Annotated in this window: 54 protein-coding genes (2 of these 54 running past the window's edge); 30 read left to right on the top strand and 24 right to left on the bottom strand. The window is 40.5% G+C overall.

All coding sequences use genetic code 11. The features are described 5' to 3' along the window. On the bottom strand, positions 1-73 hold the beginning of the coding sequence (locus tag QMA12_RS08470; protein ID WP_290295264.1) for a PilT/PilU family type 4a pilus ATPase. The gene continues 596 nt to the left of window position 1, outside the view; 73 of the gene's 669 nt are visible here — the first part of the coding sequence; the start codon lies at positions 71-73; the stop codon falls past the left edge of the window. A gap of 2 nt (positions 74-75) precedes the next feature. Between QMA12_RS08470 and QMA12_RS08465 the strand changes: the two genes are divergently transcribed. The 7 genes from QMA12_RS08465 (at position 76) to QMA12_RS08435 (ending at position 6,335) form a co-directional block, all read left to right on the top strand. Beyond that, positions 76-789, top strand: coding sequence for a YggS family pyridoxal phosphate-dependent enzyme (locus tag QMA12_RS08465; protein ID WP_290209273.1), 714 nt, complete (start codon positions 76-78; stop codon positions 787-789). A 15-nt stretch (positions 790-804) separates the two neighbouring features. Continuing rightward, positions 805-1,626, top strand: a complete 822-nt coding sequence (gene proC, locus QMA12_RS08460) for a pyrroline-5-carboxylate reductase (RefSeq protein WP_290209272.1) — start codon at positions 805-807, stop codon at positions 1,624-1,626. A 33-nt stretch (positions 1,627-1,659) separates the two neighbouring features. Continuing rightward, a complete protein-coding gene (locus tag QMA12_RS08455; protein ID WP_087532856.1) occupies positions 1,660-2,193 on the top strand; it encodes a YggT family protein in 534 nt (177 codons plus the stop codon). A gap of 51 nt (positions 2,194-2,244) precedes the next feature. Then, complete coding sequence (locus QMA12_RS08450) at positions 2,245-2,688, top strand: DUF4426 domain-containing protein (RefSeq protein WP_087532855.1); 444 nt, start codon at positions 2,245-2,247, stop codon at positions 2,686-2,688. 3 nt (positions 2,689-2,691) lie between these two features. After that, positions 2,692-3,291 (top strand): XTP/dITP diphosphatase, encoded by a 600-nt coding sequence (locus tag QMA12_RS08445; RefSeq protein WP_290209271.1) that lies wholly within the window; start codon positions 2,692-2,694, stop codon positions 3,289-3,291. Continuing rightward, positions 3,288-4,424, top strand: coding sequence for a radical SAM family heme chaperone HemW (hemW, locus tag QMA12_RS08440; RefSeq protein ID WP_087532853.1), 1,137 nt, complete (start codon positions 3,288-3,290; stop codon positions 4,422-4,424). Before QMA12_RS08445 ends, hemW begins: the two co-directional genes overlap by 4 nt. Before the next feature lie 81 nt (positions 4,425-4,505). Beyond that, on the top strand, positions 4,506-6,335 hold the full coding sequence (locus tag QMA12_RS08435) for a DUF885 domain-containing protein (RefSeq protein WP_290209269.1): 1,830 nt from the start codon (positions 4,506-4,508) through the stop codon (positions 6,333-6,335). Positions 6,336-6,469: 134 nt separating this feature from the next. Here the strand turns inward: QMA12_RS08435 and pepB are convergent, their stop codons facing one another. Next, on the bottom strand, positions 6,470-7,765 hold the full coding sequence (pepB, locus tag QMA12_RS08430) for an aminopeptidase PepB (protein ID WP_290209267.1): 1,296 nt from the start codon (positions 7,763-7,765) through the stop codon (positions 6,470-6,472). An 80-nt stretch (positions 7,766-7,845) separates the two neighbouring features. Between pepB and sfsA the strand changes: the two genes are divergently transcribed. The 10 genes from sfsA (at position 7,846) to mdoH (ending at position 18,227) form a co-directional block, all read left to right on the top strand. After that, positions 7,846-8,565 carry a DNA/RNA nuclease SfsA gene (sfsA, locus tag QMA12_RS08425; RefSeq protein ID WP_290209265.1) on the top strand — a complete coding sequence of 240 codons (720 nt, stop codon included), beginning with the start codon at positions 7,846-7,848 and terminating at the stop codon, positions 8,563-8,565. A gap of 267 nt (positions 8,566-8,832) precedes the next feature. Next, entirely contained in the window at positions 8,833-9,276 is a 444-nt protein-coding gene (gene dksA, locus QMA12_RS08420; protein ID WP_087532849.1) for an RNA polymerase-binding protein DksA, read from the top strand. A gap of 17 nt (positions 9,277-9,293) precedes the next feature. Then, positions 9,294-10,241, top strand: a complete 948-nt coding sequence (gluQRS, locus tag QMA12_RS08415) for a tRNA glutamyl-Q(34) synthetase GluQRS (RefSeq protein WP_290209264.1) — start codon at positions 9,294-9,296, stop codon at positions 10,239-10,241. Positions 10,242-10,415: 174 nt separating this feature from the next. After that, positions 10,416-11,843, top strand: coding sequence for a polynucleotide adenylyltransferase PcnB (pcnB, locus tag QMA12_RS08410; protein WP_087532940.1), 1,428 nt, complete (start codon positions 10,416-10,418; stop codon positions 11,841-11,843). A gap of 4 nt (positions 11,844-11,847) precedes the next feature. Next, entirely contained in the window at positions 11,848-12,333 is a 486-nt protein-coding gene (gene folK / locus QMA12_RS08405) for a 2-amino-4-hydroxy-6-hydroxymethyldihydropteridine diphosphokinase (RefSeq protein ID WP_087532847.1), read from the top strand. 31 nt (positions 12,334-12,364) lie between these two features. Then, positions 12,365-13,159 (top strand): 3-methyl-2-oxobutanoate hydroxymethyltransferase, encoded by a 795-nt coding sequence (gene panB, locus QMA12_RS08400; RefSeq protein ID WP_087532846.1) that lies wholly within the window; start codon positions 12,365-12,367, stop codon positions 13,157-13,159. Continuing rightward, positions 13,159-14,031 (top strand): pantoate--beta-alanine ligase, encoded by an 873-nt coding sequence (gene panC, locus QMA12_RS08395; RefSeq protein WP_290209262.1) that lies wholly within the window; start codon positions 13,159-13,161, stop codon positions 14,029-14,031. Before panB ends, panC begins: the two co-directional genes overlap by 1 nt. Then, positions 14,028-14,267, top strand: a complete 240-nt coding sequence (locus QMA12_RS08390; RefSeq protein ID WP_087532844.1) for a hypothetical protein — start codon at positions 14,028-14,030, stop codon at positions 14,265-14,267. Before panC ends, QMA12_RS08390 begins: the two co-directional genes overlap by 4 nt. Positions 14,268-14,560: 293 nt before the next feature. Beyond that, the gene (locus QMA12_RS08385) at positions 14,561-16,279 is read left to right on the top strand and encodes a glucan biosynthesis protein G (RefSeq protein ID WP_290209261.1); all 1,719 of its coding nucleotides are present in this window, start codon (positions 14,561-14,563) and stop codon (positions 16,277-16,279) included. Further along, positions 16,251-18,227 carry a glucans biosynthesis glucosyltransferase MdoH gene (gene mdoH / locus QMA12_RS08380; protein WP_290209260.1) on the top strand — a complete coding sequence of 659 codons (1,977 nt, stop codon included), beginning with the start codon at positions 16,251-16,253 and terminating at the stop codon, positions 18,225-18,227. The genes QMA12_RS08385 and mdoH overlap by 29 nt, the downstream gene beginning before the upstream one ends. Positions 18,228-18,304: 77 nt before the next feature. Here the strand turns inward: mdoH and QMA12_RS08375 are convergent, their stop codons facing one another. From QMA12_RS08375 to QMA12_RS08350, 6 genes are all read right to left on the bottom strand, one after another. Further along, positions 18,305-19,273, bottom strand: coding sequence for a phosphate ABC transporter substrate-binding protein PstS family protein (locus tag QMA12_RS08375; protein ID WP_290209259.1), 969 nt, complete (start codon positions 19,271-19,273; stop codon positions 18,305-18,307). A 91-nt stretch (positions 19,274-19,364) separates the two neighbouring features. After that, positions 19,365-20,690: a phosphate regulon sensor histidine kinase PhoR gene (gene phoR, locus QMA12_RS08370; RefSeq protein ID WP_290209258.1), complete on the bottom strand. Its 1,326-nt coding sequence runs from the start codon at positions 20,688-20,690 to the stop codon at positions 19,365-19,367. Positions 20,691-20,757: 67 nt separating this feature from the next. Then, positions 20,758-21,447: a phosphate regulon transcriptional regulator PhoB gene (phoB, locus tag QMA12_RS08365; protein WP_087532839.1), complete on the bottom strand. Its 690-nt coding sequence runs from the start codon at positions 21,445-21,447 to the stop codon at positions 20,758-20,760. A 799-nt stretch (positions 21,448-22,246) separates the two neighbouring features. Next, the gene (locus tag QMA12_RS08360) at positions 22,247-23,476 is read right to left on the bottom strand and encodes an ammonium transporter (protein WP_290209257.1); all 1,230 of its coding nucleotides are present in this window, start codon (positions 23,474-23,476) and stop codon (positions 22,247-22,249) included. Between the two features lie 11 nt (positions 23,477-23,487). Further along, the gene (locus QMA12_RS08355) at positions 23,488-23,826 is read right to left on the bottom strand and encodes a P-II family nitrogen regulator (protein WP_087532837.1); all 339 of its coding nucleotides are present in this window, start codon (positions 23,824-23,826) and stop codon (positions 23,488-23,490) included. Positions 23,827-24,001: 175 nt separating this feature from the next. Next, positions 24,002-25,234, bottom strand: coding sequence for a response regulator (locus QMA12_RS08350; protein ID WP_290209255.1), 1,233 nt, complete (start codon positions 25,232-25,234; stop codon positions 24,002-24,004). Positions 25,235-25,499: 265 nt separating this feature from the next. Between QMA12_RS08350 and QMA12_RS08345 the strand changes: the two genes are divergently transcribed. The 5 genes from QMA12_RS08345 (at position 25,500) to serA (ending at position 30,238) form a co-directional block, all read left to right on the top strand. Beyond that, positions 25,500-27,020, top strand: a complete 1,521-nt coding sequence (locus QMA12_RS08345; protein ID WP_290209253.1) for a carboxypeptidase — start codon at positions 25,500-25,502, stop codon at positions 27,018-27,020. A gap of 95 nt (positions 27,021-27,115) precedes the next feature. After that, entirely contained in the window at positions 27,116-27,673 is a 558-nt protein-coding gene (locus QMA12_RS08340; RefSeq protein WP_290209251.1) for a hypothetical protein, read from the top strand. Positions 27,674-27,694: 21 nt separating this feature from the next. Beyond that, positions 27,695-28,291, top strand: coding sequence for a 5-formyltetrahydrofolate cyclo-ligase (locus QMA12_RS08335; protein ID WP_290209249.1), 597 nt, complete (start codon positions 27,695-27,697; stop codon positions 28,289-28,291). A 52-nt stretch (positions 28,292-28,343) separates the two neighbouring features. Continuing rightward, positions 28,344-28,997 (top strand): ribose-5-phosphate isomerase RpiA, encoded by a 654-nt coding sequence (gene rpiA / locus QMA12_RS08330; RefSeq protein WP_290209247.1) that lies wholly within the window; start codon positions 28,344-28,346, stop codon positions 28,995-28,997. Between the two features lie 11 nt (positions 28,998-29,008). Beyond that, positions 29,009-30,238, top strand: a complete 1,230-nt coding sequence (gene serA / locus QMA12_RS08325; RefSeq protein WP_290209244.1) for a phosphoglycerate dehydrogenase — start codon at positions 29,009-29,011, stop codon at positions 30,236-30,238. Between the two features lie 709 nt (positions 30,239-30,947). Here the strand turns inward: serA and QMA12_RS08320 are convergent. Beyond that, positions 30,948-31,880: a hypothetical protein gene (locus tag QMA12_RS08320; protein ID WP_087532830.1), complete on the bottom strand. Its 933-nt coding sequence runs from the start codon at positions 31,878-31,880 to the stop codon at positions 30,948-30,950. Positions 31,881-31,974: 94 nt separating this feature from the next. Continuing rightward, entirely contained in the window at positions 31,975-33,360 is a 1,386-nt protein-coding gene (gene radA, locus QMA12_RS08315) for a DNA repair protein RadA (RefSeq protein WP_087532829.1), read from the bottom strand. Positions 33,361-33,714: 354 nt separating this feature from the next. Between radA and QMA12_RS08310 the strand changes: the two genes are divergently transcribed. After that, on the top strand, positions 33,715-36,201 hold the full coding sequence (locus QMA12_RS08310; RefSeq protein ID WP_290209241.1) for a PilZ domain-containing protein: 2,487 nt from the start codon (positions 33,715-33,717) through the stop codon (positions 36,199-36,201). A 39-nt stretch (positions 36,202-36,240) separates the two neighbouring features. Here QMA12_RS08310 and serB read toward each other — a convergent pair whose 3' ends face one another. Further along, positions 36,241-37,248, bottom strand: a complete 1,008-nt coding sequence (gene serB, locus QMA12_RS08305) for a phosphoserine phosphatase SerB (RefSeq protein WP_290209239.1) — start codon at positions 37,246-37,248, stop codon at positions 36,241-36,243. 132 nt (positions 37,249-37,380) lie between these two features. On the opposite strand from serB, the gene QMA12_RS08300 reads away from it, so the two are divergent. After that, positions 37,381-38,001, top strand: coding sequence for an AhpA/YtjB family protein (locus QMA12_RS08300; RefSeq protein ID WP_290209237.1), 621 nt, complete (start codon positions 37,381-37,383; stop codon positions 37,999-38,001). On the opposite strand, the gene QMA12_RS08295 is transcribed toward QMA12_RS08300, so the two are convergent. The 4 genes from QMA12_RS08295 to prfC all read right to left on the bottom strand — a co-directional run bounded on the left by QMA12_RS08295 (position 37,968) and on the right by prfC (position 43,150). Continuing rightward, on the bottom strand, positions 37,968-38,741 hold the full coding sequence (locus QMA12_RS08295; RefSeq protein WP_087532825.1) for a TatD family hydrolase: 774 nt from the start codon (positions 38,739-38,741) through the stop codon (positions 37,968-37,970). The two genes, QMA12_RS08300 and QMA12_RS08295, sit on opposite strands and share 34 nt — an antisense overlap. A 6-nt stretch (positions 38,742-38,747) precedes the next feature. Continuing rightward, complete coding sequence (gene pdxH, locus QMA12_RS08290) at positions 38,748-39,386, bottom strand: pyridoxamine 5'-phosphate oxidase (protein ID WP_087532824.1); 639 nt, start codon at positions 39,384-39,386, stop codon at positions 38,748-38,750. 384 nt (positions 39,387-39,770) lie between these two features. After that, the gene (gene argS, locus QMA12_RS08285) at positions 39,771-41,513 is read right to left on the bottom strand and encodes an arginine--tRNA ligase (RefSeq protein WP_290209234.1); all 1,743 of its coding nucleotides are present in this window, start codon (positions 41,511-41,513) and stop codon (positions 39,771-39,773) included. 53 nt (positions 41,514-41,566) lie between these two features. Further along, entirely contained in the window at positions 41,567-43,150 is a 1,584-nt protein-coding gene (gene prfC, locus QMA12_RS08280; RefSeq protein ID WP_087532822.1) for a peptide chain release factor 3, read from the bottom strand. Positions 43,151-43,674: 524 nt separating this feature from the next. On the opposite strand from prfC, the gene QMA12_RS08275 reads away from it, so the two are divergent. Then, positions 43,675-44,079, top strand: coding sequence for a hypothetical protein (locus QMA12_RS08275; protein ID WP_140394318.1), 405 nt, complete (start codon positions 43,675-43,677; stop codon positions 44,077-44,079). Positions 44,080-44,135: 56 nt separating this feature from the next. On the opposite strand, the gene gltX is transcribed toward QMA12_RS08275, so the two are convergent. From gltX to proB, 4 genes are all read right to left on the bottom strand, one after another. Then, positions 44,136-45,620, bottom strand: a complete 1,485-nt coding sequence (gene gltX, locus QMA12_RS08270) for a glutamate--tRNA ligase (protein WP_290209229.1) — start codon at positions 45,618-45,620, stop codon at positions 44,136-44,138. Between the two features lie 81 nt (positions 45,621-45,701). Further along, a complete protein-coding gene (locus QMA12_RS08265) occupies positions 45,702-46,061 on the bottom strand; it encodes a glutaredoxin (protein ID WP_290209227.1) in 360 nt (119 codons plus the stop codon). Positions 46,062-46,127: 66 nt separating this feature from the next. Then, positions 46,128-47,102, bottom strand: a complete 975-nt coding sequence (locus QMA12_RS08260) for a diguanylate cyclase (protein ID WP_087532818.1) — start codon at positions 47,100-47,102, stop codon at positions 46,128-46,130. 79 nt (positions 47,103-47,181) lie between these two features. Beyond that, positions 47,182-48,285 carry a glutamate 5-kinase gene (gene proB / locus QMA12_RS08255; RefSeq protein WP_290209224.1) on the bottom strand — a complete coding sequence of 368 codons (1,104 nt, stop codon included), beginning with the start codon at positions 48,283-48,285 and terminating at the stop codon, positions 47,182-47,184. Between the two features lie 126 nt (positions 48,286-48,411). On the opposite strand from proB, the gene QMA12_RS08250 reads away from it, so the two are divergent. Next, positions 48,412-49,359, top strand: a complete 948-nt coding sequence (locus QMA12_RS08250) for a DMT family transporter (RefSeq protein ID WP_087532816.1) — start codon at positions 48,412-48,414, stop codon at positions 49,357-49,359. On the opposite strand, the gene QMA12_RS08245 is transcribed toward QMA12_RS08250, so the two are convergent. From QMA12_RS08245 to pdsO, 3 genes are read right to left on the bottom strand one after another with little or no spacing between them, the layout of a single operon-like run. Continuing rightward, a complete protein-coding gene (locus QMA12_RS08245; RefSeq protein ID WP_087532815.1) occupies positions 49,266-49,844 on the bottom strand; it encodes a class GN sortase in 579 nt (192 codons plus the stop codon). The two genes, QMA12_RS08250 and QMA12_RS08245, sit on opposite strands and share 94 nt — an antisense overlap. Then, positions 49,841-51,844: a marine proteobacterial sortase target protein gene (locus QMA12_RS08240; RefSeq protein ID WP_290209219.1), complete on the bottom strand. Its 2,004-nt coding sequence runs from the start codon at positions 51,842-51,844 to the stop codon at positions 49,841-49,843. Before QMA12_RS08240 ends, QMA12_RS08245 begins: the two co-directional genes overlap by 4 nt. 39 nt (positions 51,845-51,883) lie before the next feature. Further along, positions 51,884-52,609 carry a sortase-associated OmpA-like protein PdsO gene (gene pdsO / locus QMA12_RS08235; RefSeq protein ID WP_290209217.1) on the bottom strand — a complete coding sequence of 242 codons (726 nt, stop codon included), beginning with the start codon at positions 52,607-52,609 and terminating at the stop codon, positions 51,884-51,886. 254 nt (positions 52,610-52,863) lie between these two features. Here pdsO and pdsR point away from each other — a divergent pair, with 254 nt between their 5' ends. From pdsR to QMA12_RS08215, 4 genes are all read left to right on the top strand, one after another. Next, positions 52,864-53,553 carry a proteobacterial dedicated sortase system response regulator gene (gene pdsR, locus QMA12_RS08230; RefSeq protein ID WP_290209215.1) on the top strand — a complete coding sequence of 230 codons (690 nt, stop codon included), beginning with the start codon at positions 52,864-52,866 and terminating at the stop codon, positions 53,551-53,553. Beyond that, on the top strand, positions 53,553-55,700 hold the full coding sequence (pdsS, locus tag QMA12_RS08225) for a proteobacterial dedicated sortase system histidine kinase (RefSeq protein ID WP_290209214.1): 2,148 nt from the start codon (positions 53,553-53,555) through the stop codon (positions 55,698-55,700). The genes pdsR and pdsS overlap by 1 nt, the downstream gene beginning before the upstream one ends. Positions 55,701-55,806: 106 nt before the next feature. Continuing rightward, on the top strand, positions 55,807-55,965 hold the full coding sequence (locus QMA12_RS08220) for a hypothetical protein (protein ID WP_290209213.1): 159 nt from the start codon (positions 55,807-55,809) through the stop codon (positions 55,963-55,965). A gap of 50 nt (positions 55,966-56,015) precedes the next feature. After that, positions 56,016-56,249 carry a hypothetical protein gene (locus QMA12_RS08215; protein WP_087532810.1) on the top strand — a complete coding sequence of 78 codons (234 nt, stop codon included), beginning with the start codon at positions 56,016-56,018 and terminating at the stop codon, positions 56,247-56,249. A 20-nt stretch (positions 56,250-56,269) separates the two neighbouring features. Here the strand turns inward: QMA12_RS08215 and QMA12_RS08210 are convergent, their stop codons facing one another. Then, positions 56,270-56,770, bottom strand: a complete 501-nt coding sequence (locus tag QMA12_RS08210) for a DUF1543 domain-containing protein (protein WP_087532809.1) — start codon at positions 56,768-56,770, stop codon at positions 56,270-56,272. 8 nt (positions 56,771-56,778) lie between these two features. After that, a protein-coding gene (locus QMA12_RS08205; protein WP_290209210.1) for a sigma 54-interacting transcriptional regulator crosses the window boundary here: on the bottom strand, positions 56,779-57,671 show its 3' portion. 457 nt of this gene lie beyond the right edge of the window; only the last 893 of its 1,350 coding nucleotides appear in the window; its start codon lies beyond the right edge, outside the window — the gene reads right to left on this strand; it ends in the stop codon at positions 56,779-56,781.

Raw genomic sequence — 57,671 nt, 5'->3', positions numbered from 1 at the left:
CAACCCCTGATGATAAGTGTAAATCGGATGCTTTATGCTGCACACTAAAGGCTAATAATTCGGTAATATCCATTTATGACTCCACAACTAACTGATAATTATATGGTTACAATAGCAGAACGACTTAAATCCGCCTACGCTAGAATTGCATTAGCGGCAAAAAAAAATAACCGCAACGAGCAAGATATTTGCTTACTTGCAGTCTCTAAAACAAAACCTGCTGACTTTATTTTAGCGGCTTATCAACAAGGCCACCGAGAGTTTGGTGAGTCCTACGTTCAAGAAGCTGTAGATAAAGTAACCCAACTTGCAGATTATAGCGATATTGTTTGGCATTTTATTGGCCCAATTCAATCAAACAAAACCGCTTTAGTGGCAAGTCACTTTGACTGGGTGCAAAGTATCGATCGTGAAAAAATAGCCAAGCGCTTAAATAATCAGCGTCCAAGTAATAAAGACCCGCTTAATGTGTTGATTCAAGTTAATATCAGCCTAGAAGAAGCTAAGTCAGGCTGCCACCCGGATGCACTCCCTGCACTGGCGCAATTTGTCGATGATTGTCCTAACCTGATCTTACGTGGGCTGATGACTATCCCAGCAAAAACCGACAATACGCAGCAACAAATGCAATATTTTGAGCAATTACGTGCTTGCTTTGATAGACTTAAGTCCCAATATCCTCAAATAGACACCCTGTCGATGGGGATGAGTGGTGATGTAGAAGCAGCCATTGCTGCAGGCTCCACCATGGTACGCATCGGCACGGATATTTTTGGCCAACGAAGCTAAGGTGATAACTAAGATATGTCAGATAAAACAATTGCATTCATAGGCACAGGTAACATGAGCTACGCCATTATTGGTGGCATGGTAAAAAATGGGTTTAAGGCATCAAATATTATTGCCACTAACCGCAATCAAGAAAAACTTACTAAGGTAGCAGCGGACTTCGGGGTGAATACCACCTCAGATAATAACGCAGCACTGCGTGATGCCGATGTGATTGTGTTATCCGTTAAACCGCAAATGATGGGTGATTTATGCCAATCATTCCAAGATTCAGGCATCGATTTTAGTGATAAACTCTTTATTTCTGTGGCTGCAGGCCTGACCGTTAACCGCCTTCGTGAGATGTTAGGGAAAAACGTAAAAATGGTCCGTTGTATGCCGAACACCCCATCGTTGCTTGGTCGTGGTGTATCGGGTCTCTTTGGCGACGGTGAGACCGCTGATGAACACGTCTTTGTACAACAAGTATTTGAATCAACCGGTATTGCAGTATGGGTTGAGCAAGAGTCTCAAATCAATGACGTGATTGCTGTTACAGGTTCATCACCTGCTTATTTCTTCTTATTTATGGAAGCCATCGAAGAGAAAGCCAAAGCACTGGGCTTTAATGATGAAGATGCTCGTCGCTTAGTACAGCAAACCGCATTAGGTGCTGCAGAGATGGCACTATCACAGCCTGACATTAGTATTTCTCAATTACGTGCCAATGTAACATCTAAAGGTGGAACAACGCATGCTGCAGTCGAACATTTAAAAGCACAAGGCTTAACAGCTACTGTTGCTGATGCAATGGATGCGTGTATTGCCCGTGCCGAGCAAATGGAACAAGAACTTTAACTAAGCTGATATGCTTATTTTTCGAGGTAAATTATGAATGCCATGCAATTTTTAGTCGGGATTGTATTTGATCTATTTTTAATGGTGGTTTTACTACGCTTTTGGCTGCAAGCAGCCAAAGCTGACTTTTACAATCCATTGAGCCAGTTTGTGGTTAAAGCAACTTCATTTGCTGTAAACCCACTACGTAAAATTATTCCCGGTTTTGGTGGGCTTGACCTCGCCTCTCTGTTATTGGCATTCATTGTTGCAATTGCAAAAATCTCGACCTTGATGCTTATGTTTTATGGTGGTTGGTCTGCGCAAACCGTGTTTGTTTCTGCCTTTATTACAGTGATAAAAGAGGGCTTAAATTTATTGTTTTGGGTACTTATCATCCGCGCTTTATTAAGTTGGGTAAGCCAAGGTTACAACCCCATTGAAGCTGTATTCCACCAGCTGACAGAGCCTATGCTTAAGCCCATCCGCAAGGTTTTACCGCCTTTAGGTGGCTTTGATTTATCAATTTTAGTATTGATTATCGCACTGCAATTTGCACAAATCCTGTTTATGGATTTAATCGGCTAAACACTCCCTTTCTCAGAGGCCTAAATAGGCCTCTTTTATTATGAGTCTTTTATGAAAAAACTAGCAAGTATCTTATTTTTCGCATTAGCAGGAATTACCTTTAGTGCCCACAGTGAGCAAATGCAAGGTGCGCAGTATAAAGAGCTTGGCCCGTGGCAAGTTCACTATATTGCCTTTCCATCAACGTTTGTTCAGCCCAAGATTGCACAAGCCTATGGCCTTGAGCGCAGTAACTATAAAGGCATTGTTAATATTTCGATTTTAAAAAACGATGCCGATAATACAGCGCAAACAGCATCACTTACAGGAACTGCAAAAAACTTATTAGGCAATAAACAAGCTTTAGAATTTAAAGAAGTGATTGAAGGCGATTCTATTTACTACCTTGCTCAAGTAAAATTTACCAACGAGGAAATTTTACGATTTGATATCGAAATTAAACAAAACAATCAATTTCAAAAATTGCAGTTCCAACAAAAATTTTACGTAGATTAAATCATGAAAAAAACCTTAGTTTTAGCCACGGGTAACCAAGGAAAGGTAACTGAATTAGCAAAGATGCTAAGCTCCCTTGAAATAGAAGTGTTACCACAAAGCGATTTTAACGTCCCTGAAGTACCAGAGACAGGCACTACGTTCGTAGAAAATGCAATTATTAAAGCTCGACATGCAGCAAAAATAACAGGGCACCCTGCCATTGCGGATGACTCAGGCTTAGAGGTCGATGGCCTCAATGGCGCACCAGGAGTTTATTCGGCTCGCTATGCAGGCGCTGATGCAAGCGATCAAGACAACATAGATAAGCTATTAATTGAACTAGGCGATAACCCAACTCGCAGTGCTCGCTTTTGGTGTGTATTGGTACTAATGCGCCACGCCAATGACCCTACCCCACTAATTTGTAGTGCCAGTTGGGAAGGGAAAATTACCCAAAGCCAAGACGGCCAAGGTGGCTTTGGTTATGACCCTATATTTTATGTACCAGAACTTAATTGCACCAGTGCCCTGCTTAGTAAAGAGCAAAAAAATGCCATTAGCCATCGAGGCCAAGCATTAAAAGCCTTATTAGCAGAGCTTAAGCTTAAAGGCGGCCTGTGAAATTACCCCCTTTAAGTTTATATGTACACGTACCTTGGTGCGTGCAAAAATGCCCTTATTGTGACTTTAATAGTCATGGGCAAAAAGGCGATATTCCTGAAAAAGAATACGTTCAACATTTAATTGATGATTTAAAAGCTGATTTACACCTTGTACAAGGACGAAAAATTCATTCGATCTTTATTGGCGGTGGCACCCCTAGTTTATTAACTGGTGACGCCTATGTCCGTCTTTTAAACGCCGTTGATTCTCTCATTGGCTTATCTGATAACTGTGAAATCACGTTAGAAGCTAACCCTGGTACGGTAGAAACTGGGCGCTTTAAAGAATATGTCGCCGCGGGTATTAATCGAATATCAATTGGCGTGCAAAGCATGCAAAATGATAAGCTAAAAGCTCTAGGCCGTATTCATGGCTCTGATGAAGCCACTTATGCAGCAGAGCAAGCTCACGAAGCCGGTTTAAACAGCTTTAACCTCGATTTAATGCATGGGTTGCCCGGGCAATCTGTTGAGGATGCCCTCAGTGACTTAAAAAAAGTCATTGCGTTAAACCCGCCTCATATATCTTGGTATCAACTCACCATTGAAGCCAATACTAAATTTGCCTCAAAGCCCCCAACACTACCACCCGACGACACTTTGTGGGATATTCAAGAGCAAGGTCAGGCATTGCTCGCTCAAGCAGGTTACCAGCAATATGAAATTTCAGGTTATGCAAAGCCGGGCTTTCAATGTCAACATAACTTGAATTATTGGCGGTTTGGCGACTATTTAGGCATTGGTTGTGGGGCGCATGGTAAGGTCACTGATGCAAAAACAGGAGTAATTACTCGCACCGAAAAAGTAAAGCATCCTCGCGGGTATATGGATTTGGCTAAACCGTATTTATTTAAGCAATGGCCTGTAGAGCAAGACGATTTACCATTTGAGTTTTATATGAATCGTTTTCGTCTATTTGAAGCTTGCCCAAAAAGTGATTTACCTGCACTTACAAATTTATCGCTGCAGAGCCAATCTGAAGCCTTGAATAAAGCGATAAATACAGGCTTACTAATTGATAGGGATAGCCATTGGCAAGTAAGCCAAAAAGGTCATCGTTTTTTGAATGACCTGCTAGAATTATTTGTATAGTTATAAGTAATTTCTTGTGACTACTCACTAATAATAATTAATTTATAACCTTTATTGGTTTCTAACAACAAAAGGGAAAACATGCGTAAACTTACCTTTATCGCTGCCGCAGTGAGTATTGCACTGCTAGGTGGCTGCCAGCAAACGCCTGAGCAACAAACTACTCCAAGCGTACAAGCACAACCTGTACAGAGTGAAATCGACAAAGCCAATGCTTTTTTTGAAGATACCTTTAACCGTGATGTGATGAGCAGCCCGGTTTACCAAACTTATATGGGTATCAAAAAAGATTACGATAAGTGGGATGATGGCAGCGAAGAGCGTGCTCTTGAAGACTTACAGCAAACTAAAGACGACCTAGTAGCACTCAATGCAATTAACCGTGACTTACTTGATGAAAGTACCAAAGTAAGTTACGACCTTAAAAAGCAAGATCTTGAAAACACGATTGCAGACTTTAAATGGCGTTACCATAACTACCCTGTAAACCAAATGTTTGGTGTTCATTCAATGATCCCTGCATTTTTAATTAACCAACACCAAATTGCTGATGTTGCAGATGCTAAAGCATATATCTCGCGTCTTAATGGTGTAACTACAGTCATCGACCAACTTATCAAAGATCTAGAAACACGTGCAGATAAAGGCATTATTGCGCCTAAGTTCGTATTCCCTCACGTCATTGACTCTAGCCAAAACATCATTATTGGTGCGCCATTTGAAAAAGGTGAAGATTCAACATTACTCGCTGATTTCAAACGTAAAGTAACAGCATTAGAAATAGATCAAGCCGATAAAGACGCTTTGATCAGTGATGCTGAAAAAGCACTCAAAGCCGCTGTAAAACCATCTTACTCTAAGCTAATCAATTACCTTGCTCAGCTTGAAAAACGCGCAGATGATCGTGACGGTGCATGGAAATTTCCTGATGGCGAAGCTTTTTATAACAATGCGTTAGCCCGTACTACAACCACAGACCTAACGGCAAAAGAAATTCACACCATAGGTTTAGCTGAAGTATCACGCATTCATGATGAAATGCGTGAAATCAAAAATAAAGTTGGCTTTGAGGGCGACTTAAAAGCCTTCATGCAGTTTATGAAAACTGACAAACAGTTTTATTACCCAAATACAGCACAAGGTAAGCAACGCTACCTTGATGAAGCCACAGGCCTTATTGATAACATGAAGTCTCGCTTAGATGAGCTATTCATTGTTAAGCCAAAGGCAGATCTAAAAGTGAAAGCTGTTGAAGCCTTCCGTGAGAAAGCCGCTGGTAAAGCATTTTACCAACAACCTGCGCCAGATGGCTCACGCCCTGGTATTTATTATGCCAACCTTTACGACATGGAAGCAATGCCAACGTACCAAATGGAAGCATTAGCTTATCATGAAGGTATTCCGGGTCACCATATGCAAATTGCGATTTCGCAAGAGCTTGAGGGTGTGCCTAAATTCCGTAAATTCGGTGGCTACACAGCCTACATCGAAGGCTGGGGTTTATACTCTGAATTACTACCAAAAGAAATGGGCCTTTATGAAGACCCTTACTCTGACTTTGGTCGCTTATCAATGGAGCTATGGCGTGCATGTCGCTTAGTAGTAGATACAGGTATCCACGAAATGAAATGGACTCGCCAACAAGGTATTGATTACTACGTTAATAATACACCAAACGCGACGTCTGACGGCGTTAAAATGGTTGAACGCCACGTTGTAATGCCTTCACAAGCAACGGCTTACAAAGTGGGTATGTTAAAGATTTTAGAACTACGAGAAGCGGCAAAAGTTAAACTTGGTGATAAGTTTGATATTCGTGAATTCCACGACGTAGTACTAAAAAATGGCGCTGTGCCACTTAACGTACTTGAAAGCTTTGTTGATCAATGGGTAGCAAGTAAATCAGTTTAAAGAATCGTTTACTTTAAAACCTAAAAAGGCCGCATTTGCGGCCTTTTTACTATTGAATCAAACTTAGAATATTGAATTTATTTAATAAACAACATAAAGCCTGATCAATAAAGTACTCTATAAACTAGCTTACTTTACGCTTTTTCAAGCAAAGTACGTGCAACGGTGCGCATACCAACAGTTGTTGCGCCAGCAGCCCATTGGCCTGTGCTACCCATATTAAACGCAGCAGCTAAATCAATATGCACCCAGCCTTTACCATCGTTTGGTACAAAGCGTGATAAGAAACCCGCAGCATTTGATGCGCCACCGTAACCGCCACCTTTTTGCGCACGGCTATTTGCAGTATCAGCATAAGGCGATGGACAATTTTGTTGGTGCCACTTTTCAAGTGGTAATGGCCAGCCGGCTTCCATTTCTTGCTCTGCAAAGCCTTCAACTTCACGCACAAATTCTTTATCAAGACCAAATAAGGCATTGTACTCTTGACCAACTGCAACCAATGCTGCGCCAGTTAGAGTTGCGGCATTGATGATAAGCGGTGCACCTGTTTCGCCTGCAGCCATAAGACCATCGGCAAGTACTAAACGCCCTTCTGCATCGGTATTTACAATCTCAACCGTTGTGCCATTTTTATAAGTAAGTATGTCACCTAGTTTGTATGCATGGCCCGAAATCATGTTCTCTGCACAACATAAAAATAGCTTGATACGTTTGTTGATACCGCGGCTAATTGCTAAAGCTAAACCAGCTGTAACAGTCGCTGCACCACCCATATCGCATTTCATACCCAACATGCCTTCACTTGACTTAATTGAGTAACCACCTGAGTCAAACGTGATACCTTTACCAACTAAAGCCGCATCTACTGGTGCATTATCATCCCCAGTAGGGTTGTAATCTAATGCTAATAATACTGGTGGGCGCTCACTGCCACGGCCAACAGCATGGATACCAATCCATTGCTGCTCAAGTAATGCATCGCCTTTAATAATTTGGTAGCTGACATGCTCTGGCGCAAGTGATTGAATAAATTCAGCCGCTTTACCTGCAAGGCTTTCTGGGAAAATATCATCCGCTGTGCCGTTGATCATTTCACGCGCCCAAGTGGCAGAACGTAATAATGAGTTTAGCTCTTGGCTGTCTGTTTTTGCATTTTCTGCAAACTCAACGCCAGCTAACGTTTTAGGAGAAACAAAGCCTTGATAAAATGCCCATTGTGTTTCAGTACACCAGCAGTCGCCAGCTAAAACCACATTTTTAACACCTTGATTGGCAATGGTACGCGCCGCTTTTTGCACGTTTTTTAAGGTCTCTTGCTCGGCTAGGTGGACTGTAGCACCGTGCTCATTAAATGAAAGTGTGGCATTTTCGCCCCAATGAGATGCAGCCGCTTGTTCGCTTAATTGAACAACAAATTTTTCAGACATGTTAGAATACTCTTTGCGCTAATTAGTGGCACTGAGTCTACTATAGCTGGCACAACTTCCCAACTTATTGAGACTAAATAATGAAATTTGCTAAGCCATTACAACAAGCCATATTAATTAAGCGCTACAAACGATTTTTAGCCGACTTACGCTTAGTGGATGGTACTGAATTTACTGCGCATTGCGCTAACACGGGTAAAATGACAGGTTGCGCCGAGCCTCAGTTCAACGCATTTTACTCAACCAGCGATAATACAAAGCGTAAATATCCGCATTCTTTAGAGCTGACGCAAAATCAGTTTCAACACCTCATATGTGTTAATACTGCAATGGCAAACAAAGTGGTCGAAGAAGCTATTCAAACGAATATTATTAGTGAGCTTAGTGGTTATCAGCAATTACAAAGTGAAGTGAAATATGGCCAAGAAAATAGCCGAATTGACTTTTTACTCAGCGATACCAGCTGCCCTAATTGCTACGTGGAAGTAAAATCCGTCACCTTATTAAGTCAAGATTCGCCAACAACTGGACAGGGATATTTTCCTGATGCACAAACCCTTCGTGGGCAAAAACATATTCGCGAATTAATTGAAATGGTTGAGCAGGGCCATCGTGCTGTATTGCTATTTGCCGTATTACATGAGGGCATAACCCAAGTGAGTGCAGCAAAACATATCGATGAAAAATACGCCCAGTTATTAACAGAAGCGATTGCGAAGGGCGTTGAAGTGTTGGCTTACAAAGCAAAAATTTCGGCCAAAGAAATAACTTTGGACGAAAAAGTAACTTTTATTTCTTAATCAATGAAACGTCCATTCCACCAATCAAATTAATACAAATAAAAAATTAAGTTGTAAAAAATATTTTTGCCCATATAACTAGGCCAGTTAAAAAATCACACTGTGCTTAAAAAGCAATCATAATTACCGCCTGATACCTTTTAAAGCAGTAAAAATAATTTAACCACAGCTAATTAATTAAAAATAAATTTGCCTAGGCCATAGGATTCTGTTATTTATAGCCGCCGGCTAAAGCTGGGCATTATATTAAGGATTTAGGAGAAAGTTATGCCAGACCAAAAAAAATTAGGGTTATTGGCTCAGGCCGGATTAGAACCGTATCAGGAAAAACCGGGCGAAGAGTATATGAATGAAGCACAACGTGCTCATTTTAAAACTATTTTGGAAGCATGGCGCAATGATTTACGTAACGAAGTAGACCGCACTAAATCACACATGCAAGATGAAGCTGCTAACTTTCCAGATCCAGTTGACCGTGCTGCACAAGAAGAAGAGTTCTCTTTAGAACTTAGAACCCGTGACCGCGAGCGTAAACTGATCAAAAAAATTGAAAAAACAATTATCCTTATCAAAGAAGACGATTTTGGGTTTTGTGAATCATGTGGAATTGAAATTGGTATCCGCCGTTTAGAAGCACGTCCTACTGCTGATTTATGCGTAGACTGCAAAACGCTAGCTGAGATCAAAGAAAAACAATCTGGACGCGGTTAATAACTTTTAGTTAAACCATGTCTATTACCACAGCCGTTACTGCGCCAGTGCGCAACTATCGCGGTCGCTTTGCGCCGTCTCCTTCTGGGCCTCTTCATTTTGGTTCATTGGTAGCGGCTGTGGGTAGTTACCTTGATGCAAAACACAATCAAGGCTGCTGGTTAGTACGTATCGAAGATATAGATACAACCCGCGTTGTAAAAGGTGCTGCTGACGATATTCTTAAAACATTGGAAGCCTATGGCTTGTACTGGGACGAGCAAGTTGTTTATCAAACTAAGCGCCATGAGCTTTACCACCACTATCTACACCAACTCCAAACCCAGCAACTTGTTTATGCCTGTAACTGCTCACGCAAACAGATCAAAGCACTGGGTGGTATATACCAAGGCCACTGCAAGCGTCGTGCTTTAGATAACGCAAGCGGTGCCCTGCGCTTAACTCAGCAACATGCGACAACACATTATCACGATCTCATCCAAGGCGATGTTGCCGTTGATCCTGCCCTCGCCCATGAAGATTATATAATCAAACGCAGTGATGATTTATTTGCTTATCAGCTGGTTGTAGTAGCTGACGATATCAAACAAGGCATTACTAATATCGTACGCGGAGCTGATTTATTAGTGCCCACAGCCAGACAACTCAGTTTATTTAAACAACTCGATGCCAATATACCGAATTACGCCCACCTCCCTTTAGCTGTTGCCAAACCAGGTTTTAAATTATCTAAGCAAAATTATGCCCCGGCTATTTCTAAGCAGCAGCCAAAACCTGCTCTTTTTAGTGCTTTTGAGTTTTTGGGTTTAGCACCAGAGCAAGAAGTTTTAACATTGAGTATTGAGCAAATGATGGACTGGGCCGTAAATCGCTATAAGTTATCTGTGGTGCCAAAAGTAGCACAAATTCAAATTTCTCAGTCAGCAGATAACCAAGCGACGCATTTTACTCACATAATTAAGTAAAAATTCGCTAAATAGCGTTTATTTTAAAGTCTTCAACTTAATTTTTGAGCTGCACTGGTATATTATACCCAACCTTAGCAAACCTTAAACGCAATACGTTTATCGCCAAGTATGCACATTCCTCGTGCAGTTAATAACAAAATACAGCTATACTTGGTTAGATTTTTGATAGCTATGCGCTATCAATCAACCAAATTCTGTAGGAGACAGATTATTATTTCCAAGCTTTTTCAATTTTGTCGGCAAATTATAGGCCCAAATGGCGCGCAGACAAACCAGCAGCAAGACTCGACACAGCCTTTGGTGATAGGACGTAATGAGCATGGTATTTCTCGTAAACAATTTAGCCCAAATGCAATCAAGGTATTATATCGCCTAAAAGACGGGGGCTTTGATGCTTACCTTGTCGGTGGTTGTATTCGTGATATTTTGTTAGGCCAGCAACCAAAAGATTTTGATGTTGTAACCAATGCCACACCAGAACAAGTAAAGAAGCTGTTTCGTAACTGCCGTTTAATTGGCCGCCGCTTTCGTTTAGCGCACATTGTATTTGGCCGTGAAATCATTGAAGTAGCCACAATGCGTGGCCATCATGAAGCCGCTGAAGACAAAAACCAAATTAGCCAATCAAGCGAGCAAGGCCAATTATTGCGAGATAACGTCTTTGGCAGTATTGAAGAAGATGCCGAGCGCCGTGACTTTACAATAAACGCGCTGTATTACTCAATTAATGATTTCTCTATTCATGATTTTGCCAATGGTATAGCCGCAATCAATGCCAGACAAATAGAACTAATTGGCGACCCAAAAACACGTTACAGAGAAGATCCGGTTCGCATGTTACGTGCCGTTCGCTTTGCCACTAAATTAGATATGACTATTGCGCCAGCAACAGAGAAGCCAATAACAGAACTGGCAAGCTTGTTAGATAACATTCCGCCGGCGCGTTTATTTGAAGAAACACTAAAATTATTTTTAAACGGTAAAGCAGAAGAAAATTTCCTTATGCTGCGACGTTATAGCCTGTTTAAGTCGCTGTTCCCTGCGCTGGATAGTATTTTAGATAAAAATCCAGATGGTTTAGAGTTTTCACTTATCCAGCAAATGTTTCGTAATACAGACGAGCGTATTAATGCTGATAAAAAAGTCACACCAGCGTTTATTTTTGCAGCGTTGCTTTGGTTCCCACTATTAAAAATTGCTAAGCAGTTACAACTGAGTGAACAACTATCTGAATATGATGCATACGTACAAGCAATGAATAAAGTCCTCAGCGAAAATGCACAACATATTGCCGTGCCAAAGCGTTTTACCTTAGGCGCTCGTGATATTTGGCATATTCAGCAACGCTTAGATAAACGTGCAGGTCAACGTGCTTATAGATTAACGCAACAGCCTCGCTTTAAAGCAGCTTATGATTTCTTATTATTACGTGTGCAAGCAGGTGAACAAGAACATCAAGAATTGGCAAGCTGGTGGACTGCATATTTGAGTAAAGACATCAATGGTCAAAAAGACATGGTCAAATCATTAGGTAGTCAAGGGGCGCCTAAAGGCCGCAGACGTACCCGCCGCCGAAGCCCAAAGCCGACGGCTGAGTAAATAAATGGAAATCGTCTATCTTGGTCTAGGGGCAAATTTGAATGCCCCACGAGAACAGCTTAAAAATGCGGTAGTTGCCTTACGAGGACTGCCCCGCAGTGAGTTTATTACGGTATCCCGCCATTACGCAAGTAAGCCAATGGGGCCGCAAGACCAGCCAGATTATGTCAATGCTGTGGCTGCTATAAAAACAGCGCTAAGCCCAGAGCAGCTACTCGATTTAACGCAAAAAATAGAGCTTGAACATGGTCGTGTTCGCAAAAAAGAGCGTTGGGGGCCACGTACACTCGATATTGATATTTTATTATTTGGCAAACAAATAATAAATACTGAGCGTTTGACGGTCCCTCATTACGGTTTAACCGAACGCGAGTTTGTGGTGTACCCTTTGCTTGAAATTGCACCAAACCTTTTATTGCCATCCGGTATAAAATTAAACACAATGACCGCGACCTTAGCATTAAACGAACTACAACAATTACCTCTGTAACTAATTTCAGGGCGTTGCCTACGAGGATATTATGTCTAAAATAACAGTTTCTACTCTCATTAAAATGAAAGCAGAACAACAAAAAATAACCGCTTTAACGGCTTATGACGCCAGCTTTGCCAAGCTATTTTATGATAACGGTGTAGACGTTATTTTGGTCGGAGATTCACTTGGAATGGTGCTACAAGGTGGCGATGACACTTTAGCTGTGACCAATCAAGATATTGCCTACCATACCCGCAGTGTACGTGCTGGTAGTCGCGACTTATTTGTTATTGCTGACATGCCATTTATGACCTACTCAAACCCAGAACAAAGCTGTCAAAATGCCGCACAATTGATGCGTGCAGGGGCAAACATGGTTAAGCTTGAAGGCGGTGAATGGCTTCATGACTCTATCAAAGCTTTGACTCAACAGGGCATTCCTGTATGCGGTCACTTAGGTTTAACACCTCAGTCAGTTCATGTATTTGGTGGTTTTAAAATTCAAGGTCGTGGTGACGAACAAGCACAAAAAATGATAAGTGATGCCCAAGCACTCGCTAAAGCAGGCGCACAATTGATAGTGCTCGAATGTATCCCCTCTGCGCTTGCAAAGCGTATAACCGATGCTGTAGATATTCCAACTATCGGTATCGGTGCTGGTAATCAAACCGACGGTCAAATTTTAGTTATGCATGATTTGGTAGGTATTTCAGCAGGCTATATTCCTAAATTTTCGAAAAACTTTTTACTTGAAACAGGTAACATGCCTGATGCCGTTAAAAAATACTGCGCAGATGTTAAAAGCGGCGTCTTTCCAAGCAGCGAGCATGAGTTTAACTAATGCAGTCAATTACTGAGATCAAGTCATTACGCAGCCAAATTAAAGCATGGCGACAAGCAGGGTTAAGTATTGCCCTAGTACCAACAATGGGCAATTTACACCAAGGTCATTTTTCATTAGTTGAAAAAGCAAAGACCATGGCTGATAAAGTGGTTGTTAGTATTTTTGTTAATCCGATGCAGTTTGGAGTTAACGAAGATTTAGATAATTACCCACGTACGCTCAATGCAGATAAACAAGGCTTAGCCGAGCTAGGTACTGATATTGTCTTTACACCGAGCGTTAGTGCCATCTACCCTAACGGGTTAGGTGCACAAAGTTTTGTTGATGTACCCGATATCTCAATGGGGTATTGCGGTGGCTCACGACCTGGTCACTTCAAAGGTGTGGCAACTGTGGTGACTAAATTATTTAATTTAGTACAGCCTGACTTTGCTTGCTTTGGCGAAAAAGACTTCCAACAACTGCAAGTAATAAAAACTATGGTACGTGACCTATCAATTCCTGTTGAAGTTATTGGCGTCCCCACCACCCGTGAAGTGTCAGGCCTTGCAATGAGCTCACGCAATGGTTACTTATCTGAATCACAAAAAAATACAGCCACAACACTGTTTAAAACGTTGAATAATTGCGCTGAGCAATTATTGGCTGGCCAACGTGATTTTAGCGCTATTTGTCAGAAAGCGAAAGAATCGCTTACTACAGCAGGATTAAAACCAGACTATTTTGAAATAGCTCAGCGAGATACCCTAAAAAACGCTACACTTAATGATGACAAACTGGTGATTTTAGCTGCCGTATTTTTAGGCGAAGTAAGGCTAATCGATAATTTACAAGTTGATATTAATAACAATAGTCAGGAACAAGTATGAATTTATTATTTAAGTTAGCAAGTGCAGCTGTCATTTTTAGCGTGTTATCAGGCTGTCAAAATCATATTGAAAACCCAGAGATGCAGCAATGTGCTCAGCAAAACTATCAATGTGAAGCCAATTGTGAACAGCAAAGTACTGGCGAAGGCATGGTTCATAAAGTATGCAGCACTAAATGCATCGAAACGTATAACCAATGTAAAGCGAATGCTGAAGCCCTAGGCGCAGTAAAGTAATACCTCCATTGAGCTTACTGGTAGTAGACACCGTAAGCTCATTATCAACTCAATAATCCACCCTTTTAATGCCATAAATTAACCATTATTCATATTAGCGCAAGGTTCACTTTAGTAATATTAGCCTATGACAGTAAGTAAACATCATAGTATCTGATGTAATTTCTTCCCACTTCTGTACATAAAATACACTTTTTAAATTATGCAATTATCAAACCTATTGAATTAAAAGGTTTTAATTCAGGTTTGTTTTTTGCACTACTGATTTAGTTAATGGCTAAAGGAAATACCTAATGAAAACGCTAACGCAGCGCGCTTTACATTTACCTATGAATAGAAAGACCTTGGTAGGCATATTACTTAGTGTATGTGCATGCAACGTTATTGCTGCACAAGAATCAACAGAGCCTGAAGTGGCAGCGGATGTAGCAACTAAACAAGTAGCAGATCTAAAGACAGAAAAAAAACAAACTGATGTTACTGAGATACAAAGCGATACTCAACCGACACTATTTACAGTGTCGTCTGAAAAACTATTTGATGTAATTTCTGCGCGGGCAAAGCAACTTGCCGCTAATGAGTATATTCCACCGCAAGACATAGCCATAGAAGCCCTGCAAAGCATCAACTACCAAGATTACCGCGCTATTCGTTTTCGTCAAGAGCAAGCAATTTGGAAAGATGAGAGCTTATACGAGGTACAACTGTTCCACCCAGGTTTTTTATATAAAAACCCCGTGACTATTAATACGGTTAATAGTGATGCTCATGTAAAAAGCGTGCCATTTAAAACTGATTTCTACCGTTATGACGCCACAGCTGCACCTCTAGAGCAAGAAATTACAGCCGCACTAGGTAATACTCAACTTGGTCATGCTGGTTTTCGTGTTCACTTTCCTTTAAATAACACACAATATAAAGATGAAGTTGCAGTATTTCAGGGCGCGTCTTATTTTCGCTTAGTGGGTCCTGACCAAGTTTATGGTATTTCGGCACGTGGCTTAGCCATTGATACAGCGCTTAGTTCTGGTGAAGAATTTCCTGTTTTTAAAGAGTTTTGGTTAGTAAAGCCAAAAGCTGAAGATACTAATATTGTAATTTACGCGTTACTAGACAGTCCTTCTGTGGCGGGTGCTTATCGCTTTGAGATCAGCCCATCAACTCAAACTGAAATTAATACCCAAATGAAAATCTTTGCGCGCAAAGACATTAAAAAACTAGGAATAGCGCCCCTAACAAGCATGTTTTATCACGGTGAAAACAGCACTAAATTTTTTGATGATTACCGCCCTGAGGTTCATGACTCAGATGGTTTGTTAATTCAATCAACTGACAACCAATGGGTCTGGCGCGCACTTAATAATCCTCAACAGCTCAGTGTTACTGCGTTCAGCTATATCAACCCTAAAGGATTTGGCTTAGCTCAAAGAGACCGCGAGTTTAACAACTATCTAGACACAGAAGCACATTATCATGCACGTCCAAGTTTTTGGGTAAAACCGATCGGAGATTGGGGTAAAGGGCACGTTGAATTAGTTGAAATTCCAACTGATACTGAAACTAACGATAATATTGTTAGTTATTGGGTGCCAGAAAAACCGCTTAAAGCGGGTGAGTCAATGAGTTTTAATTACTCACTTGAAACCTTTAACTCTACTGTCGCAGAGCAGAGCAAAGCCAGCGTATTACGAACTCGCATTGGCAGTGCTGCGTTACCTGGCGAGCAAAACCCTCCACCTAAAAGCCATAGGCAATTTACCGTTGATTTCACAGGCGAAAATATTAATCAGTTATCAGCTGATCTAATCTTACAGGCTAACTTAGAACTATCTAGCGGTACCGTCAGCGATAAGACGGTTCAACAATTACCCAATAATCAAGGATGGCGTGTTGCTTTTAAAATCGCGCCAGAAGGAGATAAGCCAGTTGACATGCGCTTATCATTAAAACTACGCGACAAAGAAATTAGCGAGGTATGGAGCTATGTCTGGTATCCAAATGACATCCAATAAGGCAAGAGCAGCCAGTGCTGCAATGCCATTGAAAAAAACACGAATAGCATTATTTAGCTTTTTATCGCTGTTTATATCTGCATACGGTATGTGGATCATGTTTGATATTTTAAATTCAAACGGCATGACCCCACTTGAGTATGCATTACTTGGCTTATTTTCGATTACCTTCGCTTGGATTGTTACCGCATTCTGCAGTGGTTGTATGGGCTTTATTTTACAGCTTTTCAGAATTGATCCTTTAACACTAAAACGTCAAAAGCCAATACAAATAGATACCGACGCGATAAGTAAAACCAAAACAGCGGTGGTCATGCCTATTTATAATGAAGACACTGAACGTGTTATTGCCGGTTTTGAAGTGAGCTTACGCTCGCTTTTAAAAACGGGTCAATTTGAACACTTTGACTTTTACCTGTTAAGTGACACTCAAAATAAAGAAATTGCTCGCAACGAATTAAAAGCATGGCACGACTTAACCGCTCGCTTAGGTGATACGGCTAAGCAACTATTTTATCGTAACCGCACTGATAACAAACACCGTAAAGTCGGTAATCTTGCCGATTTTTGTGAGCGCTGGGGTAGCCAGTATGAGCATATGATTGTGCTTGATGCCGACAGCATCATGACAGGTCAATGTATGTTAGAACTGACGACAAGCATGATCAACAACCCAAATTCAGGGTTGATCCAGACTATTCCGATCCCCGTTAGGCAGGAAACATTCTTCGGTCGCTTTTTACAGTTTGCGTCAGTTTTATATAGCCCAATGCTTGCGACAGGCTCAGCATTTTGGCAAACAAATCAAGCCAACTACTGGGGCCACAATGCAATCATTCGAGTTGATGCGTTTATTAACTGCTGTGGCTTACCTGTTCTTGAAGGAAAAGCCCCTTTCGGTGGTGAAATTCTTAGTCACGATTTTGTTGAAGCATCACTGTTGAACCGTGCTGGTTGGGATGTCATTTTATTAAGTGATGTTCAGGGCAGCTATGAAGAAGTGCCAAGTAATATTTTAGATTATGCGATTCGCGATAGACGCTGGGTGCAAGGTAATATTCAACATTTAGGCCTGCTTCCTTCATCAGGTATTAAGTTGATGAATAAACTGCACTTTTTACTCGGTGCAACGGCTTATATTTCATCATTAATTTGGTTATCTATGCTAGCACTCAGCACCATTGATGCTGTAACCCGTGCAGTTAATAGTAATGTTTACTTTAATCAGCCATATCAATTGTTTCCGACCTGGCAAATAGCTAAAACAGAGTTGATAGATTCATTATTGTTTATCACCATTGTATTATTACTACTACCAAAGTTAATGGGATTAGTCGTCACGTTAATCCATCGCAATAAAGAGTTTGGTGGTTCTATAAAACTAATATTAGGCTCGCTGATCGAAACTGTGTTCGCGATCATCGTTGCGCCTTTAATGATGGTATTTCATAGTTACTTTGTGATCTGTGTTTTTCTGGGTAAGAAAGTATCTTGGGATGCGCAACCACGATCTGGCCGTATGGTTCCTTGGAAAGAAGCCATTGGTTATACGTTATTCGCCACCTTAGTTGCTATTGCATGGGGTAGTATTGCTTATTACTACACACCTACTTTTTTCTGGTGGCTATCGCCAATACTAATTGGTCTAATACTCGCGGCACCTATCGTACGCTATTCTAGTAGCATTGGTTTAGGCGTAAAACTACGCCGCATGGGAATTTTTATCTGCCCTAGTGAAGCTATTGAAGATGATACTCTAAAAGCTTTACGTGAACACGAGCAGACTATCAGCTTACCGGCGGATAAAGATGCTAAATTTACTAAGCCATTTTTACCACAGGAATACCCATGTTCAATGCCAATTCAAAGCTTTAATAAACAAGCTAAAACAGGCAGAGTTAAACGTGTGCAACGCCGTATTAAGAAGAAAATACTGGCTAGAAGTTAATTATTTTCACCTATAAAAAAACCGCTCTAAATTGAGCGGTTTTTTATATATAAACTATTTTTTAATTCGTTTAGCTATTAAAGAAGACCTAGCTTTTTAAGTTCTTTCGCTGCTAATTGAGCTGAAAGTGGGACATAACCATCTTTCTCAACAATAGTTTGCCCATCAAGAGACAACACCATTTTTAAGAACTCTGCATCAATTGGCGAAAGCGGTTTGTTCGGGTGTTTATTGATATAAACATATAAAAAGCGAGATAGCGGATATTTACCTTTTGCTACGTTATCAATTGTGGCATCAACAAAGTTATCACCTTTCTTTGCCAGCGGCACAGTGCGAACACCAGAAGTGATATAACCAATACCTGAGTAACCAATTGCATTTACAGATGATGAAATTGATTGAACAACAGAAGCTGAACCAGGCTGCTCATTTACGTTGTTACGAAAATCGCCTTTACACAGAGCCATTTTCTTAAAGTAACCATAAGTACCTGATACTGAGTTACGTCCATAAAGCTGAATGTCTTTTGCAGCCCAGTCACCTGTTAAGCCAACATCACTCCAACGAGACACTTCAGCTGACGCGCCACATTTACGAGTAGAAGAAAAAATTGCATCTACTTCGTCAATACGTAGGCCTTTAATAGGGTTATCTTTATGTACAAATACCGCTAATGCATCGATTGCAACACGTACTTCAGTTGGTTTATAACCATAACGTTTTTCAAACGCTTCGATTTCTTTTGATTTCATTTTACGGCTCATAGGGCCGAAATTTGCAGTGCCTTCAGTTAGCGCTGGTGGCGCAGTTGAAGAGCCTGCGGCTTGAATTTGAATGTTTACATTTGGGTAAATACGTTTGTACTCTTCAGCCCAAAACGTCATCATATTGGCCAGAGTATCAGAGCCCACTGATGAGAAGTTACCTGAAATCCCGCTGGTCTTTTGATATTCTGGAAGTGCTGAATCTACAGCTAAAGCCTGTGCAGATACCAATGTTGTAACAGCCACACCCATTGCGGCAACTAAACTTTTAAATTTCATAGGGGTTACTCCGATTTGTTCGTCCCATTTCCTAACTGTGCACCACTGTAAAGACAATAAATGACAATTAGATTACTCAAACATTACACTTTTATGACTTTGCGTTATTTTCGTTTAAGGTTTGTACTATTTTGTCTTTACTAAAGGCGAATGAAAAACACGATCCTTCACCTAACTTACTTTTTATTTTTAATTGACTGTCATGTCGAGTCAGCACATGTTTAGTTATTGCTAACCCCAGTCCAGATCCGCCTGTTGTCCTACTGCGAGCTTTATCAACTCGATAAAATCGCTCTGTGAGACGGTTAATATGCTCAGGTGCGATACCATCACCATTATCGACGACTGAAAAATGTGCTTGCTTATCTCTAACTTGCCAACTAACAATGATCTTACCGCCAGGTTTAGTGTAATGAATAGCATTAAACACCAAGTTAGAAAAAGCACTTCGCAATTCTTCTTCCGCGCCTTTTATATCTAAACTGCAGTCAATATCAAATATTAATTCATGCTCTTTATCTTGGTTTAAAGATTGTGCTTCTGTACTAATATAAGTGAGTAGCTGCGGTACATTTACCGCTTTATCCCCCTCTTGGCGTCTTGAGCCTTCAATACGAGAAAGTGATAACAATTGATTAACTAAGCTATCCATACGTTTACATTGCTCAAGCATGGTTGTTTGTGCTTTATCCCACATTGCAGGTGGCGGCATCATATCGCCATCAAACATTTCTAAATAACCTGTTACGACGGTTAAAGGCGTGCGAAGCTCATGAGATACATTCGCGACAAAGTCTTTACGCATTTGTTCTAGTTGTTTTAACCGTGTTACATCGCGAACAACCACCATCAATTGAGAAGTTGCATAAGGCATAACCCTATACTCCAAGACTTGCCCAATTGTATAACTATTATCTAGCTCTAGTGCCTCATCAAATTTTTCAGCATGCATATATTTAGCAAATTTCGGATCCCGAATTAAATTATCTAAGCGCTGTCCATGATCTGTTGGCCACTGCAAACCAAGTACTTTTAATGCTAATTGATTACACCAAATAATACTTAGATCCCGTTGCAAGACTATCACAGCATCAGGAACGGCTTCGGCACCATCGCGAAAGCGACGGATCAAATCGGCTAATTCATTACGCTTTTTACGATTTCGGTGTTGTAAATGATAGATCCCTTCAAACACTTGCTCCCACGCGCCCTCGCCCTCAGGCGGGTTAAAGCTACGTTGATTAAGCAGCCAATCACTGAGTCTATAAAGTTGATGATAATGCCAAACAAGCAGTGAAAAGGAGCCTAAAAACAAAAGCAAAAATGGCGCGCCAACAAGCACGCCAATCAATAACAAAGGAAGAAAATAGATAAGCAAACGCTTCGCTAACGCCTGCTTATTAACAACTCGGTACATACACTCACTTTACCTTAGAGAAAGTAAATTTAAGCCAATGTAATAATTAGCCTGTCGTTTTATAAAACTATAATTTACTGGAAAAACGATACCCTGCACCACGCACGGTCTGTACTAAACGGTCATGGCCTAGAGGCGCAATAGCTTTACGTAATCGACGAATATGCACATCTACTGTTCTATCTTCAACGTAGACATTCGTTCCCCATACATTATCAAGCAACTGTTCACGACTATAAACTCGCTCAGGGTGAGTCATAAAGAAATGCAGTAATCTAAACTCAGTAGGCCCCATATCTAATTCGCTTCCCTCTGAGGTAACACGATGAGAAATAGGATCTAAACGTAAACCGTGTACTTCAATGGCTTCTTCTAATGAAGTCGGTGACACACGACGAATAACTGCTTTAATTCGGGCCATTAATTCTTTTGGTGAAAATGGTTTCGTTACATAATCATCCGCACCTACTTCTAGGCCACGCACTTTATCTTCTTCTTCGCCACGGGCTGTCAGCATAATAATCGGGATCTGGCGCGTGTGCTCACTCTGCTTGAACTTTTTAGCGATTTGAATACCGCTACCACCCGGTAACATCCAATCCAATAACACCATATCAGGATACGGCTCAACCATTGCGGCAATAGCAGAATCATAATCTTCAGCTTCAATTGCTTGAAAACCATTTTGTTCTAATACAAAAACCAACATCTCTCTGATGGGTGCTTCGTCATCGACGACAAGTACTTTACGTGACATTCCAATTTATCTCTTTCGTTATCGAACTAGTTTTCATTATTATGACTAAGTATGACAGTTTTATGAAAGTGTAACGTGTAAAGTAAAAAGAGGGTGAAAAAAACACAATTTTACCTAATACAGGGTCTTGAAAGTGCATTTTTCCGAGATTTTTTAATAAAAATGCAATATTAAAGACTCGTTAGTTATTTGCCAAAGCCATTCTAAAAGCTCAGTTTATAGCGAATTGCTCATAAAAGTTTAGCTAATAGGTTTGGATCAAAATCATACTAAGCTCTTGCTTTAGAGATCACGATCATACTAACCAAACCAGATCTGAGATCATCGTTGTACTAAGTCCCAGTTACAACATGTTGATTATTTAATCAAAAACCAATTTTACTGTCTATTTTTCATACTGAAGTAAGCTCTACAGCTAAGATCCTTAGTAAAAACCTGATCTATTACGATCTAAAGCTAGTAAAAATCTGATCCTAAGTTTTGTTGTTAATAAAATAATGATCCCGCGAGCGCTGAGCTGTTTTAATCACATTTAAAACTGTTGCACACTAACTTAGAGCAATGCAGAGTAAATCTAATTGGCCTAAGTAAAAACCCTATAAGTGGACAGCTAAAGCGCAGACAAGAAACCCGAAGCAACAAATTAACTGCGGTGCTTGGCTATAAGACAATTGTTTAACTACCTACGGGAGATTATGACTTCATTAAATGAGCGTTCTATAAATACTAACACAAAAAAGCCCTAACCTAGGTTAGGGCTTTACTTTGAACACACAATGAAATTTACAATTTTTAGTTGTTAGTTACTGCGTACAGAAACAAACTCAGGGTAAGCATCGATGCCACAATCGTGTTGATCCATACCGTTTAGTTCTTCTTCTTCTGTTACACGGATACCCATCGTTTTTTGTAGAATTACCCATACAATCAATGAAGCGATAAATACAAAAGCTAAGATACATACTAAGCCGATAACCTGAGTCACAAAGCTTGCATCAGCATTTGATACTGGTACTAAGATAATACCTAATGCACCACATACGCCATGCACAGAAATAGCACCTACAGGGTCATCAATTTTAATTTTATCGAGTGCAACAATGCTAAATACAACCAATGAACCACCTAAAATACCTAACAAGCATGCCATTAGAGGCGATGGAGATAGTGGGTCAGCAGTGATAACAACCAAACCAGCAAGCGCACCGTTTAGTACCATGGTTAAATCTGCTTTACCCCACAATACTTTACATACGAATAATGCTGCAATTGCGCCCGTTGCCGCAGCAGCGTTTGTATTCAATAAAATTTGACCTACAGCTGTTGCATTTTCAGCATCAGAAATTAACAGCTGAGAACCACCGTTAAAACCAAACCAACCCATCCATAAAATAAATGTACCGAGTGTAGCTAATGGCAAGTTAGAACCTGGAATTGGGTATATTTCACCGTTTTTACCGTATTTACCTTTACGAGCGCCTAGCATCAATACACCAGCAAGCGCAGCAGCAGCACCTGTACCATGAACGATAGCAGAGCCTGCAAAGTCAACAAAACCCATTTCAGATAAAAAGCCACCGCCCCAAGTCCAATAACCTTCAGTTGGGTAGATAAAACCTGTTAATACGACAGCAAAAGCAAGAAATGCCCATAACTTCATACGTTCAGCAACAGCACCTGAAACAATCGACATAGCTGTTGCAACAAATACTACTTGGAAGAAAAAGTCTGACTCTAATGAGTGGTCAGCATCCGCCGCTTGAGTACCAATTAAAGCACCTAGCGATGGCACTAAGCCGCCTTCAGTGTTGTCGACATACATGATGTTGTAGCCAACCAATAAAAACATCGTACATGCAATTGCATACAGTGCGACGTTTTTAGTTAAAATTTCAGTGGTATTTTTTGAGCGAACTAAACCCGCTTCGAGCATGGCAAAACCTGCTGCCATCCACATAACTAAAATGCCTGAGATTAAAAAATAAAATGTATCTAATGAAAACTTTAGTTCTACAATTGTGTTTTCCATAATGTGCCCCCTTAAATTGCTTCATCATCTAATTCGCCCGTACGAATACGAACAATTTGATCTAAGTCGTAAACGAAAATCTTGCCGTCACCAATTTTGCCTGTTGATGCAATTTTGGTGATGGTTTCGACAACCCGCTCACAGTTCTCAGTACGAGTAGCAATTTCGAGTTTTATTTTTGGAATAAAATCGACTTGGTATTCTGCACCACGATACAGCTCAGTATGTCCACGCTGACGACCAAACCCTTTGACGTCAACAACTGTCATTCCCTCAATGCCTAAATCAGCCAGTGCTTCACGCACATCATCTAGTTTGAATGGCTTTATTATTGCACTAATCATTTTCATAGTGGCCCCCTTCGGACGCTTATTGTTATCCTGTTTCCTTAGATAATCCAACCTTTGTGCCACTATTTAAAATAATTTAAAAACAATAAGTTAAAACCTAAAGTTAAAAAAAAGAAACAAAAAACGCACCATTTAGGTGCGTTTTTTCTACAAACTAACTGAGCTGGTGCAAATTTTAGCTCTGTTTTACCACACAGTCTCGCTCTTGTGCTTTTGCTTGGTACAATGCTTTATCAGCAATGCGCATTGCATTAGTTAGCGTCACATTTTGAAAGCTGGTTAAACCTACACTTACAGTAATAGTGAAAGACTGACCATTAATTACAAAATCATAGGCTGAGATACGCGCTCTAAATGCATCCATTAATGAATAAGCTTGATCTAAGCTCATATCCGTTAAAACAATTGCAAACTCCTCACCACCAACACGAGACACCGTATAGTCTTTAAATGAACTGCGCAGTAAAGAGGCAACTTGCTTAAGGGTTTGATCACCTGCTTCATGACCAAATTTGTCATTAATCATTTTGAAAAAGTCGATATCTAAAAGCGCTAAACAGCTTGGCCGTGAAGTTTCTTTTAATAACTTTTCAGCAAATTGATAAAAATAGCGACGATTATATAACCCGGTTAAATCATCCCTGTGTGCACTTTCTTTAATATCAGCAATAAGTGATAACTGCTCCATTGTTTGTAAGATACGACAGTGAAACTCTTCATTCATAAAAGGTTTTGTTAAAAAGTCGTTGGCACCATATTTTATAAACCGTGCAGACAACCCATGTTTACCAGCACCTGATAAGCCAATGATTGCCAAGTCATCCCGCCCCCTAAAATTGCGAACCGCTTTTACTAACTCGAAGCCATCCATCGTTGGCATAGCGTAATCGGTCATTAATAGCTTAATCTCGGGATCAGCTTTAAGCATTTTTAATGCTTGCTCACCATCGGTGGCATCTTGCACATCAAATAGTTGTTTTTCGAGCATTTGTTTCATTAATGAACGGCTAAGCAATGAGTCATCAGCAATTAGTGCCTTACAGCCCTGATTACGAAGTAGTTGTGCGACCAATTTAACAGCATAATGGTATGAATCGCGGTTATCTTTAATAACATAGTCAACCACTCCCAACTCAAGCATTTGCTGGCGCCTATACTCATCAATTTTAGAGGTAAGCACTACGGTTGGAACATTTTGTTCTAAAGTGTATTTAACAACTTCACCATTAGGCGCATCTGGTAGCGTTAAATCAACTAGTGCAAGCGTATACTCATGCTTGGCTACAAATTCTTTAGCCTCAGCTAATGACCATGCAAAATCAACTGCGACATTTAAATAATGAGCAGATAAATGGCGCAAAACTTGTTGTACTACTTTACTATCTTCAACGACTAAAACTCTTTGCATAAATCTTCTCAAACTCAAATAACACAACTAAACTTTACTACATAACAGCCAAAGGCTGATAACTAGCTTAATCAGCTAAATATACTTTATTGCGCACATAATCAAAATCAAATAATAGTAATTCCAACAAAAAACATAGCTTATTTATTTATAACTAGGATTAACTTCTACCTCTTACCGAGTAATACCTGCACCTAGTCTCATTAACTTTGTTATTTTGAGTGAAATTATCTTTAATGGATAAAATATTAAAAAAGGATCCCGCATGAAACTTATTAGTATCATTAGTCTTTCATTAGCAGCACTTGCTTTAGCTGCCCCAAATGCAAGCTTTGCCAATGAAAACCAACGTCGTATTGACGTAGATAGCACCGTCGTAACTGAGCATAAAGCACGCATCAACGGCGAACGCTTTTCTTATACAGCAACCACAGGTACTCAGCCGGTGTGGGATGACAAGGGTGATGCCGTAGCAACGCTGCAATATACTTACTACGAGCGCGACAAAGTTGACGACAGAACGAAGCGTCCACTGCTTATTTCATTCAATGGTGGGCCAGGTTCAGCATCTGTATGGATGCATCTAGCCTATACTGGACCACGGGTATTAAAAATTGATGACGAAGGTTACCCAATTCAACCGTATGGCGTAAAAGACAACCCATACTCAGTACTTGATGTCGCTGATATTGTCTATGTAAACCCAGTGAATACAGGTTATTCACGCGTTTTAGAAAACGAAAAAGGCGAGCTGCCAAGTAAAGACGCGCAGCAAAAAATGTTTTTTGGTGTGAATGCGGATATTAAATACCTGGCTGAATGGCTTAATACCTTTGTAAATCGCACAGAGCGCTGGCGCTCTCCAAAGTTTTTAATTGGTGAAAGCTACGGTACTACTCGGGTTTCAGGCCTTGCCCACGAATTACAAAATCGCCAGTGGATGTACATTAATGGTGTGGTACTAGTATCGCCTACCGATATCGGTATTAAACGTGACGGCCCTGTAAAAGCAGCAAACCGCCTGCCTTATTTTGCAGCTACGGCTTGGTATCACAAAGCGCTAAGCCCAGCTTTACAAGCAAAAGATTTAGATGAATTACTTCCTGAAGTCGAAGACTTTACAATTAATAAATTAATTCCTGCCATTGCAAAAGGCGGTTTTATTGGTGATGAAGAGAAACGCGCTATCATAAAAAAAATGGCACTGTACGCTGGTGTGTCTGAAAAGTTTGTTGCACAAAATAACTTAGACATTCCTACTAATTTCTTCTGGAAAGAGCTATTACGTGAGCGCGGCCAAACGCTGGGCCGTTTGGATTCTCGTTATTTAGGTATGGATAAACGCGATGCAGGTGAATCTCCTGATTACTGGGCAGAGCTGACCTCATGGTTGCACTCCTTTACACCAGCCATTAATCATTACTTACGTAATGAACTCAATTACAAAACCGATGTAAAATACAACTTATTTGGCAACGTACACCCTTGGGATCGCAGTAAAAATAAAACCGGCGAAAATTTACGTTTAGCCATGGCGCAAAATCCATATTTAAACGTACTCGTACAAGCAGGTTATTACGATGGTGCAACTAATTACTTTGATGCTAAATATACCATGTGGCAGCTAGATCCAAGCAGTAAAATGCGCGACCGTTTAAGCTTTAAAGGCTATCGTAGTGGTCATATGATGTACCTTCGCCACGAAGACTTAGAAAGTTCTAATAATGACTTACGTGATTTCATATTAAACGCTCTACCAAAAGAAGGTGAAGCAGCTAAGTATTAATAGCTGATATTTAGACTATATTTACTCAGCCCGTTTACACGGGCTGTTCTTTGTTTATACTCAAACCATTGATTTAACATTTTTGGAAAACAAAGATGTCAGAAAACTATCGCGTAATATTTGCAGGACTCGCACAAGACATTCAAGCAGAGGATGCACAAGCAAAGCTTGCTGCAAAGTTAAAAGCGCCTCACAGCAAAATAGCTGCATTTTTTGAAAACAAACCTCTCTTTGTCCCCTGTGCAAAAGACAAAGCCTTAAAGCAAGCTAAATTACTTGCCAGTGTTGGCATCAAAAGTAAATTACAGCCTCTTACTCAGCCACAGCCGAATACTCAAAGTGATGAAGCATCTCAGCAACGTGATGAGCGTATTTTTAATGCTCTCGACTACATTACTAGTAGCTTAATACGCATTGAAGAAAAACTGGATGATTTAGAGCAACGAATATCCGCAACCACAGAGCCACCTGTAGAGCCTGAAAGTGAAGAATGGCAAACGGATGATCTACTCCTTGATGAAGATCTCAACACGCCGATTAAAAAACGCAGCAATACGTTGCTTTATTCTCTCATTGCAATGGTCTTAATATTACTTGTCGTGCTGGGGTTATCATTCGCTTTTCCTGATTTATTCTCTTTTTTAGACTCATAACAACAAAATTAACGATTCATCATGAACAATAAAAGAGCACAAATACGCCAAGAAATTCGAAGACGACGTAATTATTTATCAAAAATCGAACAAAAAATTGCTGCCAAACAGCTTAAAGTGAATTTTATTCAACACCTAAAAACAACGAAAAACGTTAAAAATTCACACATTGGCATTTATTTTAGCAATGACGCCGAGCTCGACACATCATTGTTAATTAAAGAGCTATGGTCTAATAACCACACTCTTTACCTACCTGTAATACACCCCTTTAATGGCACCACTTTATACTTTCAACGCTATGAAGAAAATTCACCCATGAGACCAAATCGCTATGGTATCTTGGAGCCTAAGTTAAATTGTAGTCAGATATGCCCTTTACAGGACTTAGATTACTTATTAATGCCTTTAGTTGCATTTGATAGTAACGGTAATCGATTAGGTATGGGGGGTGGTTTTTATGATAAAACCTTGGCGCGTTACCACAACGAAAACTGGCAAAAACCTCAACTCATTGGTTTGGCACATCAATGCCAACACGTTGAAAGTTTACCTGTTGAATCGTGGGATGTTCCATTAAATTTAATCATTACCCCACAGAAAACCTACCATTGGTAAGCAATAAATTTGTATACTAAAGGTAAGTAACTCCACCTATTGAGCAAATACCATGACACAAGATGAACTAAAAAAAGCGGCAGCGTGGGCAGCCCTAGAATTTGTAGAAGAAAATACCATTGTAGGCGTTGGCACAGGCTCTACCGTAAACCACTTTATTGATGCTTTAGGTTCAATAAAAGACACCATAACAGGTGCGGTTTCAAGCTCTGATGCATCAACCGAAAAACTCAAAGCACTGGGTATTGAAGTATTTGAGTTAAATGATGTAGCAAGTTTAGATGTTTACGTAGATGGCGCAGATGAAATTAACGCCAAAAACGAAATGATTAAAGGCGGTGGCGCAGCACTGACTCGTGAGAAAATTGTTGCCGCCGTTGCCAAGCAGTTTGTGTGTATTGTAGATGACACAAAACTGGTTGATACATTGGGCCAATTTCCACTTCCCGTTGAAGTTATCCCAATGGCACGTAGCTATGTAGCGCGTGAATTATTAAAGCTTGGCGGCGACCCTGTGTACCGTCAAGGGGTTGTTACTGATAATGGCAACGTCATTTTAGACGTTCATAATTTAGCTATTAATAACGCCAAACAATTAGAGCAGACAATTAATCAAATTGTCGGTGTAGTCACCAACGGCTTATTTGCCGAACGTGGCGCTGATAAAGTCATCATAGGCACCAAAAATGGGCCGCAAATAAAATAGGAATGAGGATTATGAGTAAGGTATCGTTAGCAAAAGACAAAATTAAAATTCTCTTGCTTGAAGGTGTACACCAAAGTGCAGTTGAAACACTAAAGCGTAATGGATACAGCAACATTGATTACGTAAAAACATCGTTACCTGAGGACGAACTACTAGAGCGCATTAAAGACGTGCACTTTGTAGGTCTTCGTTCTCGTACTCATATTACTGAAGCTGTACTTGAAGCTGCTGAAAAGCTAGTGGCAATTGGTTGCTTTTGTATTGGTACCAACCAAGTTCATTTAGATGCAGCACGCCAACGCGGTATTGCAGTATTTAACGCGCCGTTTTCTAATACTCGTTCAGTTGCAGAGCTTGTACTTGGCGAGATTTTACTCTTGTTCCGCGGTATTCCAGAGCGAAATGCTATCGCTCATCGCGGCGGCTGGTTAAAAACAGCCAATGGTTCATTTGAAGCTCGTGGTAAAACACTCGGTATTATTGGTTACGGCCACATTGGTACACAACTTAGCATCATGGCAGAAAACATCGGCATGAACGTTGAGTTTTACGATATTGAAGACAAGCTAACCTTAGGTAATGCAACACAAGTACATAATTTAACTCAGCTGCTACAACGCGCCGATGTGATTAGTTTACACGTACCAGAAACACCGCAAACTAAAAACTTAATCGGTAGTGCTGAAATCTCAGTAATGAAACAAGGTGCAATCTTGATCAATGCATCTCGCGGCACAGTGGTTGATATAGATGCGCTTGCAGAAGCACTTCGTGATAAAAAGTTAAGTGGCGCTGCCATTGATGTATTCCCTGTCGAGCCAAAATCAAACGATGACGAATTTGTATCACCACTGCGTGAATTCGACAACGTAATTTTAACACCGCACATTGGTGGCTCAACACAAGAAGCACAAGAAAACATTGGTATTGAAGTCGCGGGGAAATTGGCTAAATACTCAGATAATGGCTCAACAATTACCGCCGTTAACTTCCCTGAAGTATCATTGCCAGAACTTGCTAATCGCAGCCGTTTATTACATGTTCACCACAACCGCCCTGGTGTACTAACGCAAATTAACCAAGCGTTTGCACAGCACGGTATCAATATCGCCGCACAGTACTTACAAACCGACGAAGCCATTGGTTATGTAGTAATTGACGTAGACACTGATCAGTCAGAAGTTGCATTGAAAGAACTCAGTGCAGTTGAAGGTACTATCAGAGCGCGTATATTGCACTAGATTGCTAGGTGCTAGGTGCTAGGTGCTAGGTGCTAGGTGCTAGGTGCTAGGTGCTAGGTGCTAGGTGCTAGGTGCTAGGTGCTAGGTGCTAGCATAAAATAAAAGCCGTGCTTGTTGAGTCAAGCACGGCTTTTATTTTGAGTGAGATAAATGTTACTTTGCAAAGAACAGTGCGGCTCTCAGCTCAATTAAAGTCTTTAATTGCTGCGTCTCTGCGACCCCTGTAAAGTTTGAAAAACTAGGCTGCGATGAGGGCGCAGTATAGAGTATACTGCGTAACGCACTCTATTTGTGTTTGTCGAAAGCTACTGGCTTAACAGCGGCATCGACAGACGAAGTAAACGAATTTGCTTATTGAATAAGAGTTGTTTTAGTTGATGTTTTAGCGGGTGTTTGATTGGCTTATTTTAGGGGGAGCAGCCTAATTCTTGATGTATCATGTTTTAAGTAGCTAATTAGCCCTCAAGTTAATCCTCATTTACTTCTCATTCCCTTCTCTTTGAGCAAAAAATTTAGTGAATTATTCATAAAGAGGCGCTGCGCTTTAGAGTAATACAGGTTTTAGACCCAAAAGTATTCGCGTCTCTGTGTTTTCCTAGTACCTAGCTCCTCAAGCAAACAAAAAAGCGCGAGGTAAACTCACGCTTTCAGATAACTCAAAACTACCGCGGTCTTAAACTGACAGCTTACGGCTGATAGCTGACAGCTATTATTCGCCCTTCGCTTCTAGGTTTATAAACTCAGCTAGATCGTTTGGTTGCCCCATTAAAGTAAATATCTGCTGGTTAATTTCGTCCATGGTTTGCCCCTCTGGTAGGCTCGCCGAGACAGTTAATGAACCTAAACCTTGAGTGAAGTTTTTAATAGCTGCGGCAAGCTCGTCGCTCACTGGGGCTTGCTGTAATTGTACATCAACCATTTGCTGCATTTGTTCAAGGGTCATACCTTGCTTTTCAAGCATTTGTTCAACAAGCGCTTTAAATTCACCTTGGTTGTTTAAGTTTATTTTAATTGTTCGAGGTTCAAGTTCAGCAAGTGCTTGCATCATCAAAGTTTGCTGCTGTAATTGTTGTTCTAATGTTAATTGTTGAGAGCCACTTGCTTGCTGTAATTTACTTACCGCTAATGACGCCTCCATTAGCGCTGTTGATTTGGCTAGGCCTAAGTCTAAGTTAAAGGCAACAATGTCATTGGCATTAATGTTTAAAGTAATATCACTGTCGCCCGAATCAGCATCGTAATTCATTAAGGTGTGTAAGTCATAACTCGCACTAGCTAACTGATTATTAGCGTCAGTAGGTAATTGGGCAGTAAAGTCATCACTGAATTTAAAACCATTAACAGCCACCTCTGTGCGCGGGGCTATTTTTTCTGCATCATAACCGGCTACCAAAATACTGTTAATGTTGGCAATTGCTTTCTCATCAAAACCCGTGATGCTAACATTTGAAAGCTCTACACTTTTTGAAAACACGCTAGCCGATAAATCTTCATAAGTAACTGCTGAGCCTGTTTGTTGGCTCAACATGGCAAGTTGGCGATCAACTTCCACTTTGACTTCTTGTGTAAGCGCGTGATTAGCGTAACTAACACCGCCGATAGCAATAATTACAACACCTGCAATAATGGCCAGTTTTTTCATTTTATTTCCTTATTCAAATCTTTGCATTTAATTATCTTGGCTCAAGGGTAACATTGATAAACATAGCCAGTTAAGCGCTTTTACTGATCATTATTTAATTAATCAGACTAAGTAGCTCATGCACTGTTTTAACCGGAGTAATTTTAGCGCCTAGCCCTTCCATTGATTTATGGTAATTACGAAACGGAATAAATATCTCAGTAAAACCATGCTGTGCGGCTTCTTTCACTCGTGGCACTCCACTGTCAATAGGTCGTACATCGCCGTTTAAGCTCAATTCCCCCATAATACAGGTAGTGCGAGGCACGACAAATTCATTAAGACTACTCAACAAAGCAGTTACTAATGCTAAATCAATACAGGTTTCGGTTTCATCGATCCTTAGGCCTCCGACAATATTAAAAAATGTATCGTGGAAAATTTTAGTTTTAGTGTGCTTTCGTAAAATCCCCGTCAGCATTTTAATACGATTCATATTTAAGCCAACGCAGACACGTTGTGGAAATTCAGCTTCTGTTTCGGTGGTTAGACATTGAATTTCGAGCAATAAGTTACGGTTACCTTTGCGAATACATGTAATGGCTGACCCCGGTGAGTCAGTGCTAGAGCCTGATAAAAATATTTCACTGGGGTTATCAACACTGAGCATGCCACGTTCACACATTCTAAAAATGCCCACAGTGTCAATATCACCAAAGCGATTTTTATTAGCACGCAAGGTGCGTATTTGCCCGTCATTGGTATCTATGTGCAGTAGCGCATCAACAATGTGTACTAAGGTTTGTGGCCCTGCTATTTCATTATTTTTGTTTACATGGGCAATAATGAACATAGTGACGTCATTTTGCTTACAGTATTGAGTAAGCGCTTGCGCGGCACTTTTAACTTGTGATGGGGAACCAGGGCTACCATTGGCTGTATCAGTTACAACGGCTTGAATTGAATCAATAACAGCAAACTTTATTTTATTGCTTTCAAGCTCTTCAATAATGGTTTCAACACTGGTTTCAGAAAGTAAATACAACTCGTCAGCGTTATAGTCTAGCTTTAAACGGTTTACTCGATTTTTAAACTGCGATAATGATTCTTCTGCCGTACAGTATAGCGATGGCATACGTTGTGACATTCGCGCGACTAAATCAGAAAGTAATGTTGTTTTACCAGCTCCAGGATCGCCAGAAATAATATTTACTGAACCAGTTGTTACACCGCCGCTTAAAACACGATCAAGCTCACCAATCTCTGTAAGTTGTTTTTCAGCTTCAGTGGTAGCAACGTCGTTTATTTTTTTAGAGCCACCACCGATACCACCGGCATAACCACCGACACTGGCACGTGAAGATGCTTTTTTATTTTGCCCTGCTGATGGCTTAAACTCAACCAATGTATTCCATGCACCGCAGCGGCATTGTCCTTGCCAACGCTGATAGTTCATGCCACATTCGCTACACATAAATTCTACTTTTGCCGCTTTCGCCATTTAAATCTTACCTATTTTCTCTAAATGAGTTTTGCTGTTATTTAAACTATTATTTTGCATTCAGCGCTTTTACATAGCAACATAACTTGCCAATCTGTTAAAGCGGCACCACAATCTAAATATCACGATCCTATTTCCTACAAGGCACACTTTTTGCTTTATTTTTACTTTAGATATGGTTTAAAGTAATGAGCCATTTATTTGGCAAATTATAATAATAAAAACTAAAAAGTAGCTACCAAGTAACATTTTATATAATTATTTATGCACATATGCGCTAATTATAAAATAGCCTGTTACCTTTAATTGGTGTCAGTATACCTACTTTTAAAATAGACGGTGATGGTTTTATAGATGAGTGAAGACATACTTCTTAAATACGAAGATTTAGTTGAAGAACTTAAATCGTATTTAGGTAACACCAAATTTGACGGAATCTTTAGGGCAAAAACAGCAGGCTTAACCAAGCCTGAGCAGTTTTTACTAAAGATGGAAATGTCGCGTCTGTCACAACCTATTGCTCGCTTTATTGATTTACGAGGCCAGGTGGCCGGCCAAGTAAAACCTTATGAGTATGACGGTAAGCAGCACTTTATGGATGAAACAGCCATTTCAGTATTTGAAAAGGCGATTCAACGTCACGGTGGTTATACCCTTGCTGTTTATGAAGCGGTTATGAGTACCGATAACAACCATAAGGTGATGCAAAAAAAAGCCGCCCAACTTGCGACTCAACCAGAATCAGCAGAACAGCAATCACTTAATTGCCAAGTAATAAAGTTTGCCTCTTATGAAAGTCGTCGCGAAGAGCGAATGAACTACTCGATTAAGATTACAGTAGAGCTAAAAGAAGGTAATAAAGTTGCCGCCACAACCTCTGATATTTCACTCAGTGGTGCAAAGATAAAGCTTGCTCCACGCTATAATGTATCTCGAGGTCAGCTGCTCAGTTTAAGGCTCGTAGGCCTTGAGCAAGACTTTGAACTGGGCCTTAAAAGTGGTATTCAGTATGAGGTTGTTGCCGTTGAACGAGTGTCAACTGAGTTTAACCATGTTCGTTTAAAGCGCACATTCGTAGAGAACAACATTAAGTTTGATGAGTTTTTAGAAAGCTTTATTCATGGCAATAAGCGCCGTTACAAGGTTAACTTAGATAATACTCTCGATGCTGTTGTATCAAAAGGCTATGAACAGTATTACATTCCGCGCGTAACCTCACTCTATACATTTTTTAGTTTACAAGATGACAAGCTCTATCCAAGCCTTGTACTTACTACCGAGAATAACATTTTTATTCACCGTTACTTTTGTGATGAACGAAAGCTATCTTGTTTGTATACTATTTTAAATCAGCAACGCATAACTGCACTATTAAACGACCCTGCACAAGTTAAAGAAGACTACCTTTATACTTTTACTCATGTTGTTGCTGGGAAAGTATATTATTATTCGGCAACCCGAAGCGAGCTTGCAAGAGAACCTGAATTAAGGAATTTATTTTTTGGCTTTGGCAGTCAAAAAGAAAGCTGGCACTGCTTCAAAGTACAGTTAATGCCTAGTCACCCAGAAGATTCATATATTCCATTAAGCCTGCCGAATACTGCTGGGAAAGATATTGAAAAACTCAATAAACCGCCCTCGCCTCGTGTACAAGGTATGATTAAAAACGTTAAGTATTTAGTGGTGTTAACGTCAGTAGGCACTCAAACTGAACAAAGCCATTACCAAACTTTTAAATACGATAAAAGCGTGGTGAATCAACTAAAGCAATTTGGTCACGGCAAACATAAAGCGCCGCCAAAACTTGAAATGGTTGATTTAGAGTACGTTAATTTACGTGCTCATAAACGTTACCTATATAAAACAGAGATCGTAGTTAGTGCGAGCGCAGAGCACATAATCAAAGCTCATAGTCGCGACTTCTCTGTTATGGGCATGCAAATAGAGTGCGAGAAAGCTACTGACCTAAATAAAGGCGATATAGTAGAGTTAAGCTTGCCTGAGCTACAAAAAATCACCAAAAAACATCAGCTATCCCAGTTAAAATATGAAGTAATGGCAGTGAGCAAATCACTCACTACAATTAATTTAAAAGCAATACGTATTGCTGATACTCCACATATGGGTGTGACGTTTTTCACTCAGCTAATTGAGAATAATAAAGATAAATTAAAGATTTCTGAAGAAGCACCAAAAGTACCAGGGCTTTCCACGGCGCTGCGCAACATGGTTACAAAAACCGTATGCCAACTCCCTTTTTATCTGCATAAAGAGGCTGCCCACTTTGAAACCGGCGCAATAGGTCAAGGCTTATACCCAAGTGCAATACATCGTATATTACAAAGTTTTGGCCTATTAAACGATAAAACCAATTTAACCCCGTTTTTATCTACAGATCAAATTACTGAAACTATCACTCCGTTGATTAAAGACCGCAGCCGACAAGATCCACCTCTACCATTTACTTTATTTATTCGTTTTGATCCAAAGAAATCAACAGTCGATGAAGCTGTAAAAAGCCAATGTACTGCAATTGATGATTTCACTGCTCATCACTTATTTTTAAAAAAAGGTCTTAAAAGCGAATTAGTGTTTGTAATGCGTTTATATATATCACGCACAGGTCGCCCCGATACTGATTATTTATCGAATGAACTAAAATACGTTAGCCAATATGCGATGCATAAAGCAAAAGATTTAGAAGAAGCGTTATGGTCGGTTGCTGGGGTTGGCGATATGGTTGATGTAACAGAAGAAACTCTTAGCCACTTAGACTTTAAAGCTGATCTTATTAAAGAAATGAAAGCACGTAAGCAAACATGGTTAAATCGCATAAGCTAACAGTATCAATACTGTTAGCTTATGCTAAACCAAAATTTGTTACTTAGGGATCGTCATTAAATACAGTAATTGCAATAATGAACCGTAGCATATAGCCGCTTGTGCTTGTTCAACGACTTTAGGTTTACCGTGAACAGCCACACCTAAACCCGCCTTCGCCATCATGGTTAAATCGTTCGCACCGTCACCGATTGCAACTGTTTGCTGTTGCGATAAATTTAATCGCTCAGCTAAATTACCTAATACCAATGCCTTTTGATTGGCATCAACAATAGTTCCTAACACTCTTCCTGTGAGTTTATTATCTTTAAACTCGAGTACATTTGCGTGTACTTCATCAAGACTAAGCAGCTTTTGTACTTGCTCAGCAAATGGCACAAAACCACCTGAAGCAATGGCTAAATACCAGCTATGTTTTTTTAGCACTTGGCATAATGCTGCAATGCCCGGCATTAACGGTAACGCATTTTTTAATTCGTCAATTAAGCTCTGCTCTATGCCTTCTAATTTTGCTACTCGCTGATGTAAGCTCTCGCTAAAATCCAGTTTACCCGCCATCGCTTGGGCTGTAACCGCAGCAACTTCGTCATACACATTTGCTAAACGTGCAATTTCGTCAATACATTCTATAGTAATGGCTGTTGAGTCCATATCCATAACTAATAAGCCTGGTTTTTCTAAATCAGGTGGTGTTTGCAATTGTACTAACTGGAAGCCTTTAGCATGGGCAAACTCATTTAAGCTCAATGGATTTAATGCTTGATGTGTCTCATTACTGTAAAAGCAAATTGCAGGTGTTAAATCTGAAGAAGGTTGATAACGGCATATTGCATCAACAATGATGTTGTTATCACGTAAAAACTCAATAATTGCCGCGATTTTTTCGCCATCAAAATCAGTATCAAAAGCAACGCTAAAAGTACCTTGAGGGTTTGTAGGTAACTGTGTTTGTACAAATTCAGCCTCGCTGAATTTAACCCATGTGCCTAATACTAACTGCGACGATATGTGCGTTGCTGAACATGCCGCAAGGCGTTCCAATGTCATGATGACTCCAAAATGAGACTAATGTCTCCCTGCTAATTTTACAGTAAATTCGCCATTGGCAGGGATTTAAGGTTATAGTTACCTTAGTTGTAACATCAAAAACAAAAGCTGTCAGCAGTGTAAGCAATGACTATGAAAAATAACCATATTAAAAATCCAATTTCAGCATCAGTTAGACAACGACTTGTTCGTCTTAGCCTTGCTGCGGCCTGTTTTTTATTATTAACTTGGATTGCTGTAAACAGTAGTTTTCAAAGCCACCAGCTACTTTACGATAATGCCGATAGCACAGCAAAAAGTTTAACCCGCTTTATGGCGCTTAATGCCCAGCGACCTTTACTTGAAAAAAATAAGCCTGCATTAAATGCGCTGTGTAACAATATAAGTAAAGATGAGTTTGTTCTAGCTGCTACGATATATGATCAACAAGGGGTACTAATTGCAAGTAGTGACAACTGGCAGCCACATCACTTACTGGGCAAACTCCCTCACTCAACACCGGGTATCAGTAAATTAAAAACTCCTTTTATAGAGCCTGTAATTAGTGCTGATGATCGCCCAATTGGCTTCGTATCTATAACTTATTTAACTCGCTCGGCAATTTCACAAAGCCATAATCATTTTCATGACTTAGGCCGTCAAGTCTTACTCATGCTGGTGATCACATGTATTTTCACTTGGCAACTAGGTCGCGGGTTAAAACGCTGGCAGGTGAGCCGTTATATGCAAAAAAGTGCCGAGCACGAATCATAAAGCTGTTGCTTAAGCACAAGTTTTTCTCGCTGATTAAGCAGCTTTAAATCACACAGCTCTTCGAACACTAGTGGCAATTGCAATGGAGTGTTAAGCTCGCCTTGATAGCCACTAAGCGGCATCGAAGGAGAATCTGTTTCAAGCAATAAGTGCTGTGCATCTAGCTGGGCAACAACGTGGCGAGTTTTTTGTGCTCGCTGATACGTGATGACTCCGCCAATACCTAGCTTAAATCCCTGCTTTATATAATAGTTTGCTTGTTGTAGTGAGCCTGAGAAAGCATGAATTACACCACCAAATTGAGGCTTACAGCGCTTAAATGACTGTGCGATTAAGTCATGACTTTGCCGGTGATGTACAATCAAAGGTAGCTCAAGTTGATTAGCTAGCTCTACATGATATTCAAATATTTTGATTTGTAATGGCAAGTTCGCAATACTGCGATCTATACCGCACTCGCCAATTGCAACAAGTAGCGAACGCTGCTGCTGGGCAAGTTCAGTTAATTGAACTAAATGCTCATCAGCAAACTCACTCATAAAGTAAGGGTGTAAACCCACTGCAATGTGAACTGAGGGATTCTGTTGCTTGAACAAAGGTAGTGCCCGAGATTGTGCCAAGGTGATCCCCGGCACAATAAATTGATTAACCCCTTGCTGTTGACATTGTTTGATTAGTTGCTCACGCGAAGCATCAAATTCAGCAAAATCTAAGTGGCAGTGGGAATCAATAAACGCCATAGTCGCTTATGGGTTCAGTCGAGTAACTTGCCAGCTATTATCTGCTTGGCGTTGGTACATAAAGCGGTCATGTAGACGATGCGCACCACCTTGCCAAAACTCAACTTTAGTGGGAACGACACAATACCCGCCCCAAAAATCTGGAAGTGGAATTTCACCGTTAGAAAATTTATTCTTCATATTAGCAAAGGTTTCCATTAACACTTTACGTGACGAAACCGGGCGGCTTTGAGCTGAAGCCCATGCTGCTAATTGGCTTTCTTTCGGGCGTGATAAAAAGTATTTTGCTACAGCTGATGTTGGTAGTGGCTTGGCTTCACCATATACAATTACTTGGCGTTCCATATGGTGCCATGGAAAGTGCAGCGATATTTTGTTGTTCCCTTTAAGCTCTTGCGCTTTGCGCGAGCCTGTATTGGTGAAAAACACAAAGCCATTATCATCAAGGTGTTTAAGTAACACAATACGCTGTGAAGGCTGCCCTTCTTTATCAACCGTCGCCACCACCATAGCTGTAGGATCGGGCATTTGTGTTGCAACAGCATGCTCAAGCCAGCTTTCAAATTGTTTAAATGGGCAATCTAATAAATTATCTTCACTCAACGCGTCTTGTAAATATTCACGTCGGATATCTTCAAGTTTCATAAAATTCCCTCTAGGTTCTAGGTTCTAGGTTCTAGGTTCTAGGTTCTAGGTTCTAGGTTCTAGGTTCTAGGTTCTAGGTTCTAGGTTCTAGGTTAATCAAAGTAGACAACCAACGAGGCAGTCAAGCAAGTCTAAGTCGTGTGATTATATTAACTTTGTTGGGTTTCGTTGCACTCAACCTACAACAAGGCGGACACTCGACCTATCTCTATGAGCATACGCGCTTGTATGTGATTAGGGTCATTCAATGCCAAACTACGCATCTGCAAGTGTAGAAGTGCTAGCAAGGCGGTAAAACTATTTATGCCAAGGAGCATACGGTTTGTATGTGACTTAGGCTAAATAGTTTTATCAACGCAGCTAAAGCGAACTACACGCAGCAGATTACATTTGCTCCATGACTTCGATGCCTAACAGATCTAAGCCTGTACGCAATGAATCTGCCACTAAATTACACAACACTAAACGGCTGTCACGCACGTTTGACTCTACGCCTTCTTTAAGCACTGGGCAAGCCTCATAGAATGTCATGTATAAACTAGCTAGTTCGTACAAGTAGCTACATAATACGTGTGGTGTGGCTTCATTGATCATTTGATCAAGTACTTCTTCCAACTGAAGCAATTTAAGCGCTAGTGCTTTTTCTTGTGGCTCAACGATTGCAACACTGGCATTTAAGCATGTAGCATCAACGCCTGACTTACGGAATATACTGCGTACGCGGGTATACGCATATTGTAAGTATGGTGCAGTTGCGCCTTCAAAGCTGAGCATGGTATCCCAGTTGAAAATATAATCGCTGGTGCGGTTTTTAGATAAGTCAGCGTATTTAACTGCGCCAATACCTACTTTACGAGCTATTTCGCTACGCTCTTGCTCGCTTAAATCTGAGGTACGCTCTGCTAATTTTGCACTGGCACGGGCAATTGACTCTTCAAGTAAATCTGCAAGTTTAACAGTGCCACCAGTGCGTGTTTTAAATGGCTTACCATCTTCACCCATCATGGTGCCGAACGGGCAAAACTCATAGCTAGTTTCATCACGTAATAAACCAGCTTTACGAGCTGTTAGCTCTACTTGATTGAAGTGTAGACTTTGGCGCGCATCAACAAAAATTAAGATACGCTCGGCGCCTAACTTGTTTGAGCGATAGTCACACGCTGCTAAATCGGTTGTTGCGTATAGGAAACCGCCACCTGATTTTTGCACGATAAACGCCGATGGTTCGCCATCTTTATTTGCCAGCTCATCTAAAAATACAACTTGTGCGCCTTGCGACTCAACAGCAATTTCTTTATTTTTCAACAACGCAATAATATCGTTTAGCTCTGCGTTATAGGCACTTTCAGCCATGATGTCATCGGCTGTAAGCGTTACATTTAAGCGTTTGTATACTTCTTCCGAGTGCTTAACTGACGTTGCAATAAACAGCTTCCACAATTTTTCACAATGTGCATCGCCACCTTGTAATTTAACAACATAATCACGGGCTTTATCGGCAAATCCTTCTTCATCGTCAAAACGCTTTTTCGCGTCACGGTAAAAGGTCTCTAAATCAGCAAGTGCTACGCTATCTAAGTCAACACCTTGGTTTATTTGATCTTCAAGGTGCGCAATCAACATACCAAATTGCGTGCCCCAATCACCCATGTGATTTTGACGAATGACCTTATCACCACGAAATTCAAGCGCACGTACTACAGAGTCACCAATAATCGTTGAACGTAAATGACCCACGTGCATTTCTTTAGCCAAGTTTGGTGATGAGTAATCAACCACAACAGTTTGCGGCTTTGTATGCTCTGCAATAGCCAATTTTGCATCTTGATTGGCCGCTTCAACACTGTGTGCTAAAAACTCAGGTTTTAAATGGATATTAATAAAACCAGGACCTGCAATTTCTGTTTTATCGGCAATGTCACTGACATCTAAATTATCAATAATTTTTTGTGCAAGCTCACGAGGGTTGCTTTTCATTTTTTTCGCAGCGCCCATCGCACCATTAATTTGGTAATCACCAAACTGTGGACGTGTGCTTTGTGTTACTGCAGGGTTAGTATCAGCCGGTAAGCCTGCTGCTGTCATCGCTGCAATTGCTTTATCAATTAGAAACGTACGAATATTCATGTAATTTGTTACCTTTATCAGCCCGCTATTGCAGGCTTTAATTAAATTTTTGTCTAGTTTTCACGTGTGTGGTTAAACGTCACTTCTGGGTAACGCTCAATTGATAAATTAAGATTCACACGGCTAGGTGCAATGTAGGTTAAGTTATCACCGCCATCTAAGGCTAAATTGCTTTCACACTTACGTTTAAAATCTTCAAACTTTTTAACATCAGTCGAACTTACCCAGCGAGCGGTATTTACATTCACGCTTTCATAAATCGCATCTACGTTATATTCAGCTTTTAAGCGTGCTACAACTACATCAAACTGCAACACACCCACAGCACCTACTATAAGGTCGTTATTAATAAGTGGCCTAAACACTTGCACTGCACCTTCTTCAGATAGCTGTACTAAGCCTTTTAATAACTGTTTTTGTTTGAGTGGATCGCGTAAACGAATACGGCGGAATAGCTCAGGTGCAAAGTTTGGAATACCACTAAATTTAAGCTTTTCGCCTTGCGTGAACGTATCACCAATTTGAATAGTGCCATGGTTATGCAAACCGATAATATCACCAGCAAAAGCATCTGCTGCACGCTCACGGTCACCCGCCATAAAGGTCACCGCATCAGAGATACTGACTTGTTTACCAATACGTACGTGGTTCATCTTCATACCTTGACTATATTTGCCCGATACAATTCGCATAAAGGCAATACGGTCTCGGTGCTTAGGATCCATATTAGCTTGAATTTTAAATACAAAGCCTGAGAAGTTGTCTTCGTCAGCAACCACTTGGCGGTCTTCTGTTTCACGCGGTAATGGCGTTGGAGCCCATTCAGTGAGGCCGTCTAATACATGATCGACACCAAAGTTACCAAGTGCTGTACCAAAATACACAGGTGATAACTCGCCCGCTAAGAACAGATCTAGGTCAAATTCATGTGATGCACCAATTACCAGCTCAAGCTCTTCACGCAATTGCTCTGCAAGCTCGCCACCAATGGCTTCATCTAACTCTGGGTTATCTAGCCCTTTGATGCTGCGTACTTCTTGAATTGTATGGCCTTGGCCTGTTTTATATAAAATCGTTTCTTCGCGGTGAATATGGTAAATACCTTTAAATTCTTTACCACAACCAATAGGCCACGTGATAGGTGCACAGGCAATATTAAGCTCTGTTTCTACTTCATCTAATAATTCCATCGGGTCGCGTATATCACGGTCACACTTATTCATAAAAGTAACGATTGGCGTAGTACGTAAACGCGTTACTTCCATCAACTTACGAGTACGGTCCTCTACACCTTTTGCAGCGTCGATAACCATCAGACATGAATCCACGGCAGTAAGTGTACGATAAGTATCTTCTGAGAAGTCTTCGTGCCCTGGAGTATCAAGTAAGTTAACTAAGCGCTCATTATATGGAAATTGCATTACAGAGGTGGTGACTGAGATACCACGCTCTTTTTCCATGTCCATCCAGTCAGATTTAGCATGCTGGTTAGAGCCACGACCTTTTACAGTACCGGCTTTTTGAATTGCCTGTCCAAATAAAAGTACTTTTTCAGTAATGGTGGTTTTACCCGCATCCGGGTGAGAAATGATCGCAAAGGTGCGTCGTTTATTAATTTCACTAGATAAATTAGACATGTAAGCCGCTTTAAGTCATAACAAGGCACAGCTAAAACAACCCAAGTAAAGGCTATTTTGAGGCATTGTAAATATAAAATAGAATTAACAGCATTATACCTTGTTTGTTCTAGCCAAAAAAGCAGCGATTGTAAGTAATTAACCTCTTGCTAAGTTTCATACAATTCAAACTCTCTGCAACTAATTCTTTACAGCAAACAATATATACCAGCCAAACAAGAACCTGTTAAGTGTGCACCTTTAAAAAACTAGCCAGCCCCCTTAAAGATACGACCATGTATTAAATAAAATACGGCATCACGCTTTAATATTTAGCACTTAATTTGGTTAACGTCTAAAAACTCTTCGCTTGCTATTGACAATAACTATCAAAAGTCTGTAAACCTAATAACAAACACTTCAAAACAGATTATAGGTTTTTACTCATGAACAAGATGCTACCTCAATTCAAATACTGTTTAACGTACAGGTGCTTGAGCCTGAGCACTCTTTTAAATTTATATGCAGTGCTACAAAAAAAGTTTGTGGAAAAAGCTCGGCAATTCACATTACTGAGCTTTCAGTCCATTTTATTGTGCCTTTCGGGTTGCTCAAGTTTTACTTTTCATACTAACCTAGATGAAAATTATATAGCAAACGAGGTTGCGCACCATGGGCTTTATAAGTTTTATTCAGGGCAAGAGGCTAATGAAAGTGGTGCGAAGTTAATTGGAACAGCTACAGGGTTTAGCTGTCTACCATACAACCCTCTAGGCTACGAACAATATGAAATATCTCAACTGAAGGGATTAGCGATTGATAACCTAAAACAAGATATATTACGTCTTGGTGCTAACGCATACTTAGTCGAACAATGTCATGATTACAGCAATAACAGCAATGAATGCGATAAAGGGCAAAGGTGTGTAGGCCAAGCATATGATTATTAATAACCTGATAAAAAAGCCGAGCATATTAGCTCGGCTATATTTAACACATTAATAATTTAAGCGCTTGGGTATTCGCGATAAGCGCGCTCAATATTTTTAGCCTGCTTTTTAGAAATACCTAGATGAGCTAATGCAACACGTAAACGAGCACGTGATAAATCAGAGCCTAAAATCTCCATTGCATCAAGTACTGACGTTGATGACGTTTTACCAGTGATAGCGACAAAGATTGGCTCCAAAAAGTCTTTGATCTTTAACTCATGGAAAGTTGCTACGGCTTTAGCAATAGCAAATATTTCAGGTTTTTCCCAGCTACGTAGCCCTTCAAGTTGCCAAATAAAGAACTGTAACGCTTGGCGAATAACGTTTTCATCCGCTTTACCAGCCGTTAATAACGTAGGGTCGTACTGTGGAATACCACCCACAAAGTGACCTGCAAGATCAACCATATCTGATAGTGTGTTGATACGTGTTTTCGCTTCAGGTAAGACTTTAGCAAGCATATCGCCGTTAAACTTCCAATCCACAAAGCGTTGAATAAGCTCTGCATCTGTTAGGTTTTCACGGATCCACATACCGTTTAACCAGCTTAGCTTATCTACATCGAATACTGGGCCGCCCAGTGATACACGCTTCATATCAAAGTGTTCAATCATTTCTGCAAGGGTAAATTTTTCACGCTCATCAGGCATTGACCACCCCATGCGACCTAAGTAGTTTAGTACCGCTTCTGGTAAGTAACCCATTTCTTTATAGTAATTAATTGAGGTTGGATTTTTACGCTTTGATAGCTTTGATTTATCAGGGTTACGCAGTAATGGTAAGTGACCCAGTACTGGTGCTTGCCAACCAAAGTCTTCATACAATTTTAGCAACTTAGGCGCTGAGTTTATCCATTCTTCACCACGGAAAATATGACTAATTTCCATGTGATGATCATCAACCACGTTCGCTAAGAAGTACGTTGGGAAGCCATCTGCTTTTAACAGCACTTGCATGTCTACATTTTCCCATGGGATCTCAATCTCGCCGCGTAAGTAATCGTTAAACTTAAAGGTACCCTCAGACGGAATATTCATACGAATAACATACGGCTTACCCGCTTCAATATTCGCTTTAATTTGTTCTTCCGTTAGCTTTAAACCACGACCATCATATTTAGGGCGCAAACCTTCAGCCATTTGCTCTTCACGCATTTGGTCAAGCTCTTCACTGGTTGCAAAGCAGTAAAATGCTTTACCCTCGTCAACTAACTGATGTGCAAACTTTTTGTATAAATCGCTGCGCTCTGATTGACGATAAGGGCCAAATTCACCACCTACATCAGGACCGTGATCCCACTCAAGACCTAACCAACGCAAGCTATCCATAATCGCTTGTTCTGATTCTGGCGTGCTACGAACTTGGTCAGTATCTTCAATGCGAAGTACAAATTCACCACCTTGTTGTTTAGCAAAGCAGTAATTAAACAAGGCGATATAAGCAGTGCCAAGATGCGGGTCACCAGTAGGTGACGGAGCAACACGAGTACGGATTGTCATGGTATATTCTCTTTAAAAAGGACTATAAAAGTTGCCCAAATGCTAGCATAGCAAGGGCAATTTTCGAAGTGGTAGCGCGCGTTATGCCGCGACTTTATCTAAATAGGTGATAATATCGTTTGATTCATATAACCAATTAACTTGGCCATTTTCTTCAATACGCAAGCAAGGCACTTTAATTTTACCACCTTGCTCTAATAATTCTTGGCGATAACCGTGATTATTCTTCGCATCACGCGTATCGACTTTTAAACCTTGTCGCTTTATTGCTCGGCGTACTTTGACACAAAAAGGGCAGGCTTTAAATTGATAAAGCTTAAAGTGGCTGGTTGTTTGATCGAGCATAGCTTGCTCGCCTTCTGGGCGTTTTTTACTACGCGGGGTAAAAATAAAATCAAAGAATAAGATTAAACTACCTAAAAGCCAACGAACTAATTTCATTTTATTACCCTATTTAACAACAAATTTGAGGGCATGGATTTTAGCATAACAGCTAATAAAATAGCATCAAAAAAGCTCAATACCGTCGTCAACAACGTCGGACTCTTGCTCTATCTCCAGTTCATTATAAGCGGTTACTTGGTTACGGCCATTATTTTTCGAGTGATACAACGCAAGATCAGCTTTATGAACTAATGCTGACACCATATCTACTTCACTCAGCGCTAAAAATCCAGCGCTAATAGTTAAGTTATTTATTTGTGGAAATGGGTATTCAGCAACATTACAGCGTACCCGATCAAGTATATTTAGTGCCTCATGCTCATCACTCGCTTGAAACAACACCGCAAACTCTTCACCGCCATACCTAAATATAATATCATCAATTCTAAAACTATCTTTTAACAACCGAGCAACGAGTAAAATAACTTCGTCACCAATAACATGGCCAAAGTTGTCATTTACATGCTTAAAGTGATCAATATCCAACAGAGCTAGAAACCAATAAGACAGCTTCGCAGACGCCCCAGAAGAAGTGATAAATGTGTCACCCGAGATAATCTCTATGACTTTTTTATCAAATGTTTGGCGATTTAAAAGCTCTGTAAGAGGGTCTAACCGAGAGCGATGAATTAATGCCAATTGGTTGGCATAAACGTTAAGCACATGTACGGCAAGCATACAGCTTCTTTCGGGAAGTTTATGTTCCGATTCAACAAGTAAAACGCCAATGACTTCACCTAAGTAATACGCTGGAATATAACTAGTGTAATGACTGGAGGCACTGCTGATGCATACTTTATTTTTTGCCACTTTATTTAAAATGGTCGTAAGTTCTTGACTATCTAATCGCTCCAACAGTGAATCTTGATTGACTAATACCAGTGAGCCATCACTGCCAGAGTATTTATTAATATACAATGCAAATTTTTTAATTGCAGGAAGTTCTATAATTGCAGACAAAAGAGTCCTATCTAAATCAGACTCTTCCTCTTGCTGTGTAATTGAGACTACCCACTCATGCCCGCACGAGTTAGTCATCTAAAATAAACCTAAACAATACATTTAATTAAGTTTAGGTCAGTATTTAAATTTTACTAAATAACTAGGGTCTTATATGCTAAAAAAGTACCAAATCATCACGATGGATCACTTCTGCACCGCAATCAAAATCCAATAACTTAACGATTTCAGTAGAGTGGCAGCCTTTGATTTTATCGACTTCTTGACTATTAAAACGTGCCACCCCACGCGCTACCAGTTGATAGTTTAAATCAACTAAGTCAACTAAATCTCCTCGACTAAACTGACCTTTTGCGATGCGGATACCTTTTGCTAATAAGCTAGCCCCTTGGTGCTTAATTGCAGCCGTTGCACCATCATCAATAACAATTTGACCATTACTTTTTGGCCCGGCTAATAACCACTTTTTACGACCATCGCGAGGGGCTGTTAATTTTAAAAATCGAGTGCCAGGTAATTGCTCACTCATGCAGTTTAAAATAACATTTTTGCCAGCGCCTTTGGCAATAACCACTTCGACTCCTGCACGGCGTGCTATATCAGCTGCTTGCAGCTTAGTTGCCATACCGCCTGTGCCTAAATTTGTGCCACTGCCACCAGCAAGCTGACGTAGCTCATCATCAATATGACTTACTTGTTCAATCAATTGTGCGCTTGCATCTGTGCGAGGATCGCTGGTGAAGAGCCCTTCTTGATCAGTTAATAACAGTAATTTGTCTGCATTGGCTAAAATAGCGACAAGTGCCGATAAGTTGTCATTATCACCCACTTTTATTTCACTGGTTGCAACGGCATCATTTTCGTTAATAATTGGCACAACATCATGACTGAGTAAAGCCGTTAATGTGTCTCTCGCGTTTAGGTAACGATCGCGGTCCTCTAGATCAGCACGAGTTAACAACATTTGGCCGACATTAATACCATATAATGCAAATAAGCTTTGCCAAATATGGATCAGCTGCCCTTGACCGATAGCCGCTAACATTTGCTTATCAATAACAGAGCGGCCACACGGTTTAATGAGTTGTTCACGACCTGCCGCGACAGCCCCACTTGAAACCATCACAACTTGATGGCCTTGCTTTTTTAACTCACTACATTGGCGAACAAGTTCAACCATGTGTGCTTTGTCGAGTTTATCAGTGCCGCCGGTAAGCACACTCGTTCCCAGCTTAACTACTATTACCTGTGCCCTATGCATTGCTACTTACTACACAAAAGATGAAGGATTTATTTATACCAGTTATCGCTTTTTGAACAAGTTAAAAAATTTCATGCTAGGATCGCATTTTAATTTATTCATCTGAATTTAAAGTAAGAGTTCATCATGCCTGCCAGTTTATGTTTAATTATTGCCACCTTTTTATGGGGTAGCTCGTTTATTGCACTCAAGTATGCAATTGCTATTTATGACCCCGCGCTGGTGATTTTTTTACGCATGCTAACAACGCTAATGCTGGCACTGTGTTTATGGCGTTATGTTATTCGTTTTGAATACCGCTCCGGTGATTGGAAGTACCTGCTTGGGATGTCGCTGGCCGAGCCTTGTTTGTACTTTTTATTTGAAGGCCACGCAATGGAATATACCTCGGCCTCACAAGCCGGTGTTATTGTGTCATGCTTACCGATCATAGTGGCTTTTTTAGCGTTTTTTATGCTTAAAGAATACATAAGTAAAGCCATTGTTATTGGTTTTACATTTTGCATTGGTGGCAGTATTTTATTGACCTTACTTTCTCCAACTTCTGAGCAAGCTCCTAATCCACTGTTAGGCAACTTTTTAGAGCTTATGGCGATGGTCTGTGCAGCGTTTTATACCGTGGCGGTAAAGCACTTAACGGCGCGTTACTCACCTTTAACGCTCATTGCTTTACAAGGTTTTAGCGGCAGTTTGTTTTTTGCGCCTTTTTTATTATTCATTGATTTACCAAGTGAAAACCAACACGACTTAACCGCTCTATTAAGTATTTTATATCTTGGTTCGTGTGTGACTTTAGGTGGCTATGGCATGTATAACTACGCCATAAGTAAAGTATCAGTGCTAACGGCAGCGGCCTATTCTAATTTAATTCCTATTTTCACGTTAATTTTATCCGCCATCATTTTAGGTGAAATACTTACATTGGGACAGTGGCTAAGTATTGCTGTAGTTTTTATTGGGGTCATGGTAAGCCAACGCCATCAAGAGCTGGTAGTCGATGTTGATGACGAGACTTTATCGGCTGAAACCAATAACCTTAAATCAGTGCCAGAGGCTAATGAATCAAAAGGGTAACAGGTTAATAAATACAAGCCGCTGCGCTGTAAAAATGCATGTTGGGATTGATGAATTACTTCAACCCCACGCACTTGGTACTGCACAATATTCCCGCTTTGAGTTTGTAAGCTAAACTGTTCGCCCACCTTAACTTTTTGTAAAAAGGTAAAGTGGGTATCGTTATGCCCTGCAATTAAGGCGCCGTGTTCTGAACCAAGCTCACCGCTTGGTAAATAATGGCTTGGCGCAAAGGCTAAATTACGGCCGCTTGCTCCTGCCAAAATCGATAACGTTTTGCCTCGGCTTGGCCAATTAAGTTGTGCTGTGACATAGCTATCAGCGTAAAACCAAGGTTTTACTTGTTCATTCGGTGTAACTAACGCTTGTTGCCATGCTTGCTCAATCAAGTGCTGAGCAAGCCATGCCTTTGCTTGTATATAACTGCCATGCGAGAACAAACCAACACCTAACACCAGGATGAAAACACTAAACCAGAATTTCATTTTTTGACTCTTAAAAAAACAAACCCAGTGAGTAAAATGCAACCCAATAACATGTGTAATCTACTTTGCCCATCAGTTTGCGGCAATCGCATGGTGAGTCCTTGCACTGGTTGATTTGCCACTTGTACATCGTGTTCAGCAGGTGTGTTTATTGCTGTTTGCTCAATCGCGACAAATGCAGTAAACGGGCTTAGTAATTGATGCTCTAAAGCTAGGTTTTGAACTTGCTCTTTTACTATTTGCTTATCGTTATAAAGTAATAACGATTTAATTTTTTGCCGTGCCCATAATCGACTTATGCCCACTGCATTTTGACCTTGCTGTGCATTAAGCTTTAAATTAAGTGGTCCTTGCGCTGTTTGACCAAGTAGACTCACAGCCTCATTGCTTGTTAATTTAATAGCCACCATAACTGGCTCTGAAAAATATAAATCAGGTAACGGTGATGGCCAATACTCAAGTTGCTTATCATTACTTTGCAAAGTTAACTGAGTGATTGCAGGGTGAGCCAGTTTATTAAATAGCTGCTGCATTTTCGGTTGTACGTCATGTGTACTACCAATAAAAGTAAATGTTCCTCGACCCACATCAGCAGCACGTCGCATAAAGTAACTATTTGGTGCACTGCCTATCCCTACTGTAAATAAACGCGTATCACCCAGCTGCATACGAATATGTGTAAATAGTTCAGCTTCGTTACTGACACTGCCATCAGTTAAAAATACCACTTGGCGCACAAAACCATCTTGCTCACTGTTATCAAGCACCGCATCTAACGCACCAGCAATATTAGTACCGCCATCAGCTTGTAGGTTGTAAACAAAGCGCTTGGCTCGGCGCAGATTAAAATCATTGGCTGCAACCGAATGCTTACTCATCGGTGCTACTTGGTCGTCAAACCCTATGATATTAAAGCTATCGTTTGCATCGAGTAAGGATAATGCATAGTACAACGCACTTTTTGCCTGCTCCATAGATTGACCATGCATTGAGCCCGAGGTATCAATTACAAAAACCATTTCACGCGGCAGTCTTTGCGTTTGGGTAAAATGATCATCCGGCGGCATCAGCATTAATAAACCGTAACGTTCACCATTTTCCAACTGCTCAGTAAAATACGCAGCTTGCGCTTGCTCTTTTTGCAGTGGTTTAAATTCCAGTAAAAAGTCGCGGTTAACGGCGTTGCCTTCATCAAGTGCAATTTGATAATGCCCAAACTGAGGATTAGTTACTGCAATTTGGTGGTATTTAGATTCAATATCAACCAATTCCAATCCAACATCGATATTAATAGTTAAACTAAATTTTCCACGTTGAGAATCCGACTCAATTGATTTTTGATAAATCGGGCTGATCCAACCATTAGGGGCTAACTGTGTGTTACCCGCTTTATTATTTTCAGCGTTTGTAGCTGATAATTCGCCATTAAGTGGATGATAACGCGGTGTTATCGTCGTCGGAAACCTAAGCGAAAAAGTGCCACTGCGATAATCAATCACTTCTTGATATTCAAGCTCGATAATAATTGTTTCGCCTGGGTTTATATTAGCGACATTTGTAGTGAACATATTTGCCCGTTGCTGCCTAACGATAGCAGCTTGCTTTCCTGCTTTTTTAGCTTGTTGAAAACGCTGCTCTGCTTGCTCTTTTTTGTCTATTTGGCCTTTAATGATACGCTCGCCAATACGCATAGTCATTGCATGTACCGCACTTTCATCAGGCAGTGGAAATACATAACGCGCATTCACTGCAAACAGGTTTTCGTTGCGGTAATACTGAGTCACAATAACGTGGTTTATCAGACCCGTTACCGTCATTTTTGCATCACTTTGCAATATAATACCCGGCGTTACTGGCGCTCCCTGACTGTCATACATTTTAAGTTCAGGTGAAGCTGCTGCCACAGTGACACTACAAGCACCGAACATAATAAGAATAAAAAGGCTTACCCACGCCTTAAAATGAACACGGGTAAGCACTTTGCTTGGTTTACTCAACATAAAATCACTCCCTTGATGGGTGAGGTTAATAGCGCTAAATTAATTACTCGCAGTTTGAGAGTGATTGCTTGGGCGAGTAGTTAAAGTTACGCGGCGATCAAATACGTTATCTTCATAACTATCGCTATCTGCAACTGTTTGTTGTTCACCAAAGGCGTTCGCCGTTAAGCGGGTATGACTAATGCCTTGTTTAATTAAATAGCTTTGCACAGCAGATACTCGCTGTTTTGACAAGGTTAAGTTAGCTAATTCATCACCCCGTTGATCAGCAAAACCATTTAAATCTAATTGCAATTCAGGTTGGCTTTGTAACAAGCTAACGAGTTGATCAAGCTGACTTGCAAAATGGGGGGCTATTTCACTTGATCCGGTTTTAAATTGAATGGTCATCGCCATTAGATTATTCATTTGCGCCAGCGCCAAACGTTCATTATTTTGCTCAAGATGATCAAGTTGTTCGCTTAACTGCGCATTCTGAGAAAGTACATGATGGTAATCATCCGTTTTATCTTGCATAACAACAAGCGCACGTTGTTGCTCTGCAATTTTATCTTCGGCAACTTCTTTGTCGCCAATTAAGCCACCAGCAAAAGCACCAACAAATGCACCAACTGGGCCGCCGACGATACCGCCTAAAATAGCCCCTGTGCTAAGGCCTATAAGTGTTTCTTGGTGAGTTTCTTTTTTCTCTTCATTGTTTGCATGAGCAAAGTTAGGCGCTGCGAATAAAGTTGCGATGGTGCATGCGATAATAAGTTTTTTCATGATTTATTCCTTTGTACTTAATTGTTTATTCATTTGTTCAGCAAACGTTGGTTGGCATCTGCTGTAATTGGGATGGTGTTATTAAAACAACTGCAAGTGGCAACAAAGGGGAGCAAAAAAGGCAAACTGCTGAGCAATTGTGGCAAAAAAATGGCAATTACCTTTTTGTCAGTACCCAAGGAAAAAAATTAGGTATAGTGCGTATAGAGAATTACAGGCTCGGTTGATTTAAACGGGCTTCGAAGGTGGGAAGAATGAAAAAAATAGCCATTATTGAAGATGAAACAGCCATTCGCGAAAACTACATGGAGATGCTCAGTGCACAGGGATATCAAGTTAGTGGCTTTTGCGATAGAGCAACAGCAGAGCATGCTTTTCAAGACGCACTACCTGATTTAGCCATTGTTGATATTGGCCTAGGCCATGAAATTGATGGTGGTTTTTTACTGTGTCAAACGTTGCGAACGCTGTCTAAAACATTACCGATTATTTTTTTAACCGCTCGTGATAGTGAAATAGACACCGTATGTGGCCTGCGTATGGGGGCTGATGACTACTTAACCAAAGATATCAGCATGGCACATTTAGCAGCCCGCATTGGCGCATTATTCAGACGTATGGAAGCGCTAGAACAACCCGCTGATGAAACCGCTTTAATAAACCGAGGTCCACTGACATTAGACACCAAACGTATGCAAGTATTTTGGCAGCAACAATTAGTTGATTTAACAGTGACAGAATTTTGGATGCTGCACTCTCTAGCACAACGACCAGGGCATGTTAAAAGTCGTAACGAATTGATGAGTGACGCCAAAATTTATGTAGATGACTCAACCATTACCTCCCATGTAAAACGCATTCGTAAGAAGTTTATTGCCCTAGATACTGGGTTTGACTGCATAGATACCGTATATGGTATGGGCTACCGCTGGGAGCAGGTGTAATGCTGCGTTTTGGCCTACGCAGTAAGTTTATATTGCTGTCGTGCTTTTTATTTTTACTGCCCTGGCTCGGTTATGAATATGTATGGGAGATGGAAAAATTTTTACGCCAAGGCCAAGAAAAAACACTCGTAGGCACCACACGCGCACTTGCAACTGCATTACATGAACGTCCCGCGCTGTTTGATTCACAAAGTAACTTTTTAGATCAAGTAGTTAAAGGCCGCGATCTGTATGCCTATAACCTCAGTAATCCGATCCAACTGGATGGTAAGCTATCCGATTGGCAGCCTTATCAAAATTTAATCTGGCATTATGATGAGCGATATTTACAAGGTGATAAAACCGATCATCAAAGCACTGATCTATCTTTTGATCATATGGTAGGTAAATATGGCGAGTTTTTATATGCGGTTTTTAAAGTAACAGATGAGTCACTCATTTATCGCGCTAAAAATAGCTTAAGTTTAACCCGAAACGATCACTTACAAATCATGTTAAAAACCCCCGAGGGTGAATTTAAACACTATATTGTCGCAGCTCGCCAAGATGGCTGGGTCAATGCATTTGATGCACAAACCAATAAACCATTCACTAAAATTCAGGGTTATTTTGCTAGTACTGCCACAGGCTACAATATCGAGCTACGCTTCCCGTTAAGCATGTTAGGTAATAAGCTGGGGTTTGCAATTGAGGATTGGGATACAAATAAGGTTGAACCGCAATTAATGTCAACCTCAAACATTCTTAACCCGAGCGATATAGGATCAGTGCTCGTCCCTTCACCTGAAATAAATCGTATTTTAAAAGGTATGGGCCACAGCGGCAGCCGCATTTGGGTGGTTGATAATCATCACCGCGTACTGGCGCAATCAGGCTCTATCCACCATGCGGATGGCGTCTGGGCTGACGGTATTACCGATAAACCGGCAGCAACTTGGTGGCAACGATTTGAAAAAAATTACTTACATCCACTGTATTACAAAGTGCTTACTCGTCCTGAAAACGAATTTTTGGATACTCTGCACGATGTTGCTGCTATGCAAGGCACTCATATAGCTAAAGCGCTCAGTGGTTCACCTGCATCATCATGGCGACTCACTCCTGATAACAAAGCCGTTATTTTATCTGCTGCCTACCCTATTTGGATCAAAGACAAAGTAATTGGCGCCGTGATTGCTGAAGAAACCACTAATGGCGTTCGGACTCTGCGCAATAAGTCTCTAGAGAAGCTGTTTAATGTCATTTTGGCGGTAATGTTAATCGGCACTGTAACTTTATTCTTTTTTGCATCTCGCATATCAAGCCGTATCAGGCGCCTACGTGATACCGCAGAGCAAGCAATTGATGCACAAGGGCGAGTTACAGGCACTATTAACTATTCAGATTCAAATGATGAAATTGGCGACCTATCGCGTAGTTTTGCCAATATTGTCAGTCGTCTTGGTGGCTACACTAATTACCTAGAAACCATGTCGTCCCGACTATCTCATGAATTAAGAACCCCTGTTGCTGTAGTGCGTAGCTCTTTGGAGAACCTACAAATGCAGCCACAATCTGAGCTCAGCCAAAAATACCTTGATCGGGCCAGTGAAGGGGTTGAGCGCTTAGGCAAAATAATTACCACCATGAGCGAAGCCACCCGTCTTGAGCAAAGTATTCAAAGTAATGAGCCTGAGTTATTTGATTTGCAAAAAGTAATTAGCGGTTGCATGCAAGGCTATCAACTCACTTATCCGCATCATGCTTTTAAACTCGATATTCATGATGCCCCAATGCCTATGCTTGGTGCGCCTGAGTTTATCGCGCAACTACTCGATAAACTTATCAATAATGCGCTGGAGTTTAACCTTGATGATCATGCTATCAGCATCACTTTACAAAAAGATGATAATAATGCTGTGCTGGCCGTTAAAAATAAGGGCCCGTTACTGCCAGAAGGGCTCGCTGAGCATATTTTTGACTCAATGGTATCAGTACGTAGCCAGCAACTGCAGCAGCAACCGCATTTAGGTTTGGGTTTATACATTGCCCGTTTAGTATGTGAATATCATAAAGGCAGTGTAACGGCACTCAATAATCAACAAAATGATGGCGTAGAATTTATTGTTCGATTGCCATTATCTAAAGACATAACTCAAAAGAGCTGATAGTTACACTTCTACACAATTTGCTCAATAAGTATTCACTTATAATTCAGCCTCAGCAGCATAAGCTGGCTAACATTAAACATGAGGGCTGAATTAGGAGGTTAGAATGCAAACTGTATTAAAACGCGAAGAAATTGATTTTATATTCGAACTCTACCGCCATGAGCAGCAAGAAGATGGTAGTTACACTGATAATGAAACCGATACTAAAAAGCTTGATTCAGCACAAGGTAGTGACATTTTCCAACCAAGTTATTTGACCTAAACGCGGTTTGCTCATTACAATGGCGCACCTTGAAAAAGCTATGCCAGACAATGAAAAGCCACTCAGCCAAAAAAGAACTTATTTTACTCCCTATTCTGCTTATTGTGATTGTACTTTGCGTTGCAGGGCACTTTTTATTACAAGCGAGTTTCGCTGACAGCAACCTCACTGAGTACTTGCTCGCAGCACTGCCTTTCGCCATGTTTGGCTTTGTTATTATTGCTTTTAAGATTGCTAGTAAGAGTGAAGATAAAGAACGCCAAGAGCAAAGCGACAACGATTAGCCGCTTACTTAAACCCCGGCTTATAAAATATGATAACCAAACCAATCAGGTTTGATTTTTTGAGATTGTCCACTTGGCGTCAGCTTAATATGTAATTGGCTATCAAGTAAATCAATAGCAAAGCAGTCATCCACATCATGCAAGTCATCTTTATGCAAATGACTTAAACCCGCTAACAAATGCTCTTTAGCCCGTTGTTTAGCTTGCTCAGCGTTATCTGCTACATACAAAGCAAAATCATGTTGTTCAGCTAGGCTATCAGCGCGATACGCACCTAAATTCACAAAAAACAGTTTTTCTTGCTGCGCAACAGGCTGTTCTACAACCTCAACTTGATAGCCATCAATGTGCTTTATTGCCATAAAGCTGTCCATATGCACACTGTTTTTATCACCAACCCATTGGCTTTTAAGTTTTGTATAGCACTGCTCTATTGATTCACCTACCACAAATCGCACATCGTGCATTTCTATATGGCAACCCTGAATTCTGCCACCCAAATACACCATAAATAACTGCATTCTTACCCCTACAAAATATTATCAACATCAATGTTGTGTTTCTTTATTAGCTTATAAAAATCAGAGCGATTTCGTTTTGCAAGCTTGGCTCCTTCTGCCACATTACCGCCCGCCATTTTTAACGTATTTATAACGTAATCACGTTCAAACTCTTTTTTAGCGTCGTTTAGAGAAAGCGGCTCGACATTGGTTTCATTACTGTTCAGCGCACTTTCAACCAGATGTACTGAAATCACTTCACTAGGTGAAAGAGCCACTACTTGCTCAACCACATTTTGCAATTGGCGAATATTACCCGGCCAATCGTAGCGGACTAATGCATGCATGGCGTCAGTAGCAAACCGCTTTTGTGTTTGCCCCATACGTTTTGCAATCATGGCACTAAAGTGTTGCGCTAGTAAGCTAATATCTTCACGGCGCTCTTTTAGCGCTGGTAGTTTAAGGTTCACAACATTTAAACGGTAGTATAAATCTTCCCTAAACTGCTGGTTTGTAATCGCATCAGGTAAATTTTTATGTGTTGCAGAAACAATTCGCACATCAATCGGTATTTCTTCTTGAAAACCCACTGGGCGGATAATTTTTTCTTGTAATACACGTAATAACTTAACTTGTAAGTTTAATGGCATATCACCTATTTCATCTAAAAATAACGTGCCTCCTTGCGCTTGTTGAAAAAGCCCTTGATGATCTTTTACAGCCCCTGTGAACGCACCTTTTTTATGACCAAACAGCTCTGATTCAAGTAACTCCCCTGGCACTGCGCCGCAGTTAATGGCTACAAATGGCCCTTCACTAACATGGCTATGTTGATGAATAGCATTAGCAAGTAGCTCTTTACCTGTCCCGCTAGCACCGGAAATAAGTACATTAACCTGCGTTGGACCTAGTAACTTTACTT

The sequence above is a fragment of the Pseudoalteromonas sp. APC 3893 genome (genome assembly GCF_030408095.1).
Lineage (GTDB): Bacteria > Pseudomonadota > Gammaproteobacteria > Enterobacterales > Alteromonadaceae > Pseudoalteromonas.
The sequence above is the reverse complement of the archived record's forward strand: the minus strand, read 5'-3'. Positions and strand labels throughout refer to the sequence as shown.

Bases quoted from the DNA above. Each gene is read 5' to 3' on its own strand.
- QMA12_RS08465 (WP_290209273.1), top strand. From the start codon at position 76: ATGACTCCACAACTAACTGATAATTATATGGTTACAATAGCAGAACGA.
- proC (WP_290209272.1), top strand. From the start codon at position 805: ATGTCAGATAAAACAATTGCATTCATAGGCACAGGTAACATGAGCTAC.
- QMA12_RS08455 (WP_087532856.1), top strand. From the start codon at position 1,660: ATGAATGCCATGCAATTTTTAGTCGGGATTGTATTTGATCTATTTTTA.
- QMA12_RS08450 (WP_087532855.1), top strand. From the start codon at position 2,245: ATGAAAAAACTAGCAAGTATCTTATTTTTCGCATTAGCAGGAATTACC.
- QMA12_RS08445 (WP_290209271.1), top strand. From the start codon at position 2,692: ATGAAAAAAACCTTAGTTTTAGCCACGGGTAACCAAGGAAAGGTAACT.
- QMA12_RS08435 (WP_290209269.1), top strand. From the start codon at position 4,506: ATGCGTAAACTTACCTTTATCGCTGCCGCAGTGAGTATTGCACTGCTA.
- pepB (WP_290209267.1), bottom strand. From the start codon at position 7,765: ATGTCTGAAAAATTTGTTGTTCAATTAAGCGAACAAGCGGCTGCATCT.
- sfsA (WP_290209265.1), top strand. From the start codon at position 7,846: ATGAAATTTGCTAAGCCATTACAACAAGCCATATTAATTAAGCGCTAC.
- dksA (WP_087532849.1), top strand. From the start codon at position 8,833: ATGCCAGACCAAAAAAAATTAGGGTTATTGGCTCAGGCCGGATTAGAA.
- gluQRS (WP_290209264.1), top strand. From the start codon at position 9,294: ATGTCTATTACCACAGCCGTTACTGCGCCAGTGCGCAACTATCGCGGT.
- pcnB (WP_087532940.1), top strand. From the start codon at position 10,416: ATGCGCTATCAATCAACCAAATTCTGTAGGAGACAGATTATTATTTCC.
- folK (WP_087532847.1), top strand. From the start codon at position 11,848: ATGGAAATCGTCTATCTTGGTCTAGGGGCAAATTTGAATGCCCCACGA.
- panB (WP_087532846.1), top strand. From the start codon at position 12,365: ATGTCTAAAATAACAGTTTCTACTCTCATTAAAATGAAAGCAGAACAA.
- panC (WP_290209262.1), top strand. From the start codon at position 13,159: ATGCAGTCAATTACTGAGATCAAGTCATTACGCAGCCAAATTAAAGCA.
- QMA12_RS08390 (WP_087532844.1), top strand. From the start codon at position 14,028: ATGAATTTATTATTTAAGTTAGCAAGTGCAGCTGTCATTTTTAGCGTG.
- QMA12_RS08385 (WP_290209261.1), top strand. From the start codon at position 14,561: ATGAAAACGCTAACGCAGCGCGCTTTACATTTACCTATGAATAGAAAG.
- mdoH (WP_290209260.1), top strand. From the start codon at position 16,251: ATGTCTGGTATCCAAATGACATCCAATAAGGCAAGAGCAGCCAGTGCT.
- QMA12_RS08375 (WP_290209259.1), bottom strand. From the start codon at position 19,273: ATGAAATTTAAAAGTTTAGTTGCCGCAATGGGTGTGGCTGTTACAACA.
- phoR (WP_290209258.1), bottom strand. From the start codon at position 20,690: ATGTACCGAGTTGTTAATAAGCAGGCGTTAGCGAAGCGTTTGCTTATC.
- phoB (WP_087532839.1), bottom strand. From the start codon at position 21,447: ATGTCACGTAAAGTACTTGTCGTCGATGACGAAGCACCCATCAGAGAG.
- QMA12_RS08360 (WP_290209257.1), bottom strand. From the start codon at position 23,476: ATGGAAAACACAATTGTAGAACTAAAGTTTTCATTAGATACATTTTAT.
- QMA12_RS08355 (WP_087532837.1), bottom strand. From the start codon at position 23,826: ATGAAAATGATTAGTGCAATAATAAAGCCATTCAAACTAGATGATGTG.
- QMA12_RS08350 (WP_290209255.1), bottom strand. From the start codon at position 25,234: ATGCAAAGAGTTTTAGTCGTTGAAGATAGTAAAGTAGTACAACAAGTT.
- QMA12_RS08345 (WP_290209253.1), top strand. From the start codon at position 25,500: ATGAAACTTATTAGTATCATTAGTCTTTCATTAGCAGCACTTGCTTTA.
- QMA12_RS08340 (WP_290209251.1), top strand. From the start codon at position 27,116: ATGTCAGAAAACTATCGCGTAATATTTGCAGGACTCGCACAAGACATT.
- QMA12_RS08335 (WP_290209249.1), top strand. From the start codon at position 27,695: ATGAACAATAAAAGAGCACAAATACGCCAAGAAATTCGAAGACGACGT.
- rpiA (WP_290209247.1), top strand. From the start codon at position 28,344: ATGACACAAGATGAACTAAAAAAAGCGGCAGCGTGGGCAGCCCTAGAA.
- serA (WP_290209244.1), top strand. From the start codon at position 29,009: ATGAGTAAGGTATCGTTAGCAAAAGACAAAATTAAAATTCTCTTGCTT.
- QMA12_RS08320 (WP_087532830.1), bottom strand. From the start codon at position 31,880: ATGAAAAAACTGGCCATTATTGCAGGTGTTGTAATTATTGCTATCGGC.
- radA (WP_087532829.1), bottom strand. From the start codon at position 33,360: ATGGCGAAAGCGGCAAAAGTAGAATTTATGTGTAGCGAATGTGGCATG.
- QMA12_RS08310 (WP_290209241.1), top strand. From the start codon at position 33,715: ATGAGTGAAGACATACTTCTTAAATACGAAGATTTAGTTGAAGAACTT.
- serB (WP_290209239.1), bottom strand. From the start codon at position 37,248: ATGACATTGGAACGCCTTGCGGCATGTTCAGCAACGCACATATCGTCG.
- QMA12_RS08300 (WP_290209237.1), top strand. From the start codon at position 37,381: ATGAAAAATAACCATATTAAAAATCCAATTTCAGCATCAGTTAGACAA.
- QMA12_RS08295 (WP_087532825.1), bottom strand. From the start codon at position 38,741: ATGGCGTTTATTGATTCCCACTGCCACTTAGATTTTGCTGAATTTGAT.
- pdxH (WP_087532824.1), bottom strand. From the start codon at position 39,386: ATGAAACTTGAAGATATCCGACGTGAATATTTACAAGACGCGTTGAGT.
- argS (WP_290209234.1), bottom strand. From the start codon at position 41,513: ATGAATATTCGTACGTTTCTAATTGATAAAGCAATTGCAGCGATGACA.
- prfC (WP_087532822.1), bottom strand. From the start codon at position 43,150: ATGTCTAATTTATCTAGTGAAATTAATAAACGACGCACCTTTGCGATC.
- gltX (WP_290209229.1), bottom strand. From the start codon at position 45,620: ATGACAATCCGTACTCGTGTTGCTCCGTCACCTACTGGTGACCCGCAT.
- QMA12_RS08265 (WP_290209227.1), bottom strand. From the start codon at position 46,061: ATGAAATTAGTTCGTTGGCTTTTAGGTAGTTTAATCTTATTCTTTGAT.
- QMA12_RS08260 (WP_087532818.1), bottom strand. From the start codon at position 47,102: ATGACTAACTCGTGCGGGCATGAGTGGGTAGTCTCAATTACACAGCAA.
- proB (WP_290209224.1), bottom strand. From the start codon at position 48,285: ATGCATAGGGCACAGGTAATAGTAGTTAAGCTGGGAACGAGTGTGCTT.
- QMA12_RS08250 (WP_087532816.1), top strand. From the start codon at position 48,412: ATGCCTGCCAGTTTATGTTTAATTATTGCCACCTTTTTATGGGGTAGC.
- QMA12_RS08245 (WP_087532815.1), bottom strand. From the start codon at position 49,844: ATGAAATTCTGGTTTAGTGTTTTCATCCTGGTGTTAGGTGTTGGTTTG.
- QMA12_RS08240 (WP_290209219.1), bottom strand. From the start codon at position 51,844: ATGTTGAGTAAACCAAGCAAAGTGCTTACCCGTGTTCATTTTAAGGCG.
- pdsO (WP_290209217.1), bottom strand. From the start codon at position 52,609: ATGAAAAAACTTATTATCGCATGCACCATCGCAACTTTATTCGCAGCG.
- pdsR (WP_290209215.1), top strand. From the start codon at position 52,864: ATGAAAAAAATAGCCATTATTGAAGATGAAACAGCCATTCGCGAAAAC.
- pdsS (WP_290209214.1), top strand. From the start codon at position 53,553: ATGCTGCGTTTTGGCCTACGCAGTAAGTTTATATTGCTGTCGTGCTTT.
- QMA12_RS08220 (WP_290209213.1), top strand. From the start codon at position 55,807: ATGCAAACTGTATTAAAACGCGAAGAAATTGATTTTATATTCGAACTC.
- QMA12_RS08215 (WP_087532810.1), top strand. From the start codon at position 56,016: ATGAAAAGCCACTCAGCCAAAAAAGAACTTATTTTACTCCCTATTCTG.
- QMA12_RS08210 (WP_087532809.1), bottom strand. From the start codon at position 56,770: ATGCAGTTATTTATGGTGTATTTGGGTGGCAGAATTCAGGGTTGCCAT.